We start from the raw sequence: 57,671 nt of genomic DNA, 5'->3' as shown, positions 1-57,671 counted from the left end.
GAGGAAGGTAGGCCAGGTCTGCTGGGATGCGCGCTGCGGCGCGGGTGGTAGGCCGGAGCGGCGCAGGACGCGTCGGATCGTGGCGGCGGCAACCCGATGGCCAAGCCGTCGCAGCTCACCTTGGATCCTGACGTACCCCCAGGTCGGGTTCTCTCGCGCCAGGCGCTGGATGAGCGCCGCAATCTCTTCTGCCAGCGGTGGCCGACCGGGTCCGACCGCCGTCTGACGCCAGTTCCAGCGCACCAGACGACGGTGCCAGGCCAGCAGCGTCCCCAGGGCAACCAGGCGATGGCGGCGCAAGACGGATGGCAGGTGCCGGGCGAGAGCGGAGAGCACGGCACGATCAGCCCATGAAAGCCGCCGCCGCACTACTGGCCGGCGAAGCACAGCGACCTCATGACGAAGCGCGAGGATCTCGGCGTTGTTCGCGGCGGTCGACCGGCCCAGCAAAAGAAGACAGCCCAGTAGCCGGCAGAAGATCAAGTAGAGCAGTCGCAGACCCACAATCAGTGATCACGCCCATACGTGGACGATCACAAAGCCCCAGGTCAACGACCGTACGGCAATAAAGACTGCGGGTGCCGATAAATCATCCACGCAGGTCGGGAGCCTGATCACGGATCTTCGGTTCTCCTCGACATTCGCCCAAGTGCCTTCACCCGCAAAGGGCCGGGGCGGCATCATGATCTGTCGTGCTGCTGCGCCTGGCCTACCTCGCCACGACCAACGCCCTGGCGTTCCTACGCCTCCTGCCGATGAACGACAGAGACAAGGACATCGAGATCCTCGTACTCCGGCACCAACTGCTTGTCCTGCAGCTTCAGGTCGGCAAGCCGAGCTTCACCGACAGCGACCGTGCCATCCTCGCCGGCCTGCTCCACCACCTCCCCAAAGACAGACTGCGGCACCTTCTGCTGCTGGTCCGCCCCGAGACCATCTTGCACTGGCATCGCGAACTGCTCAGGCGACGCCACGCCGCGACCTGCATACCCAGGCGACGCGGACGCCCACGCACCCTACGGTCGATCCGCGCCCTGGTCCTGCGCCTGGCCAGGGAGAATGCCTCGTGGGGATATCGCCGGATCCACGGCGAACTCGCAGCGCTGGGGATCAAGGTCGCCGCCTCCACCGTCTGGGAGATCCTCCGCGAGCACGGCATCCCACCCGCACCCGAACGGCAGAGCACCACCTGGGCCAACTTCCTCCGCAGCCAGGCCAAGGCTCTTCTCGCCTGCGATCTTTTCGAAGTCCGCACGCTGACGGGGGCGCGCCTGTACGTCTTCGCCGTCATCGAGCACACCACCCGTCGTATCAGGGTCCTCGGCGCCACGGCACACCCCACCGGGGACTGGATCGTGCAGCTCGGACGCAACCTCCTCATGGACCTCGAAGACGCGGGCAGCAGGGCACGGTTCCTGATCCGCGACCGCGACTCGAAGTTCACAGCCGCCTTCGACGCCCTCATGACCGATGCCGGTCTCAAGGTCGTCACCACCGGCATTCGGATACCGCGGATGAACTCGCTCGTGGAGCGCTGGATACAGACCTGCCGCAGGGAGCTGCTGGACCGGACCCTGATCTGGAACCAGAGCCACCTCCTCCACGCCCTGCGCGAGTACGAATCCTTCTACAACGAGCACCGCCCGCACAGAGCCCTGGAGCAGGCGGCCCCATGCCGCCCGCTACCCACGCCCATCACCCAACAAGCCCAACTCGCCCACCTGGCAGTCCACAGACGAGACCGACTCGGCGGAACCCTCCAGGCATACCAGCACGCGGCGTGAACTGCCCGGATGATTTATCGGCACCCGCAGACCTACGAGAGAAGAGTCACGTCCACACCCGCCTGCACGCCAGCGTCTTATGCGGTGGCCTGGGACTGTGCCGGGGGCGCCCACCGGCGCCGGGGAATCAGCGAGGACAGCGCCGCGAACCACAGCCGATCTGCTGGCTCGTACCGCACCGGTCCCGACAGTTGCCTGCGCAGCACCGCGTTCTCGTGCCGCCGTACCAACAGTTCCGCTTCCTTGGGGTGCGTCCCGCCGCAGCAGCAACGCCGGGACTGCGAGCAGTTTCCGAGCCACCTGGTACACCAGAGAAACGATCGCCCGGCCAGGGTTCCAGCAGACCGTGATGGCGCGCCAGACCACCTCCGAGCAGCAGCGATGAGTTTCCGAACGGGACAGGGACACCAAGGCCCGCACATGCCAGCACGATCCGTGCCCGCAACGCCAGCGCCTGGGCGGAGTTCGCCCGTCGGGCCCGGCGTTCCAGCGCAACCCATCAAGATCGCCGACCACTCCGTCGACGCCTCCGCCGCGCCGTGCACTCTGCGGCGCACGAGTGGCGACACCTGCTCACCTCAGTGCACAGCGCAGATGCCTAGTCATACGCCTTGAACAAGATGCCGATCCCAGCAGCGCACGCAGGAAGAGTGGCCATCCAAACGCCGTTCTCGTCCCGGGCCCACAAGACGCCCGCTGTTACCGACACCGTAAGCACGATCCAGCAAACATACAGAAACCGTCGCCGGGACCTCGCATATTGAGCAGCAACCGCCTGTCGGCGTCGGCGTTCGGCATCCTCAGCAGCCCACGCACGTTCCGTGCGCTTCCGCAACCGTGCCTGGAAAGCCGCTTGTTCGGCGTCGTACGGGACGTTCAGGCTCACCTCTCCAATGGAACCAGCCTGCACAACGGGGCCATTGGCGCTACCACTGAACTCGTTTCGCACGTACGGCTGCTCACTCATGGGGCGTGAAGATACGCCCGCCACTCTCAAGATCACCACTGGAGGGCCGATGCCTCTGCCGGACAGCGGCGCTCCCTGGCCGCCCAAGGCGACCCCATGAAGTTCGCCGACGTCTACCGGCACGCCCCGCAGCACCGCCACGACAGCCGCCGGCGCCTGTGGGGCCGGAACCGGCCGCCGCACAAATGCGGTAGCGCGGCGTTCGGTGCGTGCGCGGACGATCAATGTAAAATAGTGTGCCAAGCATGCAGTCGATGGGGACTGAGTCAGGCTGACGACAGCTTCCTTTGGCGGTTTCCGGAAGCGGCCAGAGTTGCTCGCTGCCCGTATGGTCGCGCGCACGCGCGCGTGCAACACTCTGGCCGCATGGTGTGGAACGGTGATGAGTACCAGTCGCGGTTCGACCGCATCGCCGCCGGAGGAGGGGATATCCACGGTGAGGCCGCGCTGGTCCGGTCCTTCCGGCCCACCACGGTCCTGGATGCGGGTTGCGGTACCGGGCGGGTGGCCATCGAGCTGGCCCGTCACGGGATCGACGTGGCGGGTGTGGACGCCGACGAGTCGATGCTCGCCACCGCCCGGCGGCTGGCTCCGGAGATCCGCTGGTACTTGCAGGATCTGATCAACCTCGACCTGGGGTCGTCATTCGATGTCGTGGTGCTGGCGGGCAATGTCCCTCTGTTCACCCCACCGGGGACGGAACCGGCTCTGGTGGCTGGGGCGGCGGCTCATGTGCGTCCGGCTGGGCGTCTCGTCGCGGGTTTCGCCCTGGACCGCGGTTACACCCTGGACGACTACGACGCGCACTGCCGTGCGGTGGGGCTCACCATTGAAGCCAGGTACGCGACGTGGGCTCGCGACCCTTACACCGACGGGAAGTATGCCGTTTCCGTGCATAGCAAGCCCTAATGCCCTGTACATTCGGAAACTTGTCGTTCCTGGCCAGGCGGCATATCCGTACTGGTTGATCACACCGCCGAGTATTCGGGTGCGTAGAACCCGGTGAGCGGACGGGGCGACCATGGACGTCGGGTACTCCTGGAGGAGGGGAGGGAGCTGTCCGCGAGCAGGGTGTGCGATGCCTGGCGGTCCCGCCAGTACGTCGAGCTCAGCACGCTGCTCGAATACCACGAGGTGATGAGCGGCCAGGAGGCGCTGACCTCGTGGCCGCGGAGGCATCCCGAGGACCTCCGGCTGCTGAAGCGGGACGCCCTGCGCTTCGCGCCCGCCGACGGGGCCCGGTCGTCCATCACCGCCTCGGAAGGGCTGCGGAGACCGTTCTGCGTGCCATCGGCCCCAGCTTCGACACCGAGGCTCGGGACTTCCTTATGTACGAGGGGAGGTCGCTCCAGCGCCTGTGTCTTGACTCCCCTTGCCTCGCGTTCTTCCCGAGGCTTGCAGTGACAGGAATGTTCAGTCTGAACCATTCGGCTAGAGCCTGGAGCAGAGCGCATGACCGAGCGGACCCGACACCCGACACCCGGCAGCCCCGGTTGTTGCGAACCCTCTCGGGTGGATGAGGACCCGGCCGCGGCGAGGAAGACAACCTGGGGGTAATTCAGTTGCGAACCCTATCGGATCGATGAGGGCCGAGTGGTCATGTGGCCGCACGCGGTGTCGTGGCAGAGTTGCGAACCCACTCGGATCGATGAGGACCCCAGCACGCAGGATATTCAAGGGGGAACGGTACAAGTTGCGAACTCTCTCGGGTGGATGAGGACGCGAAGGCTGGCCGGCTCCTGTCTCAGAAGAACTTGTTGCGAACCCTCTCGGGTGGATGAGAACGCCAACGACCTGGGCATGCCCAACCGCCGGGCGTTCCCGTTGCGACCCCTCTCGGGTGGATGAGGACACGCCGCCCGCGAAGCCTCCAGAGCCAGTGGGCTTGGTAGTTGTGAACCCTCTCGGGTGGATGAGGCCAAGAGACGGCAGACATCGTCATCCGCCACACCCGCGCGTTGCGAACCCTCTCGGGTGGATGAGGACCCGACGGCCTGTACTCGGTCGCCGCAGAACTGTCCGTTGCGAACCCGCTCGGGTGGATGAGGACACGCCGACTCTGGCGTATGCGGTCGAGCTCAGTGTGTTGCGAACCCTCTCGGGTGGATGTGGACTCGTGGCGCATCCCGCGTGGGCCCGGCGGCGCCCTGGTGTTGCGAACCCTGGATGAGGACTCTGCGGCTGCACCAGCTGCTACTGCGACGTCCTCTAGTTGCGAACCCTTTCGGGTGGATGAGGACCCCGGGTCGAGCTGAACTCCGACGGGCTGAAGGTGTAGTTGCGAACCCTGTCGGGTGGACGAGGACGCGCCATGGCCCGCTACCGCAAGAAGCCCGTCGAGATGTTGCGAACCCTCTCGGGTGGATGAGGACCCCCAGCCCGGCCGTCCCCCCATGAGCCAGCGTGCCGCGTTGTGAACCCTCGCGGGTAGGTGAGGACTTATGCGGAGCCGACGAGGCGGTGCCGTAGTCCTCGGGTTGCGAACCCTCTCGGTGGATGAGGACCCGCGGCAGGAGTTCGTCAAAACGATCCAGCAGCACATGTTGCAAACGCTTTCGGGTGGATGAGGACCCTCACCCAACTCGGCCACGACGGACACCTGCGTATCTTGCGAACCCTCCCGGATGGATGAGGACGTCGCGCTCCGGCCCGCGTACTCGTAGCCGCCGGAGTCGTTGCGAACCCTCTCGGGTGGATGAGACCCCCTCCACCCCGGCACGCAGGATGCGGTGGACGGTGTTGCGAACCCTCTTGGGTGGATGAGGACATGGCTGGCCGGAGGTCATCGCCCGCTACAACCACGAGTTGCGAACCCTCTCGGGTGGATTAGGACCCGACGGTAAATCCGCAGGTCAGTGAGCTAATAATTCGCAACTTCGGCGGCCGTTTTGCAGCGGTCCAACGGTAGTGCATCTGCGCAGGTCAAAGCGTTGATCACGACGACCGGGGCCGGGCTGGGCTCGTCTCACCAACCCACGAGGGGTGATGACGACAACGTGACCCGCGGGGCCTTGTCTCAGAGAGATTCAGGTTGATGACGCGCGACGCGCATAAGGCAAAGCGCGTACGTTGTGACCCCGTGACGGGGTGATGAAGGGTATGAAGGTTTCAAGCTGCGTGCCCTGATGGGCGCTGATTCTAGCGGCGGGTTCAGCGGCGGACTGTGCCGAGGCCGTTTTCCTTGTCGTATTCAGCGTTGATGGTGTGGACCTTGAGCTTGTCGTCCCAGGTGGTCTCGGTGTTGCCTGCGATGGGGATGAGGAGGTCTTCTGCGAGGAGGCGGCCTGGGCGTCGGCCGTTGTCGGTGGCCAGGCGTCGGGCGTATTCGTCGCGGTCTGTTGTGAGGATGGCTTCCTTGCCGTCGAACATGGCGTCGAAGTCGTCTTTGAGTTCGGAGCGGTCGCGGAAGGGTTCGGTCCAGGTCAGGAAGGCTTCGGTGAACCGTTCTTTGAAGTGTTCGAGCTCGGTGCGCCAGCTCGCGCCCCATGAGCCGTCGGTGTTGGCGTAGATCTCATTGAGCCATGTGGTGATCATGGCTTCGTCGATGACGTTGCCGTCGTGGCGCTGGAGGATGTTCCAGGCCAGGGCGACGGGCTGTTTCGGGTAGACCCCGTCGGTGAAGAAGCCGGGTTCACCGCGGCGAGGCATGTACTGGGGGGCGTGGACGATGACGTCGGCCGGTGGGCGGGCGCCGCTGCGGTTGACGCGGCCGAAGCGTTGGCACAGGGCGTCCATGGGGGCGCAGGCGGTGTGGATGCTGTCGAAGTCGACGTCGAGGGAGACCTCGACGGTCTGTGTGGCGACGAGGAGGCCGCCTTTGCGGGCCTTGTGGCCGTTTTTGTAGCGGCGGCGGATGCGGTCTTCGATGTCGGCTCGGTGATCGCGTCGGTAGCGGGAGTGGAGCATGATGGCCGCGTCCGGGTCGCGGTGGATGCGGCGGGCGATGGGGCCGAGTTCGCGGTAGAGGGCGCGTGCGGTGGGCCGGTTGTTGGCGACGACGAGGAGGGCTTCGCCTGCTTGGAGTCGGCTGGTCATCTCGGCGATGGCCTCGGGTGAGCGGAGGGTGTGGGGGCGGGTGGAGAGGCGGTGGCGGCGGGGGAAGGCGGTTCCTTGCGGCGGCTCGATCAGGTGCGCCTGGTGTGTGAGGGCTGTGCGGATGGCTTCTTGGAGTGCGTCGGGGAGGGTGGCGGAGACGATGGCGAATCGGCCGCCGAGGCGTTCCCAGAAGCGCATCATGGCCAGGATCATGCCGAGGCGTCGTGGGTCGTAGGCGTGGAGTTCGTCGAGGATGAACAGGGAGTTGGCGGTGTCGAGGAGGACGCTGGAGTGGGCGGGGCCTGCGAGGGTGCCGCGCAGGGGCTGGTAGGGGGTGCCGACCCGGATCAGTTCGCGGAAGAGGCGGGTGGCGTTCTCCTGGGCCAGTGACTTGCGGGCGGCGGCCAGGGCCTGGGTATCGGTGGGGCATTCGTCTTCCTGCGCGCGGCTGAGGTAGTAGGAGGCCGCATGTGAGTGGGAGACACCGATTTCTCCCTGGGCGTGGAGGTCGTCTTCAAGGCGGCGGACCATGGCGTTGATTGCGGCGAGGTAGGGCAGGAGATAGAAGATCCGGGGTGTGCCTTGCCCGGCGGCTGTCATCTCGTGGAGGTTCCGTAGGGCCCACAGGAGTGCGGCTTCGGTTTTGCCGGAGCCGGTCCAGGCGCGGATGAAGACGTGTCCGCTGGTGTGTGCTGCCTGGGCCTGGTGGGGGCGGAGCCGGTGGCCTTGGGCGGTGAGGCGGTTTTCGAGGCGGTTCCGGTATGCGGGGGTGAGGGGGTGGTTCTGGTGGACGGGTGTGTGGGCGGAGGCCATGCGGTCGGCCATGGTGACTCCGCCTTGCAGGAGGACAGCGGTGATGCCGTCGATTTCGGCGTCAGGCCCTGGGAGTGGCCATTCCCACTGGTCGAGGAGTTCACCGAAGAGTGTGTGTGCGTCCTTCACGAGGGTTTCGGGGGTGAGGGTGGGGCATGGCCCGGCGGGGATGAGTCCGGTGTTGACAGCGGTGGTGTGCAGCCAGTCGGTGAGGTTTTGAACCGTGTCCGCGTCTAGGGGGCCGAACTTCTTGGCGAAGTCGTCTGCGGTGTCGCGGTTGTAGATCGGCAGCAGTGCGTGTCGGCGGCCCTTTTCGCCGGTGAGAGGCAGGTGGTGGGTGACGACTCCGGTGGCGATCCACAGGATCTCTTCCTCCTCGAGTGCGGCGAGGACGGTGGGGAGGAAGCCGAGGGAGAGGATTTCGTGCCGTTCACCCCATATTTTTGGGGGATCGTCGGTGTTGCCGATCTGGCGTTGGAGGCCCTCTGCGGCCTTACCCGTGTCGTGGAGGAAGCTGGCGGCCCGTAACCAGAGGGGGAACCGCGGGGGCAGGCCGGGGATGCGTCCGATGCGTGCCGTAATGGTGCCGGCTCGCCGGAGTGTGGTCAGGGAATGGGTCGTGAGCAGTTCGCCCTCGGTTTCGCCGTGGCGGGCGCTCTTCGCGCGCAGGGGCCGGGCGTCATGCATGCGTGTCCTTCGCGGCTGCGTGCGTGGGGTGCACTGGAGGGAGCAGGATGAGGGCCTGGCCGGCGTCGGTGGTGTAGTCGGCGGTGAGGGTGGCGTCGGTGCCGGTGCGGGCGTAGCGATAGGTGTCCCAGGTGGTGCGGGAGCGGTCGAGGGTGGTGGCGGTGGGCAGTTGCAACTGCTCGCCGTTGTGGATGGTGCGCGGGTCGGGGGCGGTGGTGTGCGGGATGAGCGAGTGGCCTTGAGTGCCGGTGCCGCCGCGGGTGAGGGGCACGCGGCGGGTGCGGGCGGTGGCCAGGTCCTGAGACCGGCCCAGGCGCAGGGGCCAGACGGGTACGCGGATGGCGGTCTCCCACATCTCCAGGTCGGTGGTCAGCCACACGGTGAGGGTGACGTTGGTGAGGAACTCGCGGTCCTTAATGGTGGCGTTGCGGTAGGCGGCTTTGGTGGCGGCGGGGTGGTAGGTCTCCAGGTCGGTGCCGGAGCCTTGGGCGGTGAAGGTCATGGCGAAGCGGGTGTTCTCAGGGACCTGGCCCCAGGCGCCGGCTGTGGCGGCGAGCATGCCGCCCACGGTGCTGGGCGGCGGGCAGGGCAGGCCGACTTGGATGCCTTGATAGAGAGGGTTGCGGAAGCTGACGATGGGGGCGCTGACGGTAACTTCGAGGGCCTCGATACGGGTCACCGGTATCTCCTGACGGCCGGGTTGGGGCTGGCGGAACAGGCTTCGGGGGGAATGCCGGTTCCCGTGCTGGTCCCTTGCGGGCGCATGAGTGGTTGACTGGCTCAGTCCTGGTACCAGGCGTCGTGCTGTCCGGTCTCGATCGCGGTGGCGAGGGCTTGGAGGACCACGCGGGGGTGGTCGATGACCAGGCGGTCATCCTTGATGAGGTCGTCCAGGTCGGCGCGAGCGGCCTCGCGCTGATCACCGAGGAAGCCCGGAGCCCACCCCAGGTGGACCGTGCCGTCGATGAGGTCGGACCAGGCGTCGATCTCTTCGCGGAGCGTGTCGGTGAAGAACCGGATCTCACCCTCGACAGGTGCCAGGATCCGAGTGAAGGGCTGGTTGCCGCCCTGGATCGGGGCGAGGAGGATCAAAGCCGGCGTGCGGTCTCCGTAGTGCGCGGCCTGGCTCGCGCCACCGTGCATGGCAGCGATGGTGCGCAGGAGCACGGCGACACGGCGGCGGCGTTCTGGGAGGGGCAGAAGGAGGCCGGAGGTTCCCCGGCGGGTGGTCTCGGTGCATCCCGCCTGGAGAGCTTCCTGCACGGACTCGTCCGACAGGGCGGCCTTGCGGACGCCGCCGTCCTGCTCGAAGAATCCGACGCGGGCGAGATCGAGGCGGAGATCCCCTTGCAGGGCGGCGGTGTAGAACTCGTGCTCGTGGAGGATGGGGTTGGCGCCGGTGGGCAGACCGCGGTTCATGGTGCCGAAGTCGCGAGTGGGCCGTTCGGGCGCGATCGAGACGAAGGTGCCTGTGGACAGGACCGTATCCCGCATGTGGGTGCCGGACTTGGTGGCGGCCATGTACCCGAAGAGGTCGTCGTCGGTGTACCGGTCGGGACGGCCGGAGGTATATGCCTGCTGTTTGGCGTCCTTGCCGTTGACGAGGACGGGCGAGGGGGTCTCGGTTTCGGGGAGGCTGTCCCTGAGCATGCGGCGCCACCACTGGGCGGAGCCGTAGGGGTAGGTCTTGCCACCGGTGCGGTGCTGCTTGACGGGGGTGACGTTGCCCTGGTCGGCGGTGCCGCGTCCGTTGTTGGGAGCGCCGGCCTGGATGTCGAGGACGGCCTTGCCGGTGAGGTAGATGCTCATAGTCAGTCGCTCTCTTCCTGGTCGTTGGTGTCGAGGGTCGTGAAGTCCTCGTCGGTGGCGGTCTCGTCGGTGGCGGTGACCGTGGCACCGCGGGCGCACAGTTCTTCGAAGACGGCGACGAAGAGCAGTTCGCGGGCGCTCCAGGACGTGTTGCCGGAGTCGAAGAGCACGCGCCACTGGGGGACGGTGATGAAGGGTTCGTTCGCGGCTTCGGCGGGGCGTTTCTTGGCCCAGTCGGCGATCTGGCTCCGCAGCCAGCCCTTGAGGTCGTTGGGTCGGCGTGTGGCCACGACGAACTTCTTCAGCCGCTTGTCGTCGTCGGCGGTGACGACGTCGGCGATGCGGCGGGCGATGGTGGTGACGTGTCCGACGTCCTTTTCCAGCACGTGCAGGACCTCCGTGAGATAGGTGCGGATCAAGGGAGCGAGGTGCGGCACCGCCGCCGGGATGCGGCCCGTTTCGGTGATCTGGTCGCGCAGCCACCCGGTCGCCCGGGACGGGATCTGGTCGGGCTGGTTGAACGCGCGCCAGGCGAGCATGCGCAGTCCGGAGACCTTGGCGGTGGCCTGGGCACGGGCAAGGAAGCGGAAACCGGCACGGCGGCCGGTGTCCGAAGCGGTGGAACGCAGCCACTCGGCGAGCGGCTGGCCCATGTCCTCCACCCGGAACTTCATATCCCGGGTGCTGTTGCTGAACTGGATGGCCTGCACACCGGCGGTGATGCGCTTGTCCCACCAGCGCAGCGCCCTCAAGGCGGCGAACTCGACAGGGAAGGCCCCTCCGTCCTTCTTCAGGTCACCGCGGACCATCATGTGCCGCTGGTTGCCGGGGACGGCGGCGGAGGTGGCGCGGGCCATGAACCTCTCGTCCCAGGAATGGACCCCGTACAGGACACCTCCGCCCGCGGTGAAGGCGTAAGGCAGAGCGTGGAAGCTTGTGACACAGGGAAAGCACAACGGGGTCCCCTGATGATCCGGGGCCGTGGTGTTGCGATGCTCGACACTGGCGCCGAGAGGGATGTCGACGTTCCCGTACCAGTCGCAGGCGGGGCGCCCGCACAGAGAACAGGGAACACCCGGCCACGTCTGCGCAGGCGGCACACTGCGCCAGGCGGCGATTCCCTCAGGGGTGCGCTTGCTCTTGTAGTGGAGCGCGCAGTTGGGCCACAAGGTGTACGAGATGCCCAGGAGGTACCACCCGGCCTGGCCCTTCGCCACCGTGCGGGTGGCGACAAGGTCGCTGATCATGCGCTGGACGACCTGGTCGAACTGCTCCCCGGTGACCTTCTCCGGGTGGGCGGCTTTCGCGATGGCGGCGATCGCGTAGGCACCGGCGCGCTGGAGGGGATGCGGGGTGAGCTGGAGCTCGTTCTGCGTGAGGTGGTCTGTCATCAGGGCAGCACCCAGCCAAAACCAGCAGATGTGGCGCCCCCGATGCCAGCGGACCACAGCGCCTGAAGCGCGGCCGGGGCACCCGAGACATCAATCTCCACTGGCGCCCCGGTCTTCTTGCCCCGATGGACCGTACCGGACGCATCGCCACCGTGACCGACCACGGAGAAGGACCGCTGAGGCCCGATCCAGGTAATCGCCTCAAGAGTGACCGTGCCGTGCCCGAAGGTCTCTGCCTTCCGGCGCAGGCTGTGGCCCAGCGCGACGTCGAACCCGGTGTCGCCTGGGAGAAGCCATGTCCTTCGGATCCGCTGACGGTCTGGCGACCGCAGGGCCTCGCTCTGGACCGTGATGGGGTTGGCGGTCCGGAACCGCGCCCTGCCGGAGGCGAAGGCAGGCGGCTCGACTCGCGTGACACCCTCGATGTTCAGTGCCACGCCGCCCCAGTCCAGGATGGGGATCATCGCGAAGTCCTTGGCGAGGGCCTCGACGATCTCCTCTACCGGGCTGCCGAACTCAAGCGTGCCGGCGCCTCCGGCGACATACGTGCCGCGAGCACGGACAGGCTTGGGGAAGACCGGGGCGCTGTGGCCGAAGGGCGCCATGCGGTGTGGACCCCATCCGGTCTCGTGGACCTTGGCCCCGAGCTGCGGCGCCTGGCGGGTCAGCGCGGCGTAGACGATCGCCCGCCCCGGCGCGATGACCTGATCCCACGGGATCTCCTTCGCCCTGGTGCTGACATGGACGCGTAAGCGCACATCTCCTCCTTTCTACTGGTCAGCGGGCACATGTGTGCCCGCGAAGCGAGGTGATTTCGGTACGGGTTTTTCCTTAAATTCCCGACTAAGGCGGTATGTCTATCACACCCAAACCACGCACGCGGCACTCATAGGTGAGGATCTACCAGCAGCCACTGACAACGGTCAGAATCGATCAGACGGACGCCAAAAACAGTCCCACACAGCCAAGTTGGGACAAGCTGTCGGAGGAGTGGGGTAGCGTCAGAGACATCGCCCCCAGAGGCAGCCTGCGGAGCGCATGATGGCTTGACAACCTCACATTGCTTATTGCCCCTGCACGGGGGTACCGACAGCGCATACCGCTGCGTATGGCAGCTCACGGCGCCTCGTCAGCCGGGGAAGGTTCGCAACCGATGCGGCAGGAGCTCCCCGATGGGGCCGCCCCCGTCGTCGTCAACCCTGGAGGGTTCGCAACTTGATCAGGTAGCCGTACTCGGCCTCGGCGCGCACGGGTCGTCATCACCCCGGGAGGGTTCGCAACTAGATCTCGCCTACCAGCGCGGTGAACAGCGGCGCCACGTCGTCATCAACCCCAGAGAGTTCGCAACGCAGGCTGTACAGCCTCACCGAACAGGAGTGGGGGCGTCGTCATCAACCCTGGAGGGTTCGCAACGTCTCCGTGCCTCGGCCGATCTGGCCGAGCGCGGGTCGTCATCAACCCTGGAGGGTTCGCAACGCCAGCCCTGTGGCGACGGAGCCGCGTAACCTCTCGGTCCTCATCATCCCTGGAGGGCTCGCAACACGGCCGACTTCCCGTAGTGCGACAGCATCTGCCGGGTCCTCATCAGCCCTGGAGGGTTCGCAACCAGGCGTTGTTGGAGGGATCGCACGCGTCGGAGTCGTGCCCTCATCAGCCCTGGAGGGTTGGCAACTAGACGGGCTCCACGTATTCTGGCAGGTCGACGCCCGCGTCCTCATCAGCCCCGGAGGGGTAGCAACTCAGTGGTCGCTATCGCCGACATCCACTTGGGAGTGGTCCTCATCACCCCCGGAGGGGTGGTATCAAGGACGTTCGCACGTTCTGGGTCGCCCCCGACCGATGTCCTCATCGGCCCCGAGGGCTGGCAACATCTGAAGGTCCCACGCGCCAGCAGCCACCACGGCCCCCTCGTCGTCATCAGCTCTGGAGGGCTGGCAACCACCACGGCGGCACTCATGCACCGGACCGGCACAGGGTCCTCATCAGCCTTGGAGGGCTCGCAACGCGATCTCCCGTCGGCCGCTGCGGGACAGGCTCGGCGTCCTCATCCGCCCTGGAGGGTTCGCAACCCGACGAGGAACTGGGAGAGGTGCTGGACCTGAGCCGGGTCGTCATCAACCCTGGAGGGTTCGCAACGCGTGTGTGGTCAGGAAGAGCCGTCGGTCCAGGTACGTCGTGATCAACCCTGGAGGGTTCGCAACACACTCACGCGGGCGGTGTGTACTGCGACACGGCCGGGTCGTCATCAACCCTGGATGGTTCGCAACACGAACAGGTGCTGGCGTTCCCAGAGGGGTATGGGCGTCGTGATCAACTCTGGAGGGTTCGCAACGCGAAGATGCGGCCGCTGTCGGCTCGGCAGCGCCGGGTCGTCATCAACCCTGGAGGGTTCGCAACCACTCGTACACCGCGGCGAGGGCCAGCAGGGTCGCCGTCGTCATCAACCCTGGAGGGTTCGCAACTCCTCGGCCTGGGCTGCGTAGAGGCGGGCCGCCTCGTCGTCATCAACCCTGGAGGGTTCGCAACCCTCACGCGGCCGCATGCGCGACGGCGGGGGTACGGTGCCGTCATCAACCCTGGAGGGTTCGCAACCCGACCATGAGGTAGAGGAACCCGGCATCTCCGTCGGCCGTCGTCAACCCTGGAGGGTTCGCAACGCGAGACCGTGGCCTGAAGGGTGTCTTTATTGCCGTACGGTACTTGACCTGGGGCTTTGCGGTCGTCCAAGTATGGGCACGATCAGTGATCGTGGGTCTGCGACTGCTGTACCTGATCTTCTGCCGACTGCTGGGCTGCCTCCTCCTGGTGGGCCGGTCGGCCGCCGTGAACAACGCCGAGATCCTCGCGCTTCGTCATGAGGTCGCCGTGCTTCGCCGGCAGGTCCAGCGTCCGCGGCTCTCATGGGCTGATCGTGCCGTGCTCTCCGCTCTCGCACGGCATCTGCCACCCGTCTTACGTCGCCATCGGCTGGTCACTCCGGGCACACTGCTGGCCTGGCACCGTCGTCTGGTGCGCTGGAAGTGGCGCCAGGCGGCGGTCAGGTCCGGTCGTCCACCATTGCCGGAAGAGACGGTTGCGCTCATCCAGCGCCTGGCGCGAGAGAACCCGACCTGGGGGTATGTTACGATCCAAGGGGAATTGCGTCGGCTTGGTCATCGGGTAGCCGCTGCGACTATCCGACGCGTTCTGCGCCGCTTCGGTCTACCGCCCGCACCGCAGCGAGCAAGCCAGCAGACCTGGCGTTCCTTCCTCCGTTCACAGGCCCCGCTGCTGGCTTGCGATTTCATGCACGTGGAGACCGTCTTCCTCAGACGTCTCTATGTCTTCTTCGTCATGGAGATCGCCTGTGCCGTTCAGAAATGCGTCGCTGCAGGTCGTAGGCGGTCTGGCGGGATCTGCGGGCTCGTTGGGACCATGTGCAGGTGATCGTCTCATTGGTGTATCAGGTCACGCGGAAGCTTCTGACGGTCCCAGCGGTGCTGCTGCGTCGGCGGCGGATGGCCACAGACGCTGAGTTGCTCGTGCTCCGGCATGAGAACGCGGTGCTGCGCAGGCAACTTTCGAGTCCGGTGCGGTATGAGTGGGCGGACCGGTTGTGGTTCGCGGCATTGTCTTCGCTGATACCTCGGCGTCGCTGGGAACAGGTGTTCCCCGTGACACCAGGGACCTTGCTCGGCTGGCATCGGCGTCTCGTTGCACGCAGGTGGGACTACAGTGCGTGCCGGAGCAAGCCGGGCCGGCCAGCGACGGCGGAAGTTGTGAAGGAGTTGGTGCTGCGGCTGGCGCGGGAGAACCCGCGCTGGGGCTGCCGCAGGATCCAGGGGGAGCTCGCCCGGCTGGGCCACAGGATCGGCGCATCCACGGTATGGAAGATCTTGACGGCAGCCGGGGTCGACCCGGCTCCCCGCCGCGGCGGGCCTACATGGCGTGAGTTCCTGACATCCCAGGCCGAGGCCATCATCTCCTGCGACTTCCTGCACATCGACCTGGTGGATCTTCGCCGCGTCTACGCACTGATCTTCCTCGAGCACGGCACACGCCGCCTCCACATCGCCGGGGTGACCGCGCATCCGACCGCACAGTGGACGACCCAACAGGCCCGCAACCTTGCGCTTGAAGTGGGCGTGCGCCTGGAGTCGTTGTGCTTTGTGATCCGCGACCGGGACGACAAATACACCGACTCCTTCGACGCGATTTTCGAAGCTGAGGGCATCAAAACCCTCAAGACCGCCCCGCAGTCCCCGCGGATGAACGCACACTGCGAGAGGGTCATCGGGACGCTACGGCGCGAGGCCCTCGACCACCTGTTGCTCTGGAGCGAGCGCCACGCTCTCCACGTTCTCAGCACCTACGCCGGACACTACAACGGGCATCGACCGCATCAGGCCCGAGAGCAACTACCTCCACTCGCCGACCACCACACCGCGCCGCTGAGCGACTTGAAAACCCCAGGACGGCTACTCCAGACCCGTATCCTTGGCGGCCTGATCAATGAGTACAGATACGCGGCATGACCAGCAGTGACGCGTTTCTGAACGGCACAGGACACGCGAGCCGGGCGGCACGCCAGGAGGCTGTTCGAGGCCGTGCACGCGCTGACCGACATCGGCCGCAGCTACAGCGCCGTGGCCCGGGCACTCGGCCTGGACCGCCGCACGGTGCGGAAGTACGCCCTCGCCAGCACCTGGCAGGAGGTGATGCGGCGCCCGCCCCGCAAACCCTCCACCCTGGACCCCTACCGCGATTACCTGCAACAACGCTGGGACGAGGGAGAACATAATGCTAAGGCCCTGCACGAGGAACTCCGAACCAAGGGCTACCTCGGGCACTACCAGCGCGTGAAGATGGCTATCGCACCGTTGCGACGTGGGCTGCCGCTGGACCAGCCCCACGAGCGCCCACCGTCCCCGCGCGAGACCGCCCGATGGATCACCACCCGCCCGGACAAACGCAACCTCTATGCCACCGAGCGCCTGCACCGACTCCTCGACCAATGCCCGGAACTTCAGTACACCTACGACCTGGTCCGCCGGTTCGCCGCCATGCTCGACAACCGGGACGCAACACCCCTGCCGACCTGGCTCGACGATCTCTCCCGCAGCGGCCTGGCACCGCTTGCCGGTGTTGCCGGAGCCTTGCGCGAAGACCAGTATGCCGTCGCCCAGGGGATTACCACCCCCTACAACTCCGGCGTCAATGAGGGCCGAATCACCGACCTGAAGCTCCAGAAACGGATCATGGCAGGACGCGCGAGCGTCTCCCTGCTCCGCCACCGCGTCGTCCTCATCGCCCACCTCCGCCGCTCCGTGGATCGGTCGACCATGGAACCCCCGAGATGATCCCCGGCTACGAAAATCTTGCCAGAGCCACGTTCAGGTGTACGCCGACATCCGGTCGAACTGGTCGTGGCCACGCTCGGTCTCGTCTCCCGGGGCAAGCACCTCGCCCACCCGCAAGCGAGCGATGGCCCATTCCTTCCAGTCCCGCTCGGCCACGGCCAGTTCAGCCTGGATACGGTCGGCCTCCTCCCGCAGCTCGTCCACGCGACGGCGAGCGACGAGCTCGCGCTGTTCCAGCAGCCCCACAACCGACGGCATCCAAGGCCTCCACAGCAGCGGCGACACGACAGACCACCACTCCCACAGGATCATCGCCCCTATGCCCGACCAGCGAAAACACCGTCCTCAAGCCCGGAAAGACAACAGCTTCTAAGGTTCGCGGACCCGGAGGTCCGGCATCTCGTGGAGTGGATCCACGCCGAGATCCTCCGTGATCCAGAGGGGGTCGCCGAGGAGGATGAAAGCGACTGGCCAACCGCCCGATATCACTTCATGTGCTCGGACCTCAGGAACGTCATGGGGACCGTATTGCGCCGAAAGCCGTTTCCTCGAGGCGTATGGCGCAACTACCCGGGCGTGTGATCACCGTGATGACGCCTGTGACCTCCCCCCGAACGAGCCGACCCGAGAGGATGACGACGTGGAAGCAGAGGTGTCAGCCGGGTGGATCGGCCTGATCGGGGCCTCGGGCGGCGCTGGAGGCGCCGTCCTGCGCGAGCGGACCCGCTGGGCCCCGGCCGGGCAGGAGGTCGCCGCCGAGCAACTGGCGCTGGACTGGCACGCCCCGGCCCCCGGCGACGCCCCGGTGACCGGCAGGCTGACGGTCACCGAGACCGCGACCGAGGTCACGGTGAGCGGCCCGGAGGTGCGGGTGCGGCACACCCTCGACGCCCCGGCCGGGCTGCCGGACCTGCAGACGGGGAACCAGACGGACGTCCGCCGGCTGTCGCTGACCGACCGCTCCGGCGAGGGTCTGACCGTCGTCGCCGACTCCGCCGAGGGCGAGCCGCTGCTGGAGACCAGCGCCCTGCACTTCACACCGTCGGACCTCGACGGCCCCAGGCATCCGTATCAGCTGAGGCGTCGCGACGAGACGATCCTGCTCGTCAACCACCGCCAGATGGGCGTCGGCGGCATCAACTCCTGGGGCGCGGCACCGTTGGAGAAGTACCTGTTGCACTCCGGGCGCACCTACAGCTACGCCTACCCGCTGCGTCCCGCCTCCGCCTGACGAACCCCTGCGGCCCTCAGCAGCCGCCCCGGGCCTGGCCGCCCAGCGCGGCCAGGCCCGGGCTACGCGCTCTCATCCAGGCCTGGTCAATCCCGTTCCCGCCGGCATGGGGCATCCCCGGCCCGGCCCGGGCCGGCCGGATCTGCTGCCGCGGACTCGCCAAGGGGGACGATGTCCTGGGCGATATGGAAGTGTTCACAGGTAGACCGTCCACCACAGCTGACGGCAGTCCACAGCTGACTTGGCCCGACCGGGCACTCCTCGTGGCCCTGCTGCACCTGCGGGTAAGGTCGGGCTTCCGGCCTGGCGTTGTAGGACCAGCAGTTGGTGCCGGAGGACGAGGATCTCGACGTCCTTCTTCCTGTCGTTCATCGGCAGGAGGCGCAGGAAGGCGAGGGCGTTGGTCGCGGCGAGGTAGGCCAGACGCAGCAGCACGACAGATCATGGTGCCGCCGGGGCCCTGCGCAGGTGAAGACCCCGGGGTGCATGTCGAGGAGAACCGAAGATCTGTGATCAAGCTCCCGACCTGCGTGGATGATTGATCGCACCCGCAGGGTCACCCCGCGAGGGCGTGGGCGAGAAGGGTCTCCGCTGCTGTCCGTGCGTGCCTGCCGTAGTCCGCTTCGCCCAGCACCATGGCCCGGCTGGCCGCCCCGTCCGCGAGGGTGACCAGCTGTTCGGCGAGTGCGGCCGGCTCGCGGCAGCCCAGCTCTGTCAGCAGTGCGGTGACCAGCCCCACCATCCGCAGTTTCTGCTCGCGGGCGTAGGAGTGGACCGTGCTGTCCGGGTCGGGGAACTCCGCCGCAGCATCGATGAACGGGCACCCGCGCACCGGTGCCGCGCCCGGCGTGGGCTGGTCGAACAGCCCGAGGATCCGCTCCCGCGGAGGGATGTCCTCGCGGGTCAGCACGCTCTCCAGGGTCGCGCCCGACGAGGCGAGGTCCTGGAGGTGGGCGATCACCAGGTCGCTCTTGGTCCGGAAATGCGCGTAGAGCGTCCGCTTGGACACCGGTGCCGCCTCCGCGACCTGCTCCATGCCGGTCGCGTTGATCCCCTGGACGGCGAACAGCCGGGCGGCGGCGGCCAGGATGCGCTCCCGTCCGCCCCGCCCGCGCCCTCCGGAGGCCGTAGTCGTCGCGCTCATGCGTCAAGTATACGCCTGCGTTTACCCCGGCGAGTGGCGTCTGTTAGGGTCCCGCCGTACCCACAAGGTAAACGGTTTCGTTTACATGGTTGCTGTCGAGGAGTGTCCATGAGCTTGCCGGTATCCACCGAGCTGAGCGGCTGCGCGGAGAAGCTGATACGCGGCCGTCACGCGACCCGCGCGTTCCGTCCGGACGCCGTGCCCGAGGACACGATGCGCGCGATCTTCTCGCTGGCCGGTGCCGCGCCGTCCAACTCCAACGCGCAGCCGTGGCGGGTGGAGGTGGTCAGCGGTGCCGCGCGTGAACGCCTGGCGGACGCCTTGCAGTCGGCCCACGCCGCACACCGCACCTCGGCGGACTTCCCGCATTCCGAGGGCATGTACGCACCGGTGCACCAGGCGCGCCGGACGGCGTTCGGCGCCCGCCTGTACGGAGCACTGGGCATCGGCCCCGACGATCACCAGGCGCGGGCTGCCTACGACGCGCAGAGCCTGCGCTTCTATGGCGCGCCGCACGCCGCGTTCCTGTTCGTCACCGGGGACGGCGGGCCCCGGCTGGCCGCCGATGTCGGCGCCTACATGCAGACGCTGCTCCTGGCGATGACCGCGTACGGCGTGGCGAGCTGCCCGCAGGGGCTGCTGAGCTTCTACGCCGACACGGTCCGCGCCGAACTCGCAGTCAGCGCAGGGCGACTGCTCGTGGGCGTCTCCTTCGGCTACGCCGACGAGGCCGCGCCGGTGAACCACGTCACGACCGAACGAGCTGCGCTCGAAGAGGTCGCGACCTTCCACGGCTAGGGTCCGTCTTCAAAGATCACCGGGTGGCGGATGACAGTGGGGTGATATGCCGCCATGAACCCATCACCCAGAAGTGGGAGTTACTCGCTCCGCTGATGCCGCGGGCTTCGAGGGGCCGACCGCGTGTGTCGGACCGGCAGGTCTTCAACAGCATGGTCTCGTCCGCGCCCACCGGCACGCCGCCGCCACCGGCCGAAATGGGACGGGGAACTGGCTGGACACGGGAAGCGTCCGCCACCGCGGGGACGACGCGGTTCCCCGTGCCCACCGCCGATTGCGGCGGAGCAGGGGTGTCGTAGTAGCCATGGGGCGGCTGTGCCTGCCGGGCACTGCCGCCCTGCCGAACGCGGCCGGCACTACAGCTCGGTTGACCACCTATTTAACTGCAACTAGCCTGATTGCAGTTAATGGTGGCGATGACAGGAGCAGGAGTTGGCGGGTCTCAGCAGCAGGAGCGCGGTCGCGATTCACGCGCTTGCGATGCTGGCGCACCGGCGCGGGGGCTCGTTGACTTCCGCGGAGATCGCGGACAGCCTTGACAGCAATCCAGTCCTCGTGCGGCGCATCCTCGGGCGCTTGCGAGACGCTCACCTGGTGCGGTCCACCGAGGGCCGAGGGGGCGGCTGGTCCCTTGCTGGCGATCCGCGGGACATCACGCTCTATGACGCGTACGCCGCCGTCGAGGGGGGCCAGATCTTCTCGCGGCACACGCATCCGCCCAGCGGGGCGTGCGAGGTCGGACGCAATATCGGCGACCTGCTCGACGCCGAGTTCCAGAACGCGGAGCGGGCTCTGGAGCAACGACTCGGCAGGACGACGATCGCCGGCCTGCTGCAGCAGATACTGCCCGCCGACAACGAAGTGAAGGATCACTGACCCAGCGGTAGCGCATGCACACCCTGCGCCGCGACACACAACTTAACTGTGACTGATTTAGTTGCAGTTCGTTCTAGGGCGGGGTCCGAACCCTCCCGGTCCGCGATACCAGCGGCCGCACGATGCGTGCACCACGGCCCGAACACCTACGCGCCAGGAGAAATGCGATGCCTCAGGAATCCGAAGCAGTCGTGAGCGCCGGGGCTCGCGGCCCGGCGACCTACGACCTCGTGGTCAGGCGCGCACATGTCTTCGACGGCCGCCAGGCGCTCGCCGGTCTGTACGACGTCGCCATCAACGGTGGAGAGATCGCATCCGTCTCGGCCGAGCCGCTCAGGGGCGGACAGGAGGTGGATGCGGCCGGAGGATGGGTCATGCCGGGCCTGATCGACACTCATATCCACTTCTACGACGTGCGTGCGGTCTCCGATCCGGACTCGATGCGGGCCTTCGAGGACAACGAGCTTCCCGAAAAGCTCGGGCTGTTCCTCGAGCACGGGATCACCACCATCAAGTCGGTGGGCGATCCGACGGGCGGAATCCTGGACACGCGGGCCAGAATCGCCGCAGGAACGCTGAGAGGCCCGCGACTGCTGGCAACCGGCTGCGGCATCACCGGACGCGACGGGCACCCCGCCGCCACGGTGTTCAGCGACAACTCCTGGGCGCGCGAGCGCTTCACGGGAGAGGTCGACAGCGTGCAGCAGATGCGCGACCTGGTGCACCACCTCGCTGACCGCGAGGTGGACGCGATCAAACTCCTGTCGGAAGGCGCGTGCGCACGATCTGGGGAGCCGAAGTACCTCTGGCGGAATCCTGCCTTTCCGGATGGTGTCGAGTTGGAACGGCTCCCCCTCGATCTCCTTCGGGCGGGTATCGAGACCGCGCACGAACGGGGCCTTCGGGTTACCGTCCACACCACTCAGCAAGCCGCGGCACGCGAGGCGATCGAGGCCGGGGCGGACGGCCTGGAGCACGGTGTCACTGTCGAGCCCCTCACCGACCACTCCCTCATCGATCTGATGCTCGAACACGACATCACCTACACGCCCACGCTCTGGATCGACGATGCCCACCCGGACGCCCGTGTCAATCTCAAAAAGGTCGCTGAGGCGGGCGTGCACATCGCGCTGGGCAGCGACACCTTCAGCGGTCGGGGCCTGTTCGGAGCCAACACTCTGCAAGAGGCCGGACTCATGGTGGCGGCCGGGATGACGCCCACCCAGGTGCTGGCCGCAGGCACCAGCGGCGCGTCGCGGCAATGTGTCCGCCCCGACCTCGGCACGGTGGCCCCCGGCAATCGCGCCGACCTGCTCGTGCTGAACGCTGATCCCACTGCGGACATCGGCAACCTTCGCGACCTCAGCATGGTGATCCTGAACGGCGAGCTCGCCATCGACAAGCGCTAGATGTATTGATCACGAGCGTTGTTATCGCTGGCGGGGCCGTCCCTGCTGTGCGGCGGCCTGTGGGGGCTCGAATAATCGTTGCTCCTGGTCAAGCGGCATACCTGTACTCGTTGATCAGGCCTGAAGGGTGTCTTTATTGCCGTATGGTCGTTGACCTGGGGCTTTGTGATCGTCCACGTATGGGCATGATCAGGTGATTGTGAGTCTGTGACTGTGCCCGACCCTGGTGGTCATTGGTTTATGGGCGTGTCGGTGTGTTGCGTGCAAGATGATCGTGGGTGCGGCCGGTTCCTGTCTGTCTCCGGTCGTGGGGGGTGGGTCGGGGTGTCGATGGAGCCGCAGTCGTGGCCGGAGCCGGCGGTGGAGGTCGCGCGGGCGGTGCGGGCGAAGTACAGCAAGCGTGAGGTGCCGCTGCCGGTTGCGGTGCGTGATCGGTTTGGTGAGTTGTTCGCCGATGCGGAGTTCGCTTGTGCGTTCCGGGTGACGGGGCCGCGTGCGTGGTCGCCGGGGCGGCTGGCGTTGGTGACGGTGTTCCAGATGGCGGAGAACTTGACCGACCGCCAGGCGGCGGAGGCTGTGAGAGACCGTTTGTCCTGGGCCTATGCGCTGGGCCTGGGCCTTGAGGATGGAGGGTTCGATCACACTGTGCTGTCCGAGTTCCGCTCTCGGGTGGTCGCCCACCACCTGGAGGAGAAGGTACTCGACCTTCTGCTGGCCAGGCTGAAGGACATGGGTCTGGTCCAGGCCGGAGGCAAGCAGCGTACCGATTCCACCGCGGTGATCAGTGCGGTGCGGGATCTGAACCGGCTGGAACTGGTGGGCGAGTCGGTCCGCGCGCTGGTGGAGGCGCTGTCGGTGGCGGCACCCGACTGGCTGGCCCAGGTCATCGACGTGCCGGGGTGGTCGCGCCGCTACGGACGCCGGATCGACTCGTGGAAGATGCCCACGTCCAAGACCAGGCAGGATGCTCTCTCGCTGGACTATGCCCGTGACGGCTTCGCGTTGCTGAAAGCGGTCTGGGCACCGGGCCAGCCCGGCTGGCTGCGCGAGGTGCCCGCTGCGGAGGTCCTGCGGTGTGTGCTGCTGCAGAACTACACCCGCACCACCGCACGGAACGGACGGGAGGTGGTGGTGCGGCGGAACAGGACCGATGAGGGCGGTGACGGTCTGCCGCCTGGCAGTATCCGCCTGACCTCGCCCTATGACACCGACGCCCGCTGGGCCGCCAAACGCGACACCTTCTGGAACGGTTCAAGGTCCACATCAGCGAGACCTGCGCCACCCAGGCCGACGACGCCGCCCGCACCACACCGACAGCCACGCCCCAAACTCAGGCGACACACAGTCCCAGACACGACCGGGCGCCCAAGCGCCCCAACCTGATCACCAACATCGCCACCACCGCCTCACCCCTGCCCGACAGCAAAGCCCTGGAATGCATCCACCAATCCCAGCAGCGCCGTGGCCTGCTCCCGAACGAGCACTACCTCGACTCCGGCTACCCCAGCGCCGAACTGATCACCGGTTCCGCGGCCCGCTACGGCATCGCGCTGATTACCCCCGTCCTGCTGGACACCTCCCGTCAGGCCAAAGCCCAAGCGGGCTTCGCCGCAACCGACTTCACTATCGACTGGCAGGCCCAGCAGGCCACCTGCCCCGCCGGACACACCAGCGCCACCTGGAATCCGGTCGTGAGCGAAGGCATCCCCAAGACAGTCGTCACCTTCGCCGCCCTCGACTGCATCCCCTGCCCCTTCAAGCGCCAATGCACCACCGCGAAGAAGAACCGCCGCCAGCTCTCTCTCCAACCCCGGGAGATGACCGAAGCACTCCGGCAGGCCCGCGACCAGCAACAGACCAAGGACTGGAACACCGACTACGCCCTACGCGCCGGCGTCGAGGGAACCATCCGGCAGGCCACCGCCGTCACCGGCCTGCACCACGCCCGCTACCGCGGCCTTGCGAAAACCCACCTTGAACACGTCTACAGCGCTACCGCACTGAATCTGATCAGACTCGACGCCTGGTGGAACGGACACCCACTCGACCGCACCCGAACCACCCACCTCGCCCGACTCGAACTCAACCTCGCCGCTTGAACAACCCGAATGACCACCAGGGTCGTGCCCTTGCCGGAAATCTCATCCGTGCAGGTCACGCTGCATGTCGGTATTCGTGGAGGATGCCGCCGAGGCGATCGTGTCGGCGTATCTCGAGGCGGGCTAACGCGTCGGGATTGTCGATCGGCGGGGGCAATGGGTGCAGTGGCCTGGCGTTCGCGATGCCTTGGTGTGGTCGGTGTGGTCGGTGTCCGTTGTAGAACTGCTCGAACTCGTGCAAGGTGTGGAGTAGGTGTCGCTGGTTCCAGATCAATGTCCGGTCCAGGAGCTCGCGGCGACAGGTCTGTATCCAGCGCTCCGTGATCGAGTTCATTCGTGGCATCTGGATGCCGCTGAGGACGACGTCGATCCCCGCGTCCTTGAGGACGGCATCGAAGAGGGCGGGGAACTTCCCGTCCCGGTCCCCGATCATGAACCGTGCGCGGCGGCCGAGGTCTTCGAGGTCCATGACGAGGTTTTTCGCGGCTTGCGCTACCCAGGATGCGCTCGGATGCGCGGTGGCGCCCAGGACGCGGATCCGGCGACTGCCGTGTTCGATCACCACGAGCACGTACATCCGTACGCCCGACAGCGTGACTGTTTCCATGAAGTCACAGGCCAGCAGGGCATCAGCCTGTGCGCGAAGGAAGGTGGCCCAGGTACTGGAGGTCCGCTCGGGTGCTGGGGCGATGCCGGCCTCCTTCAAGATCTCCCAGACAGTGGACGCGCCCACCTTCACCCCCAGCACAAGCAGCTCGCCGTGCAGACGCCTGTACCCCCAGCTCGGGTTCTCCTTCGCCAGCCGCAGCACCAGGACGCGGATCGAGCGCACCGTGCGCGGCCGTCCCGGGCGCTTGGGCCTGCAGGCGGCGGCATGGCGGCGCGCGACGAGGCTGCGGTGCCAACGCAGCACCGTGTCGGGGCGTACGAGCAGCCGTAACCGTCGCAGGACGTGCAGGGGCAGCCGGTGCAGCAGCGCTGCCAGGTACGCCCGATCGCTGGGCGTGAACCGGACCTTGTCCTTGCCGAGTTGGCGTTCCAGCACGGTGATCTGGTGGCGCAGGGCGAGGATCTCCGCGTCCTTGTCCCGGTCGGTCATCGGCAGCAGGCGAAGCATCGCGAACGCGTTCGACACACCCAGGTAAGCCAGTCGCAGCAGCACGATCGATCATCATGAGGCGCTGACAGCAGCTGCGCCAGAGCGTCGGACCGAGCGACCGCGGCCAAGATTTCGGGAACCCGAAGAAGCGGTCCCCACCAGGGCGGATGAGAATTCCGGCAAGGGCACCCTTGACGTCGACTACAGTGGCTGACGCCAAGAGTTTCAAGACCACCACAGACCTCGACTTCGCCACCGGAGCCGCACTCAAGGTCACCGACCCAAACGACAAGATCACCGAAAGCGAGTACGACGCGCTCGGCCGGGTCACCAACGTATGGCTGCCGAATCATCTGAAGGTTCTGTTCAAAAACCCCAGCCTGGCTTACGCCTACCACTTCAACAGCACGTCGCTGCCCTGGATCTCCACCAGCACACTCAAGGGCGACAGCTCCGGGTACAACACCACCTACGAGATCTACGACTCGCTCCTGCGCACCCGCCAGGTCCAGTCACCCACACCGGTCGGCGGCCGGCTGATCGGCCTGACCCTGTATGACGACCGGGGACTGGCGGCCAGCTCTCAGGCGGATATCTGGGACGAGACCGCGTCCCCATCCGGCACACCGGTGCAGACCGAGGGCAGCCAGGCCCCCGTCCAGACCGACACCACCTACGACGGCGCCAGCCGGGCTATCAAGGCAGTCACCAAGAACTACGGTGTCACCCGCTGGACCACCGAGACCACATACACCGGCGACACCGTCGCCACCAGCGCCCCCGCCGGCGGCCAAGGCGTCGCCGAGGTCACCGATGTCCGCGGGCAGACCACCGAGCGCCGCGCATACGCCGGCCCCAAGCCGACCGGCACCGAATTCACCACCACCGACTTCACCTACACCCCCGGCGGCCTCCAGAAGACCATCACCGGACCGGACAAAGCCACCTGGTCCTACTCCTATGACCTGGCCGGGCGGCAGGTCCTGGCAGACGACCCGGACAAGGGCAAGGCCAAAACCTTCTACAACGTCCTCGACCAGGTCACCAGCACCACCAACGCCGAGAACCAGACCCTCGTCTACGACTACGACGAACTCGGCCGCAAGACGGGCATGTGGAATGGCACCAAGACAGATGCCAACAAGCTCACCGCCTGGACCTTCGACACCCTCGCCAAGGGACAGCAGGACACCGCCGTCCGCTATGACGGTGGCCTGGCCGGCAAGGCGTACACGCGGAAAGTGACCGCCTATAACGGCCTCTATCAGGTCATGAGCAGCGAACTCAGGCTTCCCGACGAGGACCCCCTGGTCAAAGCGGGAGTACCCAAGACCCTGGCCTTCTCCACCGGCTACCGGGTCGATGGAAGCGTCAGTCAGTCCAGCGAGCCGGCTGTTGGCGGGCTCGCCGCCGAGACCGTTGCCTACACCTACAACGCCACCGGCCAGCAGCTGACCTCCGTCGGCACCACGGGATACCTCCAAGGCGCCAGCTTCTCTCCGCAAGGTGACCTGCTGCAGCTGACCGTGGGCATGTCCGGGACCAGCTCGGCGAAGAAGGCCTACCTCAACTACGACTACGAGCCCGGCACCCGCCGCCTGACCCGCTCCTACGTCACCGACGACGTCCACGGCTACATGCCGCAGGAGCTGAAATTCACCCAGGACGACGCGGGCAACGTCACCTCCATCTTCGACAGCACGACACTCGGCGGCACCGGCAAGGCCGACTACCAATGCTTCACCTACGACGGCTACCGCCGCCTGACCGAAGCCTGGACCCCGGCCACCGCCAACTGCGCCACCACCGGCCGCACCACCGCCAACCTCGCCGGCGCCGCCCCCTACTGGACCGGCTACCACTACAACACCGCCGGCCAGCGCAGCGAACAGACCGAACACACCACAGCCGGCGACACCACCACCAAGTACACCTACGGCACCCAGACCGGCCAGCCCCACCCGCTCACCAAAACCGAAACCAACGGCGGCACACCCCGCACCTACACCTACGACAACACCGGCAACACCACCGGCCGCCCCGGCACCCAGACCACCCAGACCCTGACCTGGAACCCCGAAGGCAAGCTCGCCACCTCCACCGAACCCGCGGCCGGCAGCAAACCCGCCACCGCCACCGGCTACCTCTACGACGCCGACGGCGAACTCCTCATCCGCCGCGCCACCACCACCGACGGCGACACCGTCCTCTACCTCGGCGCCACCGAAGTACGCCTCACCGTCAAGGGCGGCACCAAAACCCTGTCCGGCACCCGCTACTACACAGCCAACGGCCAGACCATCGCCGTCCGCACCGCCAGCACCGCGACCACCGGCACCAAACTGTCCTTCCTGGCCGCCGACCACCACGGCACCTCCAGCATCGCCCTGGACGCCACCACCTACGCCATCACCAAGCGCTACACCACCCCCTTCGGCGCCCCACGCGGCGAGAAACCACAAGCCTGGCCCGACGACAAAGCCTTCCTCGGCAAACCTGCCGACACCACCACCGGCCTCACCCACATCGGCGCCCGAGAATACGACCCGAACATCGGCCGCTTCATCTCAGTCGACCCGGTCCTGGACCTGGCCGACCCCCAGCAGATCAACGGATACACCTACGCAAACAACACACCCGTCACGATGAGCGACCCCACGGGCACGTGCCCCGAAGAGGCGTGCCAGGGGAGAGGTCCATTAGGACCCAAGGGGGGCGGAAACGGCAAGGGAGGCGGCGGACACCGAGGCGGTGGGCACCCCAGCCGGGGGCACGGCGGCGCAGGCGGCGGTGGTAACGGTGGCCACAAAGGCACCGCGTCCACTTCCTCATCCACCCCGATCCCCAGGCCCAGCGCAGGACCCCCGCCGAAACCCGGTCCCTACAAGGACTCGAAGGTCAATACGGGGATGCTGGGGTTCTTCTCGGGCGTGGCGGAAATGGCTAAGGATCTCTTCGTCCCGGACCTGGGCGAGTGGGAGAAGTGCGGTGACTTTGAACTTTCGGGCTGTTTCTGGGCGGCAACCGACCTTCCCACCCCTGGTAAGGCATTCAAGGGGCTGAAGTTCTTCAAGAAGGGGCGTAAGGCGGAGAAGGAGGCTGATGACGCGGCAGACGCGGTCGAAGAAGCAGCTCGAAGATGCCACAGTTTCACCGCGGGAACAGAGGTTGAACTCGCCGATGGGGGAAATAAGCCCATCGAGGACGCCAAGGTCGGCGACGAAGTACTCGCCACCGACCCTCAAACAGGAAAAACCACCGCACGTCCCGTCGTCGCTACCATCGTTACCAAAGACGACAAAGAATTCACTGACCTCACGATCAACACGGACGCTGGCCCCGCATCCATCATCGCCACCGACACCCACCCCTTCTGGGTAACCAGTGACAACCGCTGGGCAGACGCCGGCGACCTGACCGCCGGGATGAAGCTCCGCACGAACACCGGCGCCACGGTCACCGTCACCGCCGTACGCCACTTCACCAAGCAACAACGCACCTACGACCTCACCGTCGACAGCATCCACACGTACTATGTACTCGCAGGTGAGACTCCGGTCCTCGTTCACAACAGCAACTGTGGCGGGATTGGGCGAGAGTTGCTTGGTGACGATGCCCAGCACATCCTCGACGGACATGCTTATCCGGGACTGCCTGGAAAGACAGTCTTTCCAAAGGGGTGGAGCGATGATGACATCCTGGACGCCGTGGCAGATGTCGCCACGAGCCCAAACAGTACGCGTGTCTGGAAAACCGGTTCAGCTAATTATGCTGAGAAAACTCTCCGGACGAGGAAGGGCGATCCTGCCGTTCAGGCAATCACTGGAGAGGTGCGAGGGGTAAGCATCGAGGTTCGCTATGAGCCCCTAACCGGTAGAGTTCTCACGGCTTTCCCGAAGTGAAGGAGTGTGGCATATGGAGCGGTATCAGTACGTGCGGGCTCTCGTCTCGCAACTCCTTGAGGAATCTCCTCTGACTTCGGAAGAGGTTATTGCCGACGTTCGCCACCTGATGAGCGTGGGTGAAGAGGAGTTGGCATTCGATACGATGTGCTCATGGATCTACGAGGATTCTCTTCCGATCTCCTCGGCCTACTATGAGCGCCTCGTGTCTACCGCTCAAGAATTGGGAACTCCGAAATCGGCAGATAAGCTCGATGAGCTTATCGAGGAATAGATTCTTCGAATTCCGGACGGCGCTGGTGGATCTGGCGCCTCGATGTTGAATCGGTAGCGCGGATCGGCTCCCCGAATCGCAGTTGCAAATCTGAGACCCCGTCAACATGTGCTTGGCGGGGTCTCAGCGCGTCTTGACGGCAGTAGTTGACGGCAACGTCAGCGGACGGAGGATCCGACGAGGGGTGGCTCGTCGCCGTCGTCGTGCTTGCAGGTTGTCTCGGCGGGGTTGCGGAGGGCGCGGCCGAGAAGGTCGATAGCGTCGCGTTGCAGGCGGAGTCGGACGTGGGCGTAAACGGTGGCGGTGACACCGATGTGGGCGTGGCCCAACAGCTCCTTGATCACGACCAGTTCTACTCCTTGCTCCAGGAGGAGGGTGGCCGCCGAGTGTCGGAGGTCGTGGAACCGGATGCGGCGGAGCCCGGCTCGGCGGAGCAGGGTGTTGAAGTTCCGGGTGAGGGTGGACCCTTCGATCGGTGCGCCGTCGGGACTGGTGAAGACGTAGCCGCTGTCCTTCCAGCCTGTCCTCGCTGCCTCACGTTCCTTGCGCTGTCGGTCGCGGTGCTGTGTGAGGGAGCGCAGACATGGCGTCGGCAGGGCGATGCGTCGTTCCGAGCTCTTGGTCTTGGTCGGGAGGGTGGTCAGGCCGCCGGAGTTGGTGCGTTGGAGGGTGCGTCGGATGCTGGCGGTTCCGCCGGCCAGGTCGAGGTCTTCCCAGCGCAGGCCGAGGAGTTCGTGTGCCGTTCGGAAACTCATCGCTGCAGCTCACGCCGCATATCTGTACTCGTTGATCACGCCCCCCAACACTCGGGTGCGCAGGATCCGGTGAGCGATCGGAGCAGTCATGTGCTCTCGGGCGAGCGGAGGGAGCTGACCTTGAGCCTGGTGCGGGTGATGACCGTTGTAGTGCCGGGCATAGGCGTCGAGGACCTTGCGCTTGCCGAGAATGTCATCCGTCCTGGTCGGAAGCCTGCACCCGGGCTGGCGGTGGTCGGCCTCGTCGCTCGAGTCGGCGCTCTCGCGTAGTCGGTGGTTCACGCGTCATGATGATCGACCGTGCTGCTGCGACTGGCCTACCTGGGAGTGACCAACGCGTTTGCGCTGCTGCGTCTGCTGCCGATGAGCGACCGGGACAAGGATGCGGAGATCCTGGCCCTCCGCCATCAGGTCACAGTGCTCGAGCGCCAACTCGGTGGTGATCGAGTACGGTTCACGCCGAGCGATCGGGCGTTCCTGGCGGCGCTGCTGCACCGGCTGCCGTTGCCGGTTCTGCGGCGTGTGCGGCTGCTCGTGCGTCCTGACACGGTGGTGCGCTGGCATCGCGACCTCGCCAGGCGCCGGCATGCCGCCTTATCGCGTCCCAAGCGACCCGGTCGGCCTCGTACCGTGCGCTCCGTCCGGATTCTGGTGCTGCGCCTGGCGAGAGAGAATCCGAACTGGGGCTACAGGCGTCTGCACGGCGAACTGCTTGTGCTGGGAGTGAAGGTGGCCGCGTCGACCGTCTGGAAGATCCTCAAGGAATCCGGCGTCGATCCGGCGCCCGGCCGGAGCTCCAGCACGTGGGCCAGCTTCCTGCGCTCCCAAGCCGACGCCCTCCTGGCCTGTGACTTCTTTGAGGCGGTCACCTTGTCCGGCGCGCGGATGTACGTACTCGTGGTGATCGAACACAGCAGTCGCCGCATCCGGATCCTTGGCGCCACCGCACACCCGACCGCATCCTGGGTCATACAGGCGGCGAAGAACCTGGTCATGGACCTCGAGGACGTCGGCTGCCGGGCACGATTCATGATCAGAGACAGGGACGGGAAGTTCCCTGTCCTGTTCGACGCTGTCCTCAAGGGCACGGGGATCAAGGTCGCCCTCACCGGCATTCAGATGCCGAGAATGAACTCGATCATGGAAAGGTGGGTGCAGACCTGCAGACACGAGCTCCTGGACCGGACCTTGATCTGGAACCAGCGCCACCTCCTCCACGCCCTACGGGAGTTCGAGGAGTTCTACAACTCCCATCGACCGCATCAGGGCATCGCGAACGCCCGACCGCTACACCCACTGCCCACACCAATCGACGATCCGGACAAGCTAAGCCACCTCGACATACGACGCCACGACCGCCTTGGCGGCATCCTCCACGAATACAGACATGCCGCGTGACCTGCACGGACGAGGTATTCGGCAAGCGCAAGGTTCTCCTTGGCCAGCCGCAGCACCAGCGCCTTCACCACACGTGCGGTCGGCGGTCTCCTGGGCCTGGCCCGGCGCTTGCTGTAGTCCCACTTCCGAGCGATCAGCCTGCGGTGCCATGCGAGCAGTGTCGCGGGCGTCACCGGGAACGCGTTCGCCTACCGGTACCGGGGGATCAGCGACGACAGCGCCGCGAACCACAGCCGATCCGCCGGCTCGTACCGCACAGGCCTCGTGAGCTGCCTGCGCAGCACCGCGTTCTCGTGTCGCAGCACAAGCAGTTCCGCATCCTTGGCCGCGTCCCGACGCAACAGTAACGCTGGGAACGCGAGCAGCTTCCGAGCCACCTGGTACACCAGAGAGACGATCACCCGGACAGGGTTCCAGCAGACCGTGATGGAACGCCAGACCCGCTCCGAGTAGCAGCGATGAGTTTCCGAACGGCACAAGATCCGCCGCCAACTCGACCGCGTCCACGTGGGCACCTTCACCGGCCCCACCGGCGTCTTCCGTCAGCGCACCGAACTCAGCAAACCCCAGCGCGACCTGTTCGCCAAGCGCGGCGTCACCCCACCCAAGCAGATCATCGAGCTCACCCCGCCGCCCCCCTGACCGCCTCACCCGCGCGCCTAGAGACACGCCCCACAGGCGTGCCCATACGCGTTTCCCCAGCTCAGAGCGCCTTTCAATGCTCTAACCGCCACGAATTACGCGGAACGCAGGTTGTCGGGCCGCGTTTCCGAGGGGGGCTGGCGGCCAGGGTCCCCAAGGAGGTTCGACTGCTGTCGAAGGTGAGGGACCCAGGCGGCGTGCGCGGCCTTCCGCGGCAAGTCGGGACAGACGACCAGGCGCAGCGCTCCGCGTCGGTGCGCTCCGCCGCCTCGGTGCGGGTCGTACCGCCACCGGGAGGCCCAGCCGGTCAGGCGTGCGGCGCGGCGCGCAGCGAGTCGGTGAAATCCCGGGCGCGTCTGGTGATTTCTGGCCAGTCGCCGGCGGCCACCGCGGCGGGTGGCACGACGTTGGAACCTGCGCACACCGCATGTGCTCCGGCTGTGAGAAAACCGGCGGCGTTGTCCGCGGTGATGCCGCCTGAGGCCACCAGCGGTACGTCCGGGAAGGGGCCGGCCAGGTCGCGGAAGTACTGGGGACCGACGGCGCGCGCGGGGAAGATCTTCACGGCGTCCGCGCCGAGATCGAGCGCCATCCCGACCTCAGTCGGGGTGAGGGAGCCCATGATGACCGACACGCCGGCCGCTGCCGCCGCCTTGGCGACATCTGGGCGGCAGCCGGGGGTGACCAGGTACTGGGCCCCGGCGTCAATCAGTTCCTCGGCCTGTTGGGCAGTCAGTACGGTGCCCGCACCGACGCCGTCCTGGCTGTCGGCCACCGCGCGTCTCAGGTGTGCCGCGAGGTGGGGGGTGGTGCGGGTGAACTCGATCCAGTGGATGCCGCCCGCGCGCAGAGCCGCGCACAGCGCGGCGGCGTCCGGGATGTTCGGTGCGCGGATGACGGCGATCACGCGGTCCTTGGACAGTTGGGCGAGGAAGTCGGCGGTCATGGTCGGGGGTTCTCCTTCGGTGGCCGCGGCGCGGCGGTTGTGCCTGAGGCGGCGGGTTCGCTCAGCGCGGTGCGGCGGCGGCCCAGGTGTTGTCGTTCAGGGCGAGCAGGCGGTCGGTTTCCGTGCGCGCTGGAATGGCGGGCACGTCGTCCCTGGTGCGCAGCGCGGCGGCGGCGGTCAGGTGGCCGAGGCGCAGCCGGGACCGTTCGTCGCGGCTCTCCAGTACACCGGCCAGATAACCGGCCGCGAACGCGTCGCCCGCGCCGACCGGTTCGACCACCTTGGTGGGCATTGCCGGAACGAACGTCCCGGTGTCGTCGGCGTAGGAGGTCGCCCCGTGCTCGGCGTCCTTGACGACCACGACCGGCACGGGCGCGAGCAGTTCCGCGATGTCGTCCGGGCGGGTGGTGCCCCACAGGGCCTCGGCCTCGTCTCGGCCGACGAACACCAGGTCGGCGGCGCGGGCAAGGGCCAGCAGACTCCGCGCTGCCTCCGCGGCACCGCCGCGCCAGAGCGCGGGACGGTGGTTGATGTCGAAGGAGACGATAGGTCCGCCGGTGGACCCATCGTCGCCAGGGGCCTTCTCGCCGGCGACCCGGTCGACGAGGATCGCCTCCAGCAGCCGGGCGCAGCTGTCGGAGAGTGCCGCGGCCACGCCCGAGAGGTGCACCAGGCGGGCGCGGCGCAGTGCGGGCAGCCGCGCCAGATCCGGGCCCATCCCGGTGGCGGCCGATCCGCCGCGGTAGTAATGCGTACGGGTACGGTCCGTGCCCGGGTCCTTGAAATAGATCCCGGTCGGCCGGTCCGGGTCGGTCTCGACGCCGCTCACATCGACGCCGCGCGCGGTGAGTTCGGTCAGGATACGGCGCCCGAACGGGTCGTCGCCCACGCGGCTGACCCAGGCGGCGCGGTGTCCGAGACCGGCCAGCCCGCATGCCACGTTGGACTCGGCGCCGCCGATGGCCATTCTGAGGGTGGACTGTTCGGCGAGCGGGCGGGTGTCCGACGGGCTGAGGACGGCCATCGTCTCGCCGACGCACACGACGTCGGCCGCCAGCCGCCGACTGTCAGCGGCACGGGGCGAGGTCAGCAGGGGCACGGGGATCTCCTAGCGGACGGTGGATGAGGGCGTACGTACGCGACGACGATGACGGCGGCGACGGCGGTGACGTGGACGCCCTGGGACGAAGGGGTGACGTTCGGGGCGGGGGGAGCGGCGCGCCGGGCCTCATGCGTCGGCCAGGCGCAGCATGACCTTGCTACTGCCGCTTTGCGGGTCGGCGGCGAGGGCCAGTGCCTCCTCGGCTCGTTCCAGCGGGAAGCGGTGGGTGATCAGCGGAGTCACGTCCAGGCCGTCCCGCAGGGCGCGCAGGGCGTCGTCGATCTCGTCGACGAAGCGGTAGGAGCCGATCCAGGTGATCTCGCGGGTCACCAGATCCCCGAGGACCGCCAGGGCGGGCGTACCGGGCAGGTTGCCCACCTGGACGACGGTCCCGCCGCGGGCGGCGGCGCGCAGTACCGGGCCGAGCGCGGCCGGAGCGCCGGATGCCTCGAAGACGATGTCCACGTCCTGTGGCAGGCCGTCGCCGTGCGAGAGGTCGCGAGTCTCGTCGGCGCCCATGGCGCGGGCGACCGCGAGGGAGGACGCCGCCAGGTCGGCGGCGATCACCGTGCCCGCCTCGTGGTGCCGGGCCGCGGCGACGACCAGGGAGCCGATCGGTCCCGCCCCGTTGACCAGGACGGTCCGGCCGCGCAGGCCCTGGACCCGGCCGACGGCGTGCAGGGCGACCGCCAACGGCTCGGCCAGGGCGCCCTGTTCGGTGCCTACGCCGTCCGGCAGCGGCCGGATCTGGTCCGCGCGGACCGCCCGGTACTCGCTGAACCCGCCGTCGGTGTGGGGGTCGAAGGCGGCTGAGCCGAAGTAGCGGACACTCGGGTAGAGGTTGGTGCGTCCGGCGATCCGCTGCGGCAGTACGCCGTCGCCGACGAGCTGGGCCGGGTGGACGGTGACCGGCTGCCCTTCGCTGAGGCCGGTGACCCCGGGGCCGAGCGCGGCGATCCGGCCCGCGACCTCGTGCCCGAGCACCAGCGGGTGCGTGAGCGAGGCCGTACCGGACGCCCCCTTCTTCCAGTAGGCGATGTCGGATCCGCAGATCCCGCCCCACTCCAGGGCCAGGAGGACCTCGCCGGGGCCCGGCACCGGCCGGGCCCGTTCGTCGACGCGCACGTCGCCGGGGCCGTGCACCACGACCGCCCTCATACGCTCTTCTTCTACGAGGTTTTCCGTGACCGCATCGCTCACACGGCGCACGCCCGTGACCGCGCTCATACGGCGTCCTCCAGCCGGACCAGGTCGCGTCCGCGTGTCTCGGGCGCGAGAAGCGCGCTGACGAAGGTGATGAGTGAGTAGACGACAAGCATCGCCGCGATCGGCCACCAGCTGCCGGTGACGGCCGTGAGCGTGGCCGCCAGGACCGGGCCGATCGCGGTGGCGAGGATGCCGCCGATCTCCTTGGCGAGTGCGAGCTGGGTGAACCGGGCGCGGGCGCCGAAGAGTTCGGCCATCGTCACGCTCTCCAGCGAGAACAGCCCGAGGACGCCGATGTTCAGGGCGAGCACCATGCCGATCAGAACGCCCGGGGTGGAGCCTGAGGTGATGAGGAGCATCGCCGGGAAGGCCGCCGCCATGGTCAGCACCGTGAGCGTGAGGTAGAGCACCCGGCGTCCGAAGCGGTCGCCGAGCAGGCCGATCAGCGGCACGGTGGCGAAGCCCAGCAGCGAGCCGTACATGATCGCGTCAGTGGGGACGGCCTTGCCGACGGCGAGATTGGTGGCGATGTAGCCGACGAGGAACGTCTGGACGAGCCCGGAGTTACCCGCCTGGCCGAAGCGCAGTCCGAGTGCGAGGAAGAAGGCCTTGCCCTTGCGCTGCCGGACACCGGCCGCCAGCACATCGCCCCGGTGGTCGTCGGCCTCGGCGATGGCGGACTCGACCTCGTCACGGCGCAGGGCCACGCCGTCCACCACGTCGGCGCGCTCGTCGAACACCGGGCTCTCCTTGAGGCCACGGCGCAGCCAGAACGCGAAGAGCATCAGCACGAAGCTCAGCAGGAAGGGCAGCCGCCAGCCCCAGGAGAGCAACTGCTCCTCGCTGAGCACGGCGAGCAGGAGGGTCCACAGGCCCGAGGCGGCGAGCGTCCCGGAGTTGGTGCCGAGGGAGACCAGCGAGGAGACCAGGCCGCGCCGGCGGGCGGGGGCGTACTCGGCGAGCAGCACGGTGGCTCCGGCGATTTCGGCGCCCGCGCCGAAGCCCTGCACCAGCCTCAGCGCGACGAGCAGGATCGGCGCCGCGATGCCGATGGCGGAGTAGGTGGGCAGGGCACCGATGAGGGTGGTGGAGGCGCCCATCAGCAGGATGGTGAGGTACAGGACCTTCTTGCGGCCGATCCGGTCGCCCATCCGCCCGAAGAAGATGGCGCCGGCGAGCCGGGCGACGTAGCCGACGCCGTAGGTGGCCATGGCGGCGATGAGGCCGATGGCGGGGCTGACGTCCGGGAAGAAGATCTTGTTGAAGACGATCGCGGCGGCCAGCGAGTAGAGCTGGAAGTCCATGAACTCCATGGCTGTACCGAGCCAGCCCGAGACGGCGGCTCTGGCCAGGTCGCGCGTGGTGCGTTGCGCGGGGCGTGCCTGCTCCTCGGTCATGGTGCTGTCCTGCATGGTGAACTCCGTTGTTCGGGGACGGTGAGCGGTGTTCGGGGGAGGGGAGATGTATGTGCGGTGTTCGGGGGAGGGGCGTTGTGCGGTGGGCGGGGCGGCGGACGGGCTCAGATCTCCACGTGGCCCGAGCGGAGAGCGGGCAGCCGGTCCGCGATGGCGGCGACGAGGGCGTCGTCGTCCGCCAGGTCCGTCGCGCCGAGCAGGCGCAGCAGCGCCCGCACCGTCGCCGAGGGCTGGGGCGACTGTTCCCAGCAGGCGGCGAGCGCCTCGGCCGCAGGGTCGGCGAAGGTGCCGTGGGCGTGGCGGGTGGCGTGCGCCCAGGCGGCGAGGGCGAGCTCCAGCACCGGGGTGTCCGCGCCGCGGGCGCGCAGCTCGCGCAGGGCGGGCAGCCAGCGCTCCGCGATCTTCACAGAGCCGTCGGAGCCGATTTGCCGGAGCAGGTGGCGCATCGCGGGATTGCGGAAGCGTACGACGAGGTCGTCGGCGTACGCGACCGGATCGGGGCCGTCGGCGGGGAGGGTGGGGGCGACCTCCGCGCACAGCGCCCGGACCAGGCGCTCGCCCCAGTCCGCCGCCATGGTGTCGGCGACGGTGGCGCACCCGGCGGCCAGGCCGAGATAGGCCAGCGCCGAGTGGGAGCCGTTGAGCAGCCGTAGCTTGGTGAGCTGGTACGGCGCGACATCGGGGACGAACAGGGCGCCGTCCCGTTCCCAGGGCGGCCGGGGCGCGGCGAAGGAGTCCTCCAGCACCCACTGCCGGTAGGGCTCACCCGCCACGGGGAGGATGTCGTGCACCCCGAGCGCGGCCGCCGCGGCCGCCTCGTCGGCCTCGCTCGAAGCGGGCACGATCCGGTCCACGACTGTTGCGGGGAAGGCGACGCTTTCAGCCATTTTGGCCAGGATACTGTCGCGGTCCGCCCAGGCGGAGGCCCGGAGGAAGTCACGGACGACCCGGCTCAGCGCGGCGCCGTTGCCCGCCATGTTGTCGCAGGACACCACGCTGATCGGCGGCGCGCCAGCTCGCATCCGCGCGGCCAGCCCGGCGGCCAGCCGGCCCACCACCGTGGCGAGGGGACCGTCGGGGGCCGCCGCGAGGTCGGCGGCGACCGGTGCCGCCGTGGTGTCAAGACCGCCGGTCAGCGGCGAGCGGTGGTAGCCCTTCTCCGTGACGGTCAGGGTCACCACGGTCACCTCGGGGTCGGCGAGCAGGGCGTCCACGGCCGCGGCGTCCGCCCCCATCGCCAGCGCGCCGACGACCGAGCCCACGACGCGGGACACACTGCCGTCCGGTCGGCGTTCGGCGCACGAGTAGAGGCAGTCCTGATCCCGCAGCACACGCACGGTCCAGGCCGACCGGGGCGCGACGGCGGTGATGCCCCAGGGCTCGCCGGATCGGGCGGCGGCGCTCTCGGTGTAGACCGCCTGGTGCGCCCGGTGGAAGGCACCGAGGCCGAAGTGGACGACCCGGGCGCGCAGCTCGGCAGGGTCGACCGCAGGGCGCAGGCCCGGGGCGAGGCGGGAGAGCACCGCACGGTTCAGCGCGGGGAGGGCGGCGGCGCTCACCAGTCGTGCACCGAGCCGTCGAGGCGGCGCGCGACCGGCAGGTAGCGCCGCTGGTAGGGGAAGCGCTCGGCCGCCTTCTCGTCGTACTCCACGCCGAGACCCGGCTCCTCGGACGGGTGGAGCATGCCGTCGGCGAACGTGACGCCGCTGCGGAACACCTCATGGGTCTCGTCGGCGTGGCCCATGTACTCCTGGATGCCGAAGTTCGGCACCGTCACGTCGAGGTGCACGGCGGCGGCCATGCTGACGGGGGAGAGGTCGGTCGCACCGTGGGAGCCGGTGCGCACCTGGTAGAGGGCCGCGAGGTCGAAGATCCGCCGCAGGTGGGTGATGCCGCCGGCGTGGACGACGGTGGTGCGTACATAGTCGATGAGCTGCTCGGTGATCAGGTGCTGGACGTCCCAGATGGAGTTCATCACCTCGCCGACCGCGATCGGAGTCGTGGTGTGTCGGCGGATGAGCCGGAAGGCCTCCTGGTTCTCCGCCGGAGTCGGGTCCTCCATCCAGAACAGCCGGCAGCCCTCGACGCTCTTGCCGAACCGGGCCGCCTCGAGAGGGGTCAGCCGGTGATGGACGTCGTGCAGGAGGTGGAAGCCGAAGCCGAAGCGCTCTCGCACCGCCTCCAGATAGGTGGGCGCGAAGCCGAGGTAGGCCTCGGTGTCCCAGGGCTGTTCGTCGGGCAGATCGGTCGCGGCCGGCTCATAGACCTTGCCCTTGCGGACCCCGTACGTACCGCCGACGTCGGGCACCGCGGCCTGCGCCCGCACCGCCTTGTAGCCCAGCTCCAGATAGCGCTCGACGTCGTCGAGCAGCGAGGGCACGTCGGCGCCGCTGGCGTGTGAGTACACCAGGACGCCATCACGGGACCGGCCGCCGAGGAGCTGGTAGACGGGCAGCTGGGCGGTCTTCCCCTTGATGTCCCACAGGGCGGTGTCGACGGCGGAGATGGCCGTCATGGTGACGGGCCCGCGACGCCAGTACGCGCCCTTGTACAGGTACTGCCACATGTCCTCGATGCGGGCGGGATCCTTGCCGATCAGGAGCGGGACCACGTGGTCGCGCAGATAGCTCGCCACGGACAGCTCACGGCCGTTGAGCGTGGCGTCACCGAGTCCGGTCACCCCGTCCGAGGTGGTGATGCGCAGCGTGACGAAGGTACGCCCGGGGGAGGCGACGAATACGTCGACACGTTCGATCTTGCTCACGGAGGGCTCTCCTTGCGGCGGAGTGGGACACGGCTGCCGACCAAGCGTCCGCCACGCGGTCGGGCAGTTTCTGTCGCGCAGTGCTTGTATACAAGCACCTGTCGTGCTGCGCGGCAATACTCTCGTCACCACGTTTTTACGTGTGGCCAAAGCCGGTCCACAGCTCACCGACCGCCGCCGGGCGCGCTCCAGCGATACGTACGATGGGCGCATGGCTCAATCGAATCGCCGTCGGACGAGTCGGCGCGCTATCTACCTCCAGCTGCGTCATATGGTCCTGACCCTCGAACTCGCCCCGGGCGCCGCCCTGTCGGAGAACGAACTCGCGGCGTCCCTGGGCGTGAGCCGCACACCGGTGCGGGAGAGCCTGATCATGCTGGCCCAGGAGGGCCTGGTGCAGGTCTTCCCGAAGATCGGGTCATTCGTGTCCCGGGTGGACCCGGCGCAGGTCGCGGACGCGCAGTTCCTTCGGGAGGCTGTCGAGCTCGCCTCGTTGGACAATCTGCCCCCGCGGCTCGACCCTGCGGTCATCGAGGAATTGCGGGACAACTTGAAACGCCAGCAGCGCGCGGACCTCGGCCTCGAGGAGTTCTTCGAGCTGGACGAGGCCTTTCACCAGGGTCTGATGCGGTTGAGCGGTCATGGAAACGTCTGGTCCACGGTCGCCGCGGCCAAGGGGCATCTGGACCGGGCACGGCGCCTCGGCCTCCACGAGAACGTGTCCCCTGCCGTCTTCATCGCCCAGCACCACGAGATCTTCGACGCGGTCGTCGGCGGGAACGCTACGCTCGCCCGCATCTCCATGCGCACTCACCTGCGAGCGGTCTTCAGCGACATCGAGCGCATCCGCACCCACTCACCCGAACTGTTCGCCACCGACCCCTCGGGAGTGCCGGTGCGGCGCAACGTCGTGGTCTGGGAGTAGCCCCGCTCCTGGCGCGCTCCCTCGTGCTGTGTCCGACTGAGGCGACCCCCGTGGTGTGGACACCGTAGCGCTTCAGAATTGCTTCATCGGTTGTGAGCTGGTTTTTTCCTGTGTTCAGCCGGCTCGGTGGTACTCGTTGATGAAGTTGGCGACGGCTTGTCGGCGATTGATCCTGGCTGCTGGCAGAGGGGTGATGTTCGGGTTGTCGTTGGGCGCGAGTTGGTCTCGGCCTTGGTGGGGTCGGTGTCTGTTGTAGAACTGCTCGAACTCGCGTAGGTGCGGGTGCCGATAAATCATCCGTGCAGTTCACGCGGCGTGCTGGTATTCGTGGAGGGTTCCGCCGAGTCGGTCTCGTCTGTGGACTTCCAGGTGGGTGAGTTGGGCTTGTTGGGTGATGGGTGATGGGTGTGGGTAGTGGGCGGCAGGGGGCGGCTTGTTTCAGGGCTCTGTGCGGGCGGTGTTCGTTGTGGAAGGATTCGTACTCGCGTAGTGCGTGGAGGAGGTGGCTCTGGTTCCGGATCAGGGTCCGGTCCAGGAGTTCGGTGCGGCAGGTCTTTATCCAGCGCTCGATGAGGGAGTTCATCCGGGGTATCTGAATGCCGGTGGTGACGATCTTGAGACCGAGGTCGGTCATCAGGGCGTCGAAGGCGGTTGTGAGCTTCGAGTCGCGGTCGCGGATCAGGAACCGTGCCCTGCTGCCTGCGTCTTCGAGGTCCATGAGGAGGTTGCGTCCGAGCTGCACGATCCAGTGCCCGGTCGGATGTGCGCTGGCACCGAGGATCCTGATGCGACGGGTGGTGTGCTCGATGACGGCGAAGACGTACAGGCGCGCCCCGGTCAGCGTGCGGACTTCGAAGAGATCGCAGGAGAGAAGGGCCTTGGCCTGGCTGCGGAGAAAGTCGGCCCAGGTGGTGCTCTGCCGCTTGGGTGCGGGTGGGATGCCATGATCGTGGAGGATCTCCCAGGCGGTGGAGGCGGCGACCTTGATCCCCAGTGCGGCGAGTTCGCCGTGGATCCGGCGATATCCCCACGAGGCATTTTCCCTGGCCAGACGCAGGACGAGGGCGCGGATCGAGCGGATGGTGCTGGGGCGTCCACGCCGCTTGGGCATGCAGGTCGCGGCATGGCGCTGCCTGAGCAGCTCCCGATGCCAGCGCAAGACCGTCTCGGGGCGGACCAGCAGCAGAAGGTGCCGCAGTCTGTCTTTGGGCAGGTGGTGCAGAAGGCCGGCGAGGACAGCGCGATCGCTGTCGGTGAAGGCAGGCTTGCCGACGTGGCGCCGCAGGACCAGCAGTTGGTGCCGGAGCACGAGGATCTCGATGTCCTTGTCTCTGTCGCTCATCGGCAGGAGGCGTAGGAACGCCAGGGTGTTGGTCGCGGCGAGGTAGGCCAGACGCAGCAGCACGACAGATCATGATGCCGTCGGGGCCTTGTGCAGGTGAAGACGCCGGGGTGAGCGTCGGCCAAAGTCGAAGATCTCTGATCAAGCTCTCGCCTGCGTGGACGATTTACCGGCACCCGCAGGGCTCTCGTATTCAACTGTTGTCGGTTCCCCGGGGCGGCTCACCACCACCGCGACACGCCCTGGAGTAGCTCACCGCCCCGGGCGGGGTCGAACCGGCCGAACGCCGATCTGGAGAATGACCCAGTGGGCGCCGGCGGCCGGTACGGCCAGCCAGCCGAGGGCGACCGCGGCCGCCAGGGTCAGCGCGTAGGCGGGGCACCGGGCTCGCTCGCGGAAGTCGGCGAGGGCGAGCCGGCCAGCGATCGCGCCGGCCGTGCCCCGGGAGCCGGACCTCATCGCCGCACCCCCCCCGCGGCGCGTCCGCCAGGGGGCCGGGGCCGCCCGACCGGTGGACGACGGCGAGGTAGGCGTCCTCCCGGTCCGGGGCCACCGGTTCCGCGTCCGCGTACGGCGCCTGGGGCGCCAGCAGTCGCAGCCGTACCTCCTCCGCCGTGCGCACCGCGCGGCTGACCGAGTAGCGCGGCCTGCGTTGGCGGCGGCCAACTCGCCGCCCTGCGGGAGACGGTTGTCGGGCCGTGAGTGTGCCGACGGGTGAGCGGTCAGCCCTGGCGGGCCTTGAAGCGTGGGTCTTTCTTGTTGATCACGTAGGTCACGCCACGGCGGCGCACCACCTGGGCGCCGGGCTTGGTCTTCAGGGAACGCAAGGACTTGCGTACCTTCATCGCGGTCTCCTTCCAGGATCGAACGGGTCCGGCCGTCAGTGGCGAATGGGAGCGGTGCGACCGTAGCGTCGCTGGAAGCGCTCCACCCGACCCGCGGTGTCCAGGACCCGCGAGGTGCCGGTGTAGAACGGGTGGCTCGCCGACGAGATCTCGACGTCGACGACCGGATACGTGGCGCCGTCCTCCAACTCGACCGTCTGCTGGGTGTCGATGGTGGAGCGGGTGAGCAGCTGGAATCCCGATGCGCGGTCGCGGAAGACAACGGGGCGGGAGACGGGGTGGATCCCGGATCTCATGGGTTGTGCCTCCTCTGGGGGCCTCCGTCGCCGGACGACGGAGGCAGGTGTCAGCGTTCTTCGCGGAACAAGACGTGCTCGCCGGCCACCGGGTCGTACTTGCGCAGGACCAGCCGGTCGGGGTCGTTCACACGGTTCTTGCGGGTCACGTAGGTGACTCCGGTACCGGCCGTCGACTTCAGCTTGACGACAGGCCGCGTGGTGCTGCGTGCCATGGGGGACTCCTTTCGCCACCGACCGGGTCTCGATTGACTCAGTCATGTCAGGAGTCCCCTTCAACCACACGCCCCGGCGCCACATTCCCGGTGGTGGCCGTCTCGGCGGACACCGACCGCCGCGCGCTCCCGGGCGGCGCGCACGGCCGCTGACAGGCTGCCGATGTCGTAGGCACCGTGATGCCTGCGCCCGTTCACGAAGAAGGAAGGTGGGCGTACCGGCCATGCCGCTGAGGTCCGCCGACTCCACATCCTCGGCGATCCAGCGACGAGTTTCCGAACGGCGCAAGGCCAGTCGGGGCAGCGCGATCGATCATTATCACGCGTGTACCATCGGCCACGCTTGAGCGTCTGAACGGGCGATCGTCGCCCACGACCGCGGGATTCGGTGCACCCGCTCCGATCCGGGCTGATGACCTTCTTGGCAAGCACAGTCGTATGAACTGCAGACCCGCGAAATGCTGCCCACCCGGGCCCTCGGCGGCCTCGTCAACTGCGCTGGTACGAGAGGAACGTCATCCGTACCAGGTGATGTTGCAGACATAGATGCAGTGGTGGCGTGGTACTGAGAGGAAGCTGATGAAGCCGCGTCCGCCGAGAATGTCGAATTCTCGGAGTCCGCCTTCTCGGTCGAAGGGTCTACCCACCTTAGCCGCGTCGACTCCAAGCGCGGCAAGTTCGGTCGCCAGCCGCTCGACCTCTGCCACGACGCCTGGCGCAAGTCCGTCGGCGACGTGCTCCTCGCTCGGGTTGTACTCCCAGGTCCAGTCGGTCACAGCCCCGCCTCGGCCTCCGCGGTCTTGCGGATCTGCTGAATTTCGTGGATGGCTGCCGTCGGGTCCTGTTCGGCCATATCGACGACCTGTTCGAGTTCACGGAGGCGGGCGGCGCGTTCCGGATGCCGCTCGATGGCGACGAATACGGCCCATGAGTGGACGAAGGCCCGCAGGGGTGCGAGGCTCTGTGTCTGCTGTGCGTTTGTGGTCGCCTCGAACAAGTGCTGAGTGAGTGCAGGGATCCTGCTGGGAGCGATCCGGGCGACAGCTGCGCGCAGTGCGTCAGGGGTGAGGTCAGGCATGGGGATAAGGGGTCCATACGGGCCGTCTGGCTGCGCGCTCACGATGACCTCCGGTACGTGGTTTGCTCGTCGCACCATACCGTGGGGGCGCGGCAGCCGTGGGAGACTGTGGCTCCGCTCCGCAAGCCGTCGCATGGCGTAACTGTGGCTATCTAGAAGTAACTGATTGCCGCGTTCTCCGTAGCGCGCAAGAGCGCGGTACGGATCCGAACCGAGGGCTACGGTGCGGTACGGATGGTTGCGGAGAGTGGTCGCTGGGCTGGGGGTCAAGGGGTCGCAGGTTCAAATCCTGTCGTCCCGACCAGCATCATCGCAGGTCGGAGGCCGTTTCCGCGGGTAGCGGGGGCGGCCTTAACCGTTTCCGGGCTGGGAGCAAGTGGGAGCCCTCTGGGAGCCCTCGTGCTCCCAACTCGCAGACGTGTCAACGGTGCCCGATTCGTCCGTCACCCGATCCGGTAGACCTACAGTGCCGTACCGCGCCCTCACGCGCCGTCGTCAACCGCAGGCCCCCGACGTCACCCCATCGATTCGGATGTCTTCTGCATCGAGAGGCATAAGGACCCCTTGTCGGCGCTCGAGCACCTTTCGTGGTGGGAGCACGGTGTCGTGCTCCCCATGCGACAGGGGTGAGGCGAACCGCTGCTGATCTTTCCTGGCAGGTTTCCGCAGGCAGTCCGTTCGTGGGGCTTTCGGCCGCGGTGGACGACCTGCGTCAAGGGGCGGTAAAGCCTGAAGGGTGTCTTTATTGCCGCGCGGTGGTTGACCTGGAGCTTTCGTTCGCCCAAGTATGGGCACGATCACTGATCGTGGGTCTACGACTGCTCTACCTGATCTTCTGCCGACTGCTGGGCTGCCTCCTCTTGCTGGGCCGATCGACCGCCGCGAGCAACGCTGAGATCCTCGCGCTTCGCCATGAGGTCGCCGTCCTGCGCCGGCAGATCGAGCGTCCGCGGCTCTCATGGGCTGATCGTGCCGTGCTCTCCGCTCTCGCGCGGCGCCTGCCACCCGTCTTACGCCGCCACCGGCTGGTCACCCCGGGCACGCTGCTGACCTGGCACCGCCGTCTCGTGCGCTGGAAATGGCGCCAAACCCCAACCGGACCCGTGAAGGGTGTCATTACTGCCGTACGGCGGCTGACCTGGGGCTTTGCGATGGCCCGAATATGGGCATGATCTCTGATCGTGGGTCTGCGACTGCTCTACCTGATCTTCTGCCGACTGCTGGGCTGCCTCCTCTTGCTGAGCCGATCGACCGCCGCGAACAACGCTGAGATCCTCACGCTTCGCCATGAGGTCGCTGTGCTGCGCCGACAGATCGAGCGCCCGCGGCTCTCATGGGCCGATCGTGCCGTGCTCTCCGCTCTCGCACGGCACCTGCCATCCGCCTTCCGCCGCCACCGGCTGGTCACCCCGGGCACACTGCTGACCTGGCATCGCCGTCTGGTGCGCTGGAAGTGGCACCAAGCGCCGGTCAGGCCCGGTCGGCCACCGTTGCCGGAAGAGACGGTCGCGCTCATTCAGCGCCTGGCAAGGGAGAATCCGACCTGGGGGTATGTCAGGATCCAGGGTGAGCTGCGTCGGCTGGGTCATCGGGTTGCCGCCGCTACGGTCCAACGCGTTCTGCGCCGCTCCGGTCTACCGCCCGCGCCGCAGCGAGCATCCCAGCAGACCTGGCGCTCGTTCCTCCGCGCTCAGGCCCACACGCTGCTCGCTTGCGACTTCATGCATGTGGAGACCGTCTTCCTCAGACGTCTCTACGTCTTCTTCGTCATGGAGATCGCCACCCGGCGCGTCCATGTCCTGGGTGTCACCGCCCACCCCACCGGCGCGTGGGTCACCCAACTCGCCCGCAGTCTGCTCATGGACCTCGAGGACAGGGCTGGGTGCTTCCGGTTCCTCATCCGCGACCGGGACAGCAAGTTCACCACCGCATTCGACACCGTCTTCGCCGGCAATGGCATAGCCGTCATCCCGACTCCGCCGCAAAGCCCCCGGGCAAACGCGTTCGCCGAACGATGGATACGTACAGCCCGCGCAGAGTGCACCGACCGCCTCCTCATCACCGGTGAACGACACCTCAGTGCTGTCCTCACCACGTACGCCGAGCACTACAACACCGGACGGGCCCACCGCAGCCTCGATCTACGTGCCCCGGACGACCACCCGAGCGTCGTCCCCCTGCCTGCTGCCGTAGTCCGACGGCGGCAGCTACTCGGCGGCCTGCTCAACGAGTACCACACCACGCCACCCCAACGACTTCTCCATCCACAAGAAACGCCCAGCTCAGCGGCCTGATCGGGATATTGACACCCTTCACTTCAGGGGCGGGTGACCTGACCAGTGCGGAGCGCGAAGAGCTCAGGCGACTGCGCAGGCAGAACGTCGAGCAGCAGAAGACGATCGAGATCCTGAAAAAAGCCGCGGCCTTCTTCGCTCAGGACAGCGGCCGGTGAACGAGGTCTACCGGTTCATCGCTGCGGAGAAGGCCACGTATCCGGTGACCCTGCTGTGCCGTGTCCTGGGCGTAGTCCGTTCCTCTTTTTATGCCTGGCTGGAGGCTGAGGAGGCCCGAGAGGAACGCGTGCGCGCGGATGAGGCCCTGGCCCACGAGATCATGGTGATCCACCTGGCCTCGAAGGGTGCCTACGGTGTCCCGCGCGTGCACGCCGCGCTGCGGCGGCTGGGCTGGCCGGTCAACCGCAAGCGGGTGGAGCGGATCATGCGCGAACGCCAGATCACCGGTGTCACGCGCCGAAGACGCCGCTCGTTGACCCGCCCCGGCCGGCAGGCCCGGTCGGCCCCAGACCTGATCGGCCGTGATTTCACCGCCGCCCGGCCAGGAACACGGCTGGTCGGGGACATCACATACCTGCCCACGCGTGAGGGCTGGCTGTACCTCGCCTGCTGGCTGGACCTGGCCACCCGCGAGGTCGTCGGCTACGCGATGGCCGATCACCATCGCGCCGAGCTGGTGGTCGACGCTCTGCGGATGGCCCACGGCCGGGGCAACCTGGAACCCGGCTGCATCACCCACAGCGACCGCGGAAGCGAATACACCTCGGCTGAATTCCGTGCCGAGATAAGCGCGTTGGGTCTTCGCCAGAGCACCGGCCGGACAGGTTCCTGCTTTGACAACGCTGCCGCCGAGAGCTTCTGGGCTGTACTCAAGGAAGAGATCGGTACCCGGATCTGGCCCGACCGGGCCACCGCCCGCGCCGAGGCCTTCGCCTTCATCGAGACCTTCTATAACCGGCGCCGACTACGCAAGCACCCTCTCTTCGGGTATCTCACACCCCACGAGACGCTACAGCGGTTCCGCAACGACCAAGTACTCGCAGCATAGAAGAAGAGTGTCCGGGATCACGGGGAAACTTCACTTCTCCAGCGTGCACTGGTGGAAGATGCGTGGCATTGGGAGACGTATCAACGGCCGATCTCAGCTGAGACGCTACGGAAGCGACTGCACGTCGGGGCGGCCAGGTCCCGGATGCTGGTGGCGGCGGTGCGTTCGACGAGGACCGATCATCTGGCGGTCGAGACATCATCTGGCGGGGTCGACCGTTCGATCGCTCAGGCTTACCGCCAGGTCGACGGTGCAGGCGAGGAAGGCCTGGCGGATGAGTGATCCTTCCACACGGTGCTGTGCGAGGAGATCTTCTTGATGCCTTCTGTCGATCCGCGGGCGTCTGGGCGGTGGCCTGGTCGCCGCCCGCGTCTGGGACATTCCGGCAGCGGGCGGCACGGTGCTCCAGAAGTGGCCGGCCATCGCTCCGGAGTTAGCCGTGCACGTTGCCGCGTTCGCGTTCGACGCGGCAAGCGGGCAGCTGGACCTGCGCCCGGACTCCTCCGCCTGCGGGGTCCAGGCCCGGCTGAGCGCGGTGCACGCTGGTTGCGGCCGCCAACAAGGCGGTGGGCCAGGACGTGGTCCGCACGATCCGATTCTTGCCGCCCGGCCCGGCCACGCCTGCCCCCGTCGGCACCGTGGCCGCGCCGCGGGCGGCGGGTGCGGACGGCGCCGACGCTTCGGTGCGCGCGCGTGAGGCCGCCTCGCCGGGGTACCGCCGCAGGCTGGCCTGAGCAGCGGATTTGACTGGGCGTCCGAGTACGGCCCCGACTCATCCGGGAAGTCTTTGGACTGCGGTGCCCGGTGATACAGGTTCACTGCAGAGTGCCGTAGTGACGATCACGTCCGATAAGTACTCACTGAATCGAATTTGCCATAGTGCCACACGAATAAGCCAATTGTGTCGAATACATATTCGGTAGAAGCTTGTGTTCTCCATACCCTTCACCCCGGCACGGCCCACCGGGGGCTGAGACGCGGGGCGAGCGGCAGGGGACGGTGGCGTGGTCCGGCGCGGAACGCGTCCGGGGCACGGCGGCTCCCTGGCCCTCCCGGCAGCAGTCGGCACCGCGCACGCCAGGAAGCGGAGAAGGAGATGACTGTGCCCTTAAGACGGTTGGTGCGCATACGGGCTGGAGGGCTGGCCGCGCTGGCGGCGGCCTTCCTGCTCGTCGTCACCGAGGTGGCGTGGGCGGCTGTCACCGACAACATGTATCCGACGTACAACGCATCGCGCCCCTGCAGAGACGATCCTGACGGCGGTGATGGGATTCTCTCCTGCCAGACAGACAACCGCGAGGTCTACTACTACATGGACAGCGGCGGCACCTACGAACTGGAGTCCCCGGACCGGACGATCGTCTCTGACATGCTCCGGGACGATTACGCACCGACCGACCTGGCGCGCCACTATGACTCGTCGCCGACGTTTAGCGGAGATGCCGAGACCGACATCATCTACCAGGAGGGATCCACCAACATCGGCTCCAGTTCCGATGGTGTCACCTGGTGCAATGACGCTGTCGACGCCCGCCGCTGCGATCAGCAGTACATCCGCATCCGCGGCAACGGTTACTACACCCCGGGTCTGTCATGCCACGAGACGGGACACGCCGTCGGGCTGACTCATGGTCAGCAGGCCGACCCGAAGCTCAACCAAACCGACTCCCGTCTCGGCTGCTTGCAGACGCCTGTCTCGTACGGCACCGGGCTGGGCGCCAATAATCGGGAGAACATCAATGGCGCGTACTGAGACGCCCGGGAGTGGCCGCATGCGACGCAGCACCCGCCGTACGCTCCTCGGTATGGCCATGGCTGTAGCTCTGGGCGTAGGCCTGACGGCCTGCGGCCACAGCCAGGCCTCGGGAAACGCCGGGGACATCGTCCTTGGGCAGGGCGCTGATCACCTGCCGAACCAGACGGCCTCCGACTGGGTGACATACGCCGACCACGTCGTGGTCGTCTCGGCCACCGGCGAGAGAGAGATCGCCCCTGCTGCGCAGGAAGTGGAGCGCGGAGAGGGGACAGTCGGTCGCACGGTCACCCTGTCGGTCGACAAGGTGCTGTGGTCCCGGTCCGACGCTCGTCGCCCGGCGCCGGATGTCTGGGAGTACAGCGCCATGGGTTGGCAGTTCCTGGACGGAGACACCGAGAAACGTACGAAGATGGCGCTGGTCGACCAGCCCCGGGTCGAGCTGGGGCACCGCTATGTCATGGCGATCACCTGGGAAGAGGCCGCATGTTCCCCCGGTGACGCCGCGGAACCCGCTCAGTGGCGTGGGCTCGGCGAGGGCTCAGAGCTGCCATTCGACGGAGGTGTCATCGGCCAGGGCGAGTTGGAAGGACGTCCCCGCACGGCCGCACAGGCACGCAGCACACGGGAGGCCGGGGATGACGCCGGGCTGGAGGACCAGCTGGCCGGCCGCGGCGAGGAGGCACTGATCCAAGCACTGGAAGCGGCTCAGCCACGCGAGCCGGAAGCCTTCGGCCCTACACGGCCGCGCCTCAACTGCGACTGATTTGACGATCCCGATGCGGTAGTCGGTCAGTGGTCTGTCCCGCGCCCCGGCGCAGGACAGACCACTGACCGGAAGCACCCCTCCTCACGGCTGAACGTTCCCACGTGCTCCTCCGTCGTAGGAGGGACAAGACGCCCGCCACAACAAGGACAAGGAGGGACGGCCCATGACCCAACGCCGCCGCACGGCACGCCGCACCCGGCGGCACGCGGACACCGCCCACGCCCACGAGCCAGACGGGCACACGCCCGGCTCGCAGACGCTCGATGGGACCGACATAGACGTGGCACGTGTGCGCGCGATCCTGACACTGGGCGGCGTGCCGTGGGGCGACCTCGACGACGGCGTGCAAGAGGTGCGGCTCAAGCTGCTGGAACAACACGCCGATCGCAGCCGTGCCGTCATCCGCGACGCATCCGCGTGGAGCAGCGTCGTCGCCGCCCGCGTCGCTGTCGACTGGCACCGGGCCGGTGCCCGCGACGACGGGCTTCGTGCCCGCCTCGCTGCCCGCTGGGTGCGGCAGCCCGCCGCCGAACACACCCAAGAGGACCGCACCCTGGCCCTCGCGGTAGCGGACGGACTCGGCACCCTGCCCCGCCACCAGCGCCAAGTACTGACACTGCGCTACTACATCGACCTGCCGGTGCGCGACATCGCACAACTGCTCGGCATCCCCGAAGGGACTGTCAAGAGCCGCCTGCACACGGCCGTGGCCGCACTGCGCACCCAACTCCACGAAACGGAGGTGATCCACGATGACCGAACCGACCGAAACTGAGGAGACCCGGCTGCGGCGGGCGCTCACACTGATTGGTGAAGAAGCCGGGCGCCCCGATCCCGTCACGGCCCCCACGCCGCCCCGTACGGCCACTCCGGCTCACCCGCCGCGACGACGGCGGCGCATCCGGGCGGTGCTCGCCGTGGCAGCGACCGCCTGCGCCGCCGCCATCGCCACGACGGTTGCCGTAACCGTCGGCGGCGACTCCGGGACCGAACCCGACACCACAGGCCGGGGACAGACCTTCCCGGAGGCCCTGGCCTGCGCGACCAATATCGTGGAGGGGGACCTCACCTCAGTTCGCCCAGCCGGTCACGATCGCGTACGGGTGACCATGTCCGTGGACCGGTGGTTCAAGCCCGGCAAGGGACCCACCACGACACAGTTCGACCTTGCCGATCCCACCGTCGCGGACCCAGCCGAGGCATACGCCGTCGGCGAACACCTCCTCCTGTTCGTCCCTCGGCGGGAAGGCCAGATCGCTGACGTCTATCAAGGCAAGGAGGTACGCGCGATGCGCGAGCGGATCACCCGCACCCTGCCAGAAGCCGCCCACACCACCTGCCCCCCAGAATTCCGCTGAGGGACGCAGGACAGAGATAGAGGCTGCGGCGATACCGGTGAAGGCCTTTAGCCCGTAGCGACGGTGCGGGCGGCGGCAATTGGTGAGGCAGGACAGAGATGCGCTCAATCACTCAGGGGTGCCGGCTGCGTCGGCCGGATGTCTCGACACCACGGCGGGCGACACGCGGCACAATCTGTGACGCAAGTGACCGCGCGGTGCCCGGCCTGCGGGTGGGGGCACCGCGTCGCTTTCGGTGTCAGCACATTTTGTAGTCGTACCGGCTGCTGCTTTACGAGCAGGGGTCGACCTTGGTGCCGCTCGCCCTTCGCAGGGTGGCGGTGTCGGAGACGTTGTTCCACACATAGGCGCGGCGATTCTGGTACTTCGTGGAGGTGGTGTCGGCTCCGCGGCCGGTCCGAGGTGTAGCGGTGGTTGCTGGCGTCCGAGACGGTCCAGCCCTTGAGGCTGACGCCGCGCGAGGTGCTGTTCTTCACCTGCACGTACTCGGCGTTCAAGCTTGTGTTGGAGCGGGTGTCCGAGCCGGGCGAGTCGTAGTAGATCTTGTAGATGCGCAGCAAGCCAGCGGCCTGCTCCTGGACAAGCGCGGCTACGGACGCCGCGCGGGCCTCGGCCGTCTGCTGAAGCTCCTCGCTCACACTTCTCCCCACCGCGTCAATTGTCCCGCACCGGCAGCGCGCGGACGGCCTCGATCGTCTCCACCGGCCGCGCATCGGGTTGGTTCCGTAGAGGCCGACGTATTCGGTGTACTGGTCCTGGGCGGTGCCTGGGACCGTCCACTCGCCTTCGACGGCGGGGCCGTTCATCTTCCGCACGCCCTAACCCGAAAGACGATCACGCCGACCAACCCGAAAACCCTCGCGAAGGCCGGTCCGAGCAGACGCGGCTGTACCTCCTGCTGCTCGCCCTGGCGGTGATCCTGCTCGCCGTGGCGGGGCTGGTCTACTCACCTACCAACACCCGGCACTCGCCGATCCCCTGGTAGTCGGCGGGACGGCCGCCGCAGTCCTGATGACCGGACTCGGATTCGCCGTCACGAGGCGGTGAGGCACCGGCGGCCGCCGCACGCGGACCGCCGGCTGGTGCATGGTGAGCTCGGCCGGGCTCACCACGCATGTCTCCGAGATGACGTACGGCGGCGAGCGCCAGGAGCACAACCACTCGACGGGTCGCAGGCTCAGGCAACCAAGGCCCTGACGCCACCTTTGCCCCGGTAGTCCGAGGGCTGCGTCTTCTTCTGAATTCCCGCCAGATCACGCGTTCTGCTCGCTTCGCCGACACTCGCTTGATCGCGCGCCGCAGCGCGTCGGCTACTGGAAGCGGCTTACATGGAGCTGGCAACCAGGTACGAGGGGTGAGGCGTGGCTCGTCGATCAACCAGGTCGAGTGGGCCGTCGACATGGCCATCCGTGGCAACTTGACCAGCGCCTACGTGCGCCAGGGCGGATGGCGCACCGTCGCCGGGCTCGGCACGGTCAATCCGCAGGGGATGTTCCCGCTGCCGAGTTTGGAGGGAACCAGCGGCGGACGCATTCCCGCTCAGGTCCTCCTCGGTGTGCTGGCTCAGGAGTCCAACCTGTGGCAGGCCGAGGGCGGGGCCCTGCCCGGCCAGACCAGCTCGACCCTCGCGAGCACCAACGGCTTCTACGGGCATCCGAGCGACCCGGCGACGCCCGAGGACCACTGGCGGATCGACTGGTCGAAGGCGGACTGCGGCTACAGCATCGGTCAGCAGACCGACGGCATGAAGAGTGGTGAGATCGGCGAGTTGCCGGCCGCGCAGCAAAAAGCCATTGCGCTCGACTACACCTCCAACATCGCGGTCGCCGCGCGCACTTTGGCCACCAAGTGGAACGAGCTGCACGACAACGCCATCACGCCGGGCGATATCAGGCTCAACACCGACGATCCCTCGGCCCCGGAGAATTGGTTCGCGGCGCTGTGGGACTACAACCCGGCCTCAACTACTACGTCCCGGCCAGCCCGACCGAGTACTGGGGCCTGGGCTACCTGAACAACCCGTCCAACCCCCTCTACCCGCCTGACCGGCACGCCTTCCTCGACGGCAACACCTACGCCGACGCCGCACATCCACAGGATTGGTCGTAACGCGGAGAAGGTGCTGGGCTGGGCCGCCTGGCCGATTGACACCGGACGCGCTTACGCCGACGACGGCACCGCCAACAACAGCAACACGGCAGGATATTCAGCGGCCTGGTGGGATTCCGACATCCACCGCTCCAGCGTCAAGCCGGAGATGGACACCTTCTGCAACCCACAGATCAACGCCTGCAACCCGGCCAACCCGCCGCGCTGCGAGGTCGACCACCTCGGCGAGACCTGCGATCCGCCGCACTGGTACCACACCCCCCAAACCACCTGGAAGGTCGCCTGCCCCACCAGCTGCGGGCACGAGTACCTGACCTACAAGACCCTCAGGACCGAACTCGGCAACGGCAACAACGGCGCGGGCACCATGTGCAACAACTCCACCGCCGGCTTCACCATCGTGGACGACGTGCCCAGCAGCGTCCCCACATACACCGACGGATGCGGCAAGACAGGCTGGACCAACTCCGGCACCCTCAGCTTCCGCTTCAACGCCGACGCGCAGAACCACTGTCGGGCAAAGGGCGATCTCCATCAGATCGGCGGCGGCTTCGGCGACCACTTCTGGTACGCCCACGCCCGCGACGACGCCCACGGCGCCTCCGCGAGCCTCTACGACCCGGAGCAGGATCCTGGTCCCGCCTCCGGTGTCATGGCCGTCACCGGCACCTGGAAACTGAACACCCAGCGCACCTCCTGGACACGGGTACTGGTGCACCTGCCGAACACGGGCTCGGGGAGTCAGCAGGCCGTCTACACCATCCATCTCGGTGACGGGACCACGCACACCCGGATCATCAACGCGATCTCCCATAAGAACCAGTGGGTGAGCCTGGGCATCTACCACTTCACCGCCGGCTCCGACTTCCAAGGCGTCTCGCAGTCCAACTACACACCCGAGGGGCAAGCGGACAACGACATCGCCTGGGACGCCGTGGGCTTCCAGTGGCTTTCGGCCAAACCGCAGCACATCGTGGCCGCGCTCGGCGACTCCTACTCCTCCGGTGAGGGCGCGAACGACTACGACGAATCCAGCAACCAGAAACACGGCACCATCGACTGGAACGCCTGCCGCCGCAGCGCCAACGCGTGGCCGCGCAAGCTCGTGCTGCCGGGGATGTCCGAGCGCCTGTCGCTGCTGTCCGACAACCACAGCCCGAACGCGGAACTCGGCTTCGTCGCCTGTTCCGGGGCTCGCACCAGGCAGGTCGACGGAAGCGTCCCCGCGAGTTACCCGGAGGGCGGGGACATCGGTGTCGGAGACGGCGAGTTTCGGGAGATTCCCCAGGTCGACTCAGGTGTCCTCACCAAGGACACCACCTTGGTGACACTCACCATCGGTGGCAACAACTACGGCGCCTTCGTCAACGCCGTCACCGACTGCGCGTACCCCACGGACTGTGCCGACGACGACTTCATCCACAAGTACGAGGCACTCATCGACAAGACGAAGGAGGACATGGTCTACACCCTGAAGGCCATCGCCGAGCGCGCCCCCCACGCCGAGATCCTTTTGGTGGGATACCCGGAAATCCTCAGCCGGACGGTCAAGTGCATCGGATCCGCGTGGATCGACGGCGGCGAAGCCGCCGCGCTGGCCACCCTGGCCAACTACATGAACGACGCGCAGGAGACCAAGGTGGACGAACTGCACGCCGCGGGACCCCGCGTGTCGTACGCCAACCCCGTCGACGCCTTCGTCGGCCACGGAGGATGCGACAGCGACGAGTGGATCAACAAGATCGTGCTCGGTCCCAACGGGGACGGCGACTTCCACGAAGGCGACCCGCACGCTGCCCTGCATCGCCTTCTCCGGCATCGGCCAGACGTGCCTGAGCCGCGAGGCCTTCCACCCGAAACAGGCGGGCACCACCGGATATGCACGCGTGGTGGAAAGCCGCCTGACCGCCATCGGGTATACGGGATCATGACGGGATGAATCCCACCGCACAGCAGCGCGACGGCCGGCCGGCCGGGCTTCTCGCCCGGGCGGCCGGCTGCGTCGGCGCCGTCGTACTCGTCTGCTTCCTCATCGCCGCGATTCTGGTGGTCTTGTTCTTCGCCAACCTGCACCACGTCACGCAGCGTCGTGACCGCGACGCACACGCCGGTGTCGTCACCACGGCCGAACGGCTCAGGCTCCGGTTCCTCAACGCCAACTCCGACGGCACACTCACCAGGCACGAAATCGACATGGCCTTGGACCACAGACCGGCCATCCGTTCCCTCCGGCAGGAAAAAACGCGCACCGTCCTGGTGATAGAGATCGGCGCGTCGGACTGGGTCCAGTGCTACTCCTACACCGCGCTGCCCACCGGTGCCGTGAGCAGCGCCCCTCTCAAGGCCTGTCCGCACTCCTCCACCTTGATAAGACCGGGCCCCTGACAACTCTCGTCCACAGCGCAGAAAGAATAGGTGCCAACGGCGACGACCACTGAAGGGTGTCTTTATTGCCGTAGGGTGGTTGACCTGGGGCTTTGCGATGGCCCGAATATGGGCATGATCGCTGATCGTGGGTGTGCGACTGCTCTCCCTGATCTTCTGCCGACTACTGGGCGTCCTCCTCTTGCTGGGCCGATCGACAGCCGCGAACAACGCTGAGATCCTCACGCTTCGCCATGAGGTTGCTGTGCTGCGCCGACAGATCGAGCGGCCGCGGCTCTCATGGGCCGATCGTGCCGTGCTCTCCGCTCTCGCACGGCATCTGCCATCCGTCTTACGCTGCCATCGGCTGGTCACCCCGGGCACGCTGCTGGCCTGGCATCGCCGTCTGGTGCGCTGGAAGTGGCGCCAAGCGCCGGTCAGGCCCGGCCGACCACCGTTGTCGGAAGAGACAGTCGCGCTCATCCAGCGCCTGGCAAGGGAGAATCCGACCTGGGGGTACGTCAGGATCCAGGGTGAACTGCTTCGGCTTGGCCATAGGGTTGCCGCCGCCACGATCCGGCGTGTTCTGCGCCGCTCCGGTCTACCGCCCGCACCGCAGCGTACATCCCAGCAGATCTGGCGCTCGTTCCTCCGCGCTCAGGCCCACACTCTGCTTGCCTGTGACTTCATGCACGTGGAGACCGTCTTCCTCAAGCGCCTCTACGTCTTCTTCGTCATGGAGATTAAGACCCGGCGCGTCCATGTCCTGGGTGTCACCGCACGTCCCACCGGGGCATGGGTCACTCAACTCGCCCGCAATCTGCTGATGGATCTCGAGGAGAGGGCTGGGTGCTTCCGGTTCCTTATCCGTGACCGGGACAGCAAGTTCACCGCCGCGTTCGACGCCGTCTTTGCTGGCAACGGCACAGCCGTCATCCCGACTCCACCGCAAAGCCCCCGGTCCAACGCGTTCGCCGAACGATGGATACGCACAGCCCGCACCGAGTGCACCGACCGCCTCCTGATCACCGGTGAACGACACCTGCGCACGGTCCTCAACCAGTACGCCGAGCACTACAACGCGGGACGGGCACATCGCAGCCTGGACCTACGAGCACCCGACGACGACCCGAACATCATCCCCCTGCCCGCCGCCGCGGTCAGGCGCCGCCAGGTACTCGGCGGACTACTCAACGAGTACCACACCACGCCACCCCGGCTGCCTCACCGTCCACAGGGAAAGCCCAGTTCAGCAGTCTGATCGGAATATTGACACCCTTCAGGACTCTGTTGGCCGATGTGATGGTTCGCCTGAAATGACCTTCGGGTGCGGTGGACACTGCTCGTTGTCGGGTCTGTTTCCTGGGGGCGAGGGGGAGATCATGTCGAT

The 57,671-nt window shown here is 67.3% G+C and carries 48 protein-coding genes and 10 pseudogenes (1 of these 58 running past the window's edge); 29 read left to right on the top strand and 29 right to left on the bottom strand.

Features of this window, described 5'->3' with window-relative positions:
• A protein-coding gene (locus ACH4U7_RS47560; protein WP_398533984.1) for an integrase core domain-containing protein crosses the window boundary here: on the bottom strand, positions 1-504 show its 5' portion. It extends 609 nt beyond the left edge of the window; only the first 504 of its 1,113 coding nucleotides appear in the window; the start codon lies at positions 502-504; its stop codon lies off the left edge, out of view.
• A gap of 188 nt (positions 505-692) precedes the next feature.
• Here ACH4U7_RS47560 and ACH4U7_RS47555 point away from each other — a divergent pair, with 188 nt between their 5' ends.
• A complete protein-coding gene (locus ACH4U7_RS47555; RefSeq protein ID WP_398533983.1) occupies positions 693-1,784 on the top strand; it encodes an integrase core domain-containing protein in 1,092 nt (363 codons plus the stop codon).
• Positions 1,785-1,891: 107 nt separating this feature from the next.
• Here ACH4U7_RS47555 and ACH4U7_RS47550 read toward each other — a convergent pair.
• A pseudogene (locus ACH4U7_RS47550) lies at positions 1,892-2,135 on the bottom strand (integrase); the annotation flags it as partial.
• A gap of 982 nt (positions 2,136-3,117) precedes the next feature.
• Between ACH4U7_RS47550 and ACH4U7_RS47545 the strand changes: the two are divergent.
• The gene (locus ACH4U7_RS47545; protein WP_398534039.1) at positions 3,118-3,660 is read left to right on the top strand and encodes a class I SAM-dependent DNA methyltransferase; all 543 of its coding nucleotides are present in this window, start codon (positions 3,118-3,120) and stop codon (positions 3,658-3,660) included.
• Positions 3,661-5,901: 2,241 nt separating this feature from the next.
• Here ACH4U7_RS47545 and cas3 read toward each other — a convergent pair.
• The 5 genes from cas3 to ACH4U7_RS47520 form a co-directional block, all read right to left on the bottom strand.
• Complete coding sequence (gene cas3, locus ACH4U7_RS47540) at positions 5,902-8,286, bottom strand: CRISPR-associated helicase Cas3' (RefSeq protein ID WP_398533982.1); 2,385 nt, start codon at positions 8,284-8,286, stop codon at positions 5,902-5,904.
• Complete coding sequence (gene cas5 / locus ACH4U7_RS47535; protein ID WP_398533981.1) at positions 8,279-8,965, bottom strand: CRISPR-associated protein Cas5; 687 nt, start codon at positions 8,963-8,965, stop codon at positions 8,279-8,281. The genes cas3 and cas5 overlap by 8 nt, the downstream gene beginning before the upstream one ends.
• Positions 8,966-9,066: 101 nt before the next feature.
• Positions 9,067-10,095, bottom strand: coding sequence for a type I-B CRISPR-associated protein Cas7/Cst2/DevR (gene cas7i / locus ACH4U7_RS47530; RefSeq protein WP_398533980.1), 1,029 nt, complete (start codon positions 10,093-10,095; stop codon positions 9,067-9,069).
• A gap of 2 nt (positions 10,096-10,097) precedes the next feature.
• Complete coding sequence (locus tag ACH4U7_RS47525; RefSeq protein WP_398533979.1) at positions 10,098-11,486, bottom strand: hypothetical protein; 1,389 nt, start codon at positions 11,484-11,486, stop codon at positions 10,098-10,100.
• Entirely contained in the window at positions 11,486-12,244 is a 759-nt protein-coding gene (locus ACH4U7_RS47520; protein WP_398533978.1) for a CRISPR-associated endoribonuclease Cas6, read from the bottom strand. Before ACH4U7_RS47520 ends, ACH4U7_RS47525 begins: the two co-directional genes overlap by 1 nt.
• A 1,990-nt stretch (positions 12,245-14,234) precedes the next feature.
• Between ACH4U7_RS47520 and ACH4U7_RS47515 the strand changes: the two are divergent.
• The 3 genes and pseudogenes from ACH4U7_RS47515 to ACH4U7_RS47505 all read left to right on the top strand — a co-directional run.
• Positions 14,235-14,831: pseudogene (locus tag ACH4U7_RS47515) on the top strand (integrase); the annotation flags it as partial.
• Between the two features lie 77 nt (positions 14,832-14,908).
• Positions 14,909-16,000: an integrase core domain-containing protein gene (locus ACH4U7_RS47510; RefSeq protein WP_311728146.1), complete on the top strand. Its 1,092-nt coding sequence runs from the start codon at positions 14,909-14,911 to the stop codon at positions 15,998-16,000.
• A 72-nt stretch (positions 16,001-16,072) separates the two neighbouring features.
• Complete coding sequence (locus ACH4U7_RS47505; RefSeq protein WP_398533977.1) at positions 16,073-16,825, top strand: transposase; 753 nt, start codon at positions 16,073-16,075, stop codon at positions 16,823-16,825.
• Positions 16,826-16,876: 51 nt separating this feature from the next.
• Here ACH4U7_RS47505 and ACH4U7_RS47500 read toward each other — a convergent pair.
• Positions 16,877-17,083 (bottom strand): annotated as a pseudogene (locus ACH4U7_RS47500) (hypothetical protein); the annotation flags it as partial.
• 382 nt (positions 17,084-17,465) lie between these two features.
• Here ACH4U7_RS47500 and ACH4U7_RS47495 point away from each other — a divergent pair.
• Positions 17,466-18,056 (top strand): hypothetical protein, encoded by a 591-nt coding sequence (locus ACH4U7_RS47495; RefSeq protein WP_311728148.1) that lies wholly within the window; start codon positions 17,466-17,468, stop codon positions 18,054-18,056.
• Between the two features lie 195 nt (positions 18,057-18,251).
• Here ACH4U7_RS47495 and ACH4U7_RS47490 read toward each other — a convergent pair whose 3' ends face one another.
• Both ACH4U7_RS47490 and ACH4U7_RS47485 read right to left on the bottom strand, forming a co-directional pair.
• Positions 18,252-18,491 (bottom strand): hypothetical protein, encoded by a 240-nt coding sequence (locus ACH4U7_RS47490; RefSeq protein WP_398533976.1) that lies wholly within the window; start codon positions 18,489-18,491, stop codon positions 18,252-18,254.
• Between the two features lie 121 nt (positions 18,492-18,612).
• Positions 18,613-19,200, bottom strand: a complete 588-nt coding sequence (locus tag ACH4U7_RS47485) for a TetR family transcriptional regulator (RefSeq protein ID WP_311728149.1) — start codon at positions 19,198-19,200, stop codon at positions 18,613-18,615.
• 108 nt (positions 19,201-19,308) lie between these two features.
• Between ACH4U7_RS47485 and ACH4U7_RS47480 the strand changes: the two genes are divergently transcribed.
• From ACH4U7_RS47480 to ACH4U7_RS47460, 5 genes are all read left to right on the top strand, one after another.
• Entirely contained in the window at positions 19,309-19,998 is a 690-nt protein-coding gene (locus ACH4U7_RS47480; protein WP_311728150.1) for a nitroreductase, read from the top strand.
• A 432-nt stretch (positions 19,999-20,430) separates the two neighbouring features.
• On the top strand, positions 20,431-20,874 hold the full coding sequence (locus ACH4U7_RS47475) for an Rrf2 family transcriptional regulator (protein ID WP_311728151.1): 444 nt from the start codon (positions 20,431-20,433) through the stop codon (positions 20,872-20,874).
• A 167-nt stretch (positions 20,875-21,041) separates the two neighbouring features.
• Complete coding sequence (locus ACH4U7_RS47470) at positions 21,042-22,283, top strand: amidohydrolase family protein (RefSeq protein WP_311728293.1); 1,242 nt, start codon at positions 21,042-21,044, stop codon at positions 22,281-22,283.
• A gap of 330 nt (positions 22,284-22,613) precedes the next feature.
• On the top strand, positions 22,614-23,666 hold the full coding sequence (locus ACH4U7_RS47465; protein WP_311728294.1) for a transposase: 1,053 nt from the start codon (positions 22,614-22,616) through the stop codon (positions 23,664-23,666).
• A 308-nt stretch (positions 23,667-23,974) separates the two neighbouring features.
• Positions 23,975-24,382 (top strand): transposase, encoded by a 408-nt coding sequence (locus ACH4U7_RS47460; RefSeq protein WP_358707872.1) that lies wholly within the window; start codon positions 23,975-23,977, stop codon positions 24,380-24,382.
• 55 nt (positions 24,383-24,437) lie between these two features.
• On the opposite strand, the gene ACH4U7_RS47455 is transcribed toward ACH4U7_RS47460, so the two are convergent.
• Positions 24,438-25,544, bottom strand: coding sequence for an integrase core domain-containing protein (locus ACH4U7_RS47455; RefSeq protein ID WP_398533975.1), 1,107 nt, complete (start codon positions 25,542-25,544; stop codon positions 24,438-24,440).
• 116 nt (positions 25,545-25,660) lie between these two features.
• Between ACH4U7_RS47455 and ACH4U7_RS47450 the strand changes: the two are divergent.
• Both ACH4U7_RS47450 and ACH4U7_RS47445 read left to right on the top strand, forming a co-directional pair.
• A pseudogene (locus ACH4U7_RS47450) lies at positions 25,661-29,383 on the top strand (polymorphic toxin-type HINT domain-containing protein); the annotation flags it as partial.
• Between the two features lie 13 nt (positions 29,384-29,396).
• Positions 29,397-29,657 (top strand): MafI family immunity protein, encoded by a 261-nt coding sequence (locus ACH4U7_RS47445; RefSeq protein WP_037682913.1) that lies wholly within the window; start codon positions 29,397-29,399, stop codon positions 29,655-29,657.
• Positions 29,658-29,815: 158 nt separating this feature from the next.
• Here the strand turns inward: ACH4U7_RS47445 and ACH4U7_RS47440 are convergent.
• Both ACH4U7_RS47440 and ACH4U7_RS47435 read right to left on the bottom strand, forming a co-directional pair.
• Positions 29,816-30,391 (bottom strand): annotated as a pseudogene (locus ACH4U7_RS47440) (site-specific integrase); the annotation flags it as partial.
• Positions 30,392-30,421: 30 nt separating this feature from the next.
• Positions 30,422-30,592 (bottom strand): annotated as a pseudogene (locus tag ACH4U7_RS47435) (integrase); the annotation flags it as partial.
• 120 nt (positions 30,593-30,712) lie between these two features.
• On the opposite strand from ACH4U7_RS47435, the gene ACH4U7_RS47430 reads away from it, so the two are divergent.
• On the top strand, positions 30,713-31,810 hold the full coding sequence (locus ACH4U7_RS47430) for an integrase core domain-containing protein (protein WP_398533974.1): 1,098 nt from the start codon (positions 30,713-30,715) through the stop codon (positions 31,808-31,810).
• 32 nt (positions 31,811-31,842) lie between these two features.
• Here ACH4U7_RS47430 and ACH4U7_RS47425 read toward each other — a convergent pair.
• Positions 31,843-32,211: pseudogene (locus tag ACH4U7_RS47425) on the bottom strand (integrase); the annotation flags it as partial.
• A 106-nt stretch (positions 32,212-32,317) separates the two neighbouring features.
• Here ACH4U7_RS47425 and ACH4U7_RS47420 point away from each other — a divergent pair.
• Entirely contained in the window at positions 32,318-32,452 is a 135-nt protein-coding gene (locus ACH4U7_RS47420) for a hypothetical protein (RefSeq protein WP_358708547.1), read from the top strand.
• A gap of 307 nt (positions 32,453-32,759) precedes the next feature.
• Here ACH4U7_RS47420 and ACH4U7_RS47415 read toward each other — a convergent pair whose 3' ends face one another.
• The 6 genes from ACH4U7_RS47415 to manD all read right to left on the bottom strand — a co-directional run bounded on the left by ACH4U7_RS47415 (position 32,760) and on the right by manD (position 39,885).
• Positions 32,760-33,398: a bifunctional 4-hydroxy-2-oxoglutarate aldolase/2-dehydro-3-deoxy-phosphogluconate aldolase gene (locus tag ACH4U7_RS47415; protein ID WP_398533973.1), complete on the bottom strand. Its 639-nt coding sequence runs from the start codon at positions 33,396-33,398 to the stop codon at positions 32,760-32,762.
• A gap of 61 nt (positions 33,399-33,459) precedes the next feature.
• The gene (locus tag ACH4U7_RS47410) at positions 33,460-34,497 is read right to left on the bottom strand and encodes a sugar kinase (protein WP_398533972.1); all 1,038 of its coding nucleotides are present in this window, start codon (positions 34,495-34,497) and stop codon (positions 33,460-33,462) included.
• 129 nt (positions 34,498-34,626) lie between these two features.
• Positions 34,627-35,727, bottom strand: coding sequence for an L-idonate 5-dehydrogenase (locus ACH4U7_RS47405; RefSeq protein WP_398533971.1), 1,101 nt, complete (start codon positions 35,725-35,727; stop codon positions 34,627-34,629).
• Positions 35,724-37,118, bottom strand: coding sequence for an MFS transporter (locus tag ACH4U7_RS47400; RefSeq protein WP_358708555.1), 1,395 nt, complete (start codon positions 37,116-37,118; stop codon positions 35,724-35,726). The genes ACH4U7_RS47405 and ACH4U7_RS47400 overlap by 4 nt, the downstream gene beginning before the upstream one ends.
• A 107-nt stretch (positions 37,119-37,225) precedes the next feature.
• Positions 37,226-38,680 carry a mannitol dehydrogenase family protein gene (locus ACH4U7_RS47395; RefSeq protein ID WP_358708557.1) on the bottom strand — a complete coding sequence of 485 codons (1,455 nt, stop codon included), beginning with the start codon at positions 38,678-38,680 and terminating at the stop codon, positions 37,226-37,228.
• Positions 38,677-39,885, bottom strand: a complete 1,209-nt coding sequence (gene manD, locus ACH4U7_RS47390) for a D-mannonate dehydratase ManD (protein WP_358708559.1) — start codon at positions 39,883-39,885, stop codon at positions 38,677-38,679. The genes ACH4U7_RS47395 and manD overlap by 4 nt, the downstream gene beginning before the upstream one ends.
• A 211-nt stretch (positions 39,886-40,096) precedes the next feature.
• On the opposite strand from manD, the gene ACH4U7_RS47385 reads away from it, so the two are divergent.
• Positions 40,097-40,810, top strand: coding sequence for a GntR family transcriptional regulator (locus ACH4U7_RS47385; protein ID WP_358708561.1), 714 nt, complete (start codon positions 40,097-40,099; stop codon positions 40,808-40,810).
• Between the two features lie 306 nt (positions 40,811-41,116).
• Here ACH4U7_RS47385 and ACH4U7_RS47380 read toward each other — a convergent pair.
• From ACH4U7_RS47380 to ACH4U7_RS47345, 8 genes and pseudogenes are all read right to left on the bottom strand, one after another.
• A pseudogene (locus ACH4U7_RS47380) lies at positions 41,117-42,215 on the bottom strand (integrase core domain-containing protein).
• 189 nt (positions 42,216-42,404) lie between these two features.
• The gene (locus tag ACH4U7_RS47375; RefSeq protein ID WP_358708565.1) at positions 42,405-42,611 is read right to left on the bottom strand and encodes a hypothetical protein; all 207 of its coding nucleotides are present in this window, start codon (positions 42,609-42,611) and stop codon (positions 42,405-42,407) included.
• 263 nt (positions 42,612-42,874) lie between these two features.
• A complete protein-coding gene (ykgO, locus tag ACH4U7_RS47370; RefSeq protein WP_358708567.1) occupies positions 42,875-42,997 on the bottom strand; it encodes a type B 50S ribosomal protein L36 in 123 nt (40 codons plus the stop codon).
• A gap of 35 nt (positions 42,998-43,032) precedes the next feature.
• The gene (locus ACH4U7_RS47365; protein WP_358708569.1) at positions 43,033-43,293 is read right to left on the bottom strand and encodes a type B 50S ribosomal protein L31; all 261 of its coding nucleotides are present in this window, start codon (positions 43,291-43,293) and stop codon (positions 43,033-43,035) included.
• 50 nt (positions 43,294-43,343) lie between these two features.
• The gene (rpmG, locus tag ACH4U7_RS47360) at positions 43,344-43,508 is read right to left on the bottom strand and encodes a 50S ribosomal protein L33 (RefSeq protein WP_358708571.1); all 165 of its coding nucleotides are present in this window, start codon (positions 43,506-43,508) and stop codon (positions 43,344-43,346) included.
• Between the two features lie 60 nt (positions 43,509-43,568).
• A pseudogene (locus tag ACH4U7_RS47355) lies at positions 43,569-43,770 on the bottom strand (DsbA family protein); the annotation flags it as partial.
• 253 nt (positions 43,771-44,023) lie between these two features.
• Positions 44,024-44,284 (bottom strand): hypothetical protein, encoded by a 261-nt coding sequence (locus tag ACH4U7_RS47350; RefSeq protein ID WP_358708048.1) that lies wholly within the window; start codon positions 44,282-44,284, stop codon positions 44,024-44,026.
• Complete coding sequence (locus ACH4U7_RS47345; RefSeq protein ID WP_398533970.1) at positions 44,281-44,586, bottom strand: hypothetical protein; 306 nt, start codon at positions 44,584-44,586, stop codon at positions 44,281-44,283. The genes ACH4U7_RS47350 and ACH4U7_RS47345 overlap by 4 nt, the downstream gene beginning before the upstream one ends.
• A gap of 626 nt (positions 44,587-45,212) precedes the next feature.
• Between ACH4U7_RS47345 and ACH4U7_RS47340 the strand changes: the two genes are divergently transcribed.
• The 9 genes from ACH4U7_RS47340 (at position 45,213) to ACH4U7_RS47300 (ending at position 51,808) form a co-directional block, all read left to right on the top strand.
• A complete protein-coding gene (locus tag ACH4U7_RS47340; RefSeq protein ID WP_398533969.1) occupies positions 45,213-45,758 on the top strand; it encodes a hypothetical protein in 546 nt (181 codons plus the stop codon).
• Positions 45,759-45,767: 9 nt separating this feature from the next.
• Positions 45,768-46,880 carry an integrase core domain-containing protein gene (locus tag ACH4U7_RS47335; RefSeq protein WP_398533968.1) on the top strand — a complete coding sequence of 371 codons (1,113 nt, stop codon included), beginning with the start codon at positions 45,768-45,770 and terminating at the stop codon, positions 46,878-46,880.
• Positions 46,881-46,888: 8 nt separating this feature from the next.
• A complete protein-coding gene (locus ACH4U7_RS47330) occupies positions 46,889-47,038 on the top strand; it encodes a hypothetical protein (protein WP_398533967.1) in 150 nt (49 codons plus the stop codon).
• The gene (locus ACH4U7_RS47325) at positions 47,035-47,928 is read left to right on the top strand and encodes an IS3 family transposase (protein ID WP_398533966.1); all 894 of its coding nucleotides are present in this window, start codon (positions 47,035-47,037) and stop codon (positions 47,926-47,928) included. Before ACH4U7_RS47330 ends, ACH4U7_RS47325 begins: the two co-directional genes overlap by 4 nt.
• A 599-nt stretch (positions 47,929-48,527) precedes the next feature.
• On the top strand, positions 48,528-48,662 hold the full coding sequence (locus ACH4U7_RS47320) for a hypothetical protein (protein ID WP_311729886.1): 135 nt from the start codon (positions 48,528-48,530) through the stop codon (positions 48,660-48,662).
• A gap of 362 nt (positions 48,663-49,024) precedes the next feature.
• The gene (locus ACH4U7_RS47315; RefSeq protein ID WP_398533965.1) at positions 49,025-49,681 is read left to right on the top strand and encodes a hypothetical protein; all 657 of its coding nucleotides are present in this window, start codon (positions 49,025-49,027) and stop codon (positions 49,679-49,681) included.
• 19 nt (positions 49,682-49,700) lie between these two features.
• Positions 49,701-50,447 carry a hypothetical protein gene (locus tag ACH4U7_RS47310; protein ID WP_311729888.1) on the top strand — a complete coding sequence of 249 codons (747 nt, stop codon included), beginning with the start codon at positions 49,701-49,703 and terminating at the stop codon, positions 50,445-50,447.
• 166 nt (positions 50,448-50,613) lie between these two features.
• Complete coding sequence (locus tag ACH4U7_RS47305) at positions 50,614-51,225, top strand: RNA polymerase sigma factor (protein WP_398533964.1); 612 nt, start codon at positions 50,614-50,616, stop codon at positions 51,223-51,225.
• On the top strand, positions 51,203-51,808 hold the full coding sequence (locus ACH4U7_RS47300; protein ID WP_311729890.1) for a hypothetical protein: 606 nt from the start codon (positions 51,203-51,205) through the stop codon (positions 51,806-51,808). The genes ACH4U7_RS47305 and ACH4U7_RS47300 overlap by 23 nt, the downstream gene beginning before the upstream one ends.
• A 271-nt stretch (positions 51,809-52,079) precedes the next feature.
• Here ACH4U7_RS47300 and ACH4U7_RS47295 read toward each other — a convergent pair.
• Positions 52,080-52,521 (bottom strand): annotated as a pseudogene (locus ACH4U7_RS47295) (lamin tail domain-containing protein).
• 641 nt (positions 52,522-53,162) lie between these two features.
• Here ACH4U7_RS47295 and ACH4U7_RS47290 point away from each other — a divergent pair.
• The 4 genes from ACH4U7_RS47290 to ACH4U7_RS47275 all read left to right on the top strand — a co-directional run bounded on the left by ACH4U7_RS47290 (position 53,163) and on the right by ACH4U7_RS47275 (position 57,542).
• Positions 53,163-53,822, top strand: a complete 660-nt coding sequence (locus tag ACH4U7_RS47290) for a hypothetical protein (protein WP_398533963.1) — start codon at positions 53,163-53,165, stop codon at positions 53,820-53,822.
• A gap of 105 nt (positions 53,823-53,927) precedes the next feature.
• Positions 53,928-55,856 (top strand): hypothetical protein, encoded by a 1,929-nt coding sequence (locus tag ACH4U7_RS47285; RefSeq protein ID WP_398533962.1) that lies wholly within the window; start codon positions 53,928-53,930, stop codon positions 55,854-55,856.
• Positions 55,853-56,302: a hypothetical protein gene (locus tag ACH4U7_RS47280; protein WP_398533961.1), complete on the top strand. Its 450-nt coding sequence runs from the start codon at positions 55,853-55,855 to the stop codon at positions 56,300-56,302. Before ACH4U7_RS47285 ends, ACH4U7_RS47280 begins: the two co-directional genes overlap by 4 nt.
• Positions 56,303-56,429: 127 nt before the next feature.
• On the top strand, positions 56,430-57,542 hold the full coding sequence (locus tag ACH4U7_RS47275; protein WP_398533960.1) for an integrase core domain-containing protein: 1,113 nt from the start codon (positions 56,430-56,432) through the stop codon (positions 57,540-57,542).
• The last annotated feature ends 129 nt before the right edge of the window (positions 57,543-57,671 follow it).

The sequence above is a fragment of the Streptomyces sp. NPDC020845 genome, assembly GCF_044334165.1.
Lineage (GTDB): Bacteria > Actinomycetota > Actinomycetes > Streptomycetales > Streptomycetaceae > Streptomyces.
Note: the sequence above shows the minus strand (reverse complement) of the source record. Positions and strands in the feature narration are given on the sequence as shown.

Coding starts and splice junctions, on each gene's coding strand:
- ACH4U7_RS47470 (WP_311728293.1), top strand. CDS start 21,042: ATGCCTCAGGAATCCGAAGCAGTCGTGAGCGCCGGGGCTCGCGGCCCG.
- ACH4U7_RS47545 (WP_398534039.1), top strand. CDS start 3,118: ATGGTGTGGAACGGTGATGAGTACCAGTCGCGGTTCGACCGCATCGCC.
- ACH4U7_RS47345 (WP_398533970.1), bottom strand. CDS start 44,586: ATGCCTGACCTCACCCCTGACGCACTGCGCGCAGCTGTCGCCCGGATC.
- ACH4U7_RS47485 (WP_311728149.1), bottom strand. CDS start 19,200: ATGAGCGCGACGACTACGGCCTCCGGAGGGCGCGGGCGGGGCGGACGG.
- ACH4U7_RS47525 (WP_398533979.1), bottom strand. CDS start 11,486: ATGACAGACCACCTCACGCAGAACGAGCTCCAGCTCACCCCGCATCCC.
- ACH4U7_RS47445 (WP_037682913.1), top strand. CDS start 29,397: ATGGAGCGGTATCAGTACGTGCGGGCTCTCGTCTCGCAACTCCTTGAG.
- ACH4U7_RS47375 (WP_358708565.1), bottom strand. CDS start 42,611: ATGAGGTCCGGCTCCCGGGGCACGGCCGGCGCGATCGCTGGCCGGCTC.
- ACH4U7_RS47480 (WP_311728150.1), top strand. CDS start 19,309: ATGAGCTTGCCGGTATCCACCGAGCTGAGCGGCTGCGCGGAGAAGCTG.
- rpmG (WP_358708571.1), bottom strand. CDS start 43,508: ATGGCACGCAGCACCACGCGGCCTGTCGTCAAGCTGAAGTCGACGGCC.
- ACH4U7_RS47385 (WP_358708561.1), top strand. CDS start 40,097: ATGGCTCAATCGAATCGCCGTCGGACGAGTCGGCGCGCTATCTACCTC.
- ACH4U7_RS47300 (WP_311729890.1), top strand. CDS start 51,203: ATGACCGAACCGACCGAAACTGAGGAGACCCGGCTGCGGCGGGCGCTC.
- ACH4U7_RS47280 (WP_398533961.1), top strand. CDS start 55,853: ATGAATCCCACCGCACAGCAGCGCGACGGCCGGCCGGCCGGGCTTCTC.
- cas3 (WP_398533982.1), bottom strand. CDS start 8,286: ATGCATGACGCCCGGCCCCTGCGCGCGAAGAGCGCCCGCCACGGCGAA.
- ACH4U7_RS47310 (WP_311729888.1), top strand. CDS start 49,701: ATGCGACGCAGCACCCGCCGTACGCTCCTCGGTATGGCCATGGCTGTA.
- ACH4U7_RS47405 (WP_398533971.1), bottom strand. CDS start 35,727: ATGAGCGCGGTCACGGGCGTGCGCCGTGTGAGCGATGCGGTCACGGAA.
- ACH4U7_RS47305 (WP_398533964.1), top strand. CDS start 50,614: ATGACCCAACGCCGCCGCACGGCACGCCGCACCCGGCGGCACGCGGAC.
- cas7i (WP_398533980.1), bottom strand. CDS start 10,095: ATGAGCATCTACCTCACCGGCAAGGCCGTCCTCGACATCCAGGCCGGC.
- ACH4U7_RS47465 (WP_311728294.1), top strand. CDS start 22,614: ATGGAGCCGCAGTCGTGGCCGGAGCCGGCGGTGGAGGTCGCGCGGGCG.
- ACH4U7_RS47400 (WP_358708555.1), bottom strand. CDS start 37,118: ATGCAGGACAGCACCATGACCGAGGAGCAGGCACGCCCCGCGCAACGC.
- ACH4U7_RS47315 (WP_398533965.1), top strand. CDS start 49,025: ATGACTGTGCCCTTAAGACGGTTGGTGCGCATACGGGCTGGAGGGCTG.
- ACH4U7_RS47415 (WP_398533973.1), bottom strand. CDS start 33,398: ATGACCGCCGACTTCCTCGCCCAACTGTCCAAGGACCGCGTGATCGCC.
- ACH4U7_RS47365 (WP_358708569.1), bottom strand. CDS start 43,293: ATGAGATCCGGGATCCACCCCGTCTCCCGCCCCGTTGTCTTCCGCGAC.
- ykgO (WP_358708567.1), bottom strand. CDS start 42,997: ATGAAGGTACGCAAGTCCTTGCGTTCCCTGAAGACCAAGCCCGGCGCC.